The sequence below is a fragment of the Streptomyces asoensis genome (assembly GCF_016860545.1).
GTDB lineage: Bacteria > Actinomycetota > Actinomycetes > Streptomycetales > Streptomycetaceae > Streptomyces > Streptomyces asoensis.
Genome location: NZ_BNEB01000005.1, coordinates 1 through 57671, shown reverse-complemented (window position 1 = coordinate 57671; position 57671 = coordinate 1). Strand labels below are relative to the sequence as shown.

Genomic DNA, 57671 nt, shown 5'->3' with positions numbered 1-57671 from the left:
GACATCATCATGAAGCCGGCCGAGACCGCCCTGCTCGACGCCGCCCGGCGCAGCGGACGCCCCGTCGTGCACGGCCGCCACATGCTCGACAGCCAGGTGCTCCTGTACGAGGACTTTTTCGCACTGCACGCACCGGAGAAGAACGGGAGGTGGGAGCCGTGATCGACCATGCCCAGGCGGTGGCCCTCGCGCAGCGGGCCCTGGCACACCTGGAGGCCGGCACGACGGACCAGGCCGAGGACGTGCTGCGGGTCCCCGTCACGGAATACCTCGACCCCGAGCGGTGGCGGCGGGAGATCGACGTCGTCTTCAAACGGGTCCCGCTCGCGCTCGCGCTCTCGGTCGAACTCCCGGGCGCCGGCTCCTACAAGGCCCTGGACGCCCTGGGTACCCCGATCCTGCTCACCCGTGGACAGGACGGCGTCGTCCGGGCGTTCCTCAACGTCTGCCGCCACCGCGGCGCCCAGCTGTGCCCGGTCGGAACCGGCACCAGGCACCGCTTCCGCTGTCCGTACCACGCCTGGGTGTACGACGACCAGGGCGGCCTCGTCGCCGTGCACAAGCCCGGCACCTTCGGGGACGTCGACACCGACGGACTGGGACTGCGCCCCCTTCCCGTGGTGGAGAGCCTCGGCTTCGTCTGGGTGTGTCTCACTCCGGGCACCACGATCGACCTGGACGCCTGGCTCGGGGACTACGCGCACGAGCTGGAGCGGCTCGAACTCGACAAGTGGCACATCTACGAGCAGCGCGAACTGCCCGGCCCCGGCTGGAAGGTCGCCTTCGACGGCTATCTGGAGAGCTACCACATCCAGGCGCTGCACCGCACCACGTTCGCTCCGACGTCCACCTCCAACCTGATGGTGGTCGACTCCTTCGGACCGCACCAGCGGATCCTCTACCCGGTCAAGTCGCTCCGGACGCTGCGGGACATCCCGGTGGAGGACTGGGACCCCGCTCCGCACTGCGGCACCGTCTACACCGTCTTCCCCAACATGTCGATCGCCGGCGCCTGGGAAGGGCACGGAGTGGTCTCCCAGATCATGCCCGGCCCGGATGTGGACCGCAGCAGCACCGTGCAGACCATTGTGACGCGCGTGCCTCCGGTCACGGAGGAAGACCGACGCTACACGGCGGAGTTCAGCGAACTCGTCGAAAGAGGCGTGGCGGAAGAGGACTATCGCACCGGATTTGACGTACAGGCAGCTTTGTCCTCCGGAGCGAACACGCACTTTCTGTTCGGCCGGAACGAGTTGGCGTTGCAGCATCACCATCGCTGGTTGGACCGCCTGCTTGCAGCAGCCAACCAGTCTGACGACAAAGAGTTTTGAGACTTAGTCAGCATGGACAGTCTCCGACCCACCGACTAGATTGTCACCCGTCCGAACGAATGAAAGGCTGTCTGTGAACCGCGACGAAGTACTCCAGGAGATCCACCAAATCGCCAAGGAGTTTGCCGCCTCCAGTGGTCGCACGGTGAACGAGAACAGCAGCAACTTCCTCGAGGCCTATGGATTCACCTCCCTGGACGCACTGGAGTTCCTGCTTCTCCTCGAGGAGCGCTTCGGAGTGACGTTCGAGGACGAGGACCTCACGGAGGACACGCTCACCTCCGAAGACCGGCTGGCCGACTACGTCATCGAACGTCTCGGCTGAGCACCCGGGAGCCCCGCCCCATGACACCCCCCAAGCTGACGGAAGTCGCTGAGGGATTCTCCGTGCACGCGGTCAGTGCGCTGGACGCGCGCTTTCTGTACCGCGAGATGTTCGAAGGCGGAACCTACGCCGGTATTTCCCTCCCCGACGAGCCGTTCGTCATCGACGTGGGGGCGAACATCGGGCTCTTCACGCTCTTCGTGAAGCAGCGACGGCCCAAGGCGCGCATCGAGGCCTTCGAGCCGCTGCCCGAACTCGTCGCCGCCCTGCACGCCAACGTCGCGGAGTTCGCACTCCACGACGTGGCCGTGCACGAGACGGCCCTGGGGAGCAAGGAGGCGGCCGGTGTGTCCTTCCGCTACTACCCGCTGCTCCCCAGCAGTTCGACGCTGTACCCGCAGGACCAGGGTCAGCTGAGGGAACTGCTGAGCCAGAGCTTTCCGCCGCGGGTCGTGGAGCGGATGTTCCAGGGACGCGAGACCACCGTCACCGTCGAACGGCTCTCCCGTCACATCGGCACCGACCGGCCCGTCGATCTGCTGAAGATCGACGCGGTGGGTTCCGAACTGGAGATCCTGCGGGGTATCGACGCGGAACTGCGCCCCCTGCTGCGCAACGTCGTCATCGACGTCCAGGACGTGCACGGCCGGGTCGACGAACTCTGCTCCTGTCTCCGGGAGATGGGCATGGAACCCAGCGTCCTGAAGCCGCCGATGGCCGGCGGGGAGGACACGCTGAATCATCTGATCCACGCCGTGCGACCGTGACACAAGAAGTCCTGCGAGCTCAAAGAGGGGGAACACAGGGATGCTGACGCTCGGCCTGGGTGGGTCCAACCACGACTTCGCCGCCTGTCTCGTCTCCGACGGCGTCATCGCCGCGGGTATCGAGGAGGAGCGGGTACGTCGGGTCAAGTACTCGGTCGGAGTCAACTCACTGTTCAACGAGTCGTGGCGGTACTGCCTCGACATGGCGCAGGCGCGCCTCGCGGACGTCGACGTCATCGTCGCCGACGACACGCTTCTGGCACCCGCGTACTTCCCCTTCCGCAAGCGCATCCACCTGATACGCCATCACATGGCGCACGCCGCCAGCACCTTCTTCCCCTCTCCCTTCGAACGGGCCGCCATTCTCGTGGTCGACGGAGCGGGCAGCCTGATCGACGACCGGGGCGTGGAGACCCTCACCACCGCCGTCGGCGAGGGCACCACCATCACCGAGGTGTCCAAGGTGCTCGGCACCAACTGGTCCACCGACGGCCTCAGCGCCCTTCGGGTCTACCAGGCCGGCGACAGCGACCATTCCCTCGGCTACATGTACAAAGCGGTCAGCAAGGCCATCGGCTTCGTCCTGTACGAGAACGAGTACGAGGGCCGCCACTGGTACCTGTCCGAGGACGGCAAGACGATGGGCCTCGCGCCCTACGGGACCTCGCGCTACTGCAAGGAGTTCCGCGAGTACCTCACCCTGCTGCCCGACGGCCGCTACGAACTCCACCTCAAGAACGGCGGACTGCTCGACTTCATCGAGCACGCCCTCGACGGCTACACGGGGGACGAGCGCTTCGCCCGCGCCGCCGATCTCGCCTACGCGGCCCAGGACACGCTGGAGGAGACCCTCCTGCACGTCGCCCGCCGGCTCCACGCGGACACCGGGCTCACCGACCTGTGCCTGGCCGGCGGAGTCGCGCTGAACTGCGTGGCCAACGGCCGGCTGCTGCGCGAGACCCCCTTCGAGAACGTCTTCGTGCAGCCCGCCGCGGGCGACGGAGGGTGCGCCGTCGGCAACGCCTACTACGGCTACCACGTCATCGCCGGCCGCCCCCGCGAGAAGCCCGCCCGCACCGCCCAGCGCCACGCCTACCTGGGCCGCACCTACGACGACGGGCAGGTACGGGCCGCGCTCGACGCCAGCGGACTGCCCTACCGCAAGGTCGACGAGCCCTCCCGGCTCGGGGCGGAACTGCTCGCGCAGGGCAAGCTGCTGGGCTGGTTCACCGGCGGGGCGGAGTTCGGACCGCGCGCCCTCGGCCACCGCAGCATCCTGGCCGACCCCCGGCGCGCCGAGATGAAGGACATCATCAACTCCCGGGTCAAGCACCGTGAGCCCTTCCGGCCCTTCGCCCCGGCTGTGCTGCGCGAACACGCGGCCGACTACTTCGACCTCGACATCGAGTCGCCGTACATGCTGATCGTCGCCCCGGTCCGCCCCGAGAAGCAGGGCGAGGTCCCGGCCATCGTGCACGTCGACGGCACCGCCCGGGTGCAGACCGTGACAGCCGAGGACAACGGCGCCTACCACGGGCTGATCGAGCACTTCCACCGGCTGACCGGAGTCCCGGTGGTGCTCAACACCTCGTTCAACGACAACGGTCAGCCGATCGTCGAGACCCCGCAGCAGGCCCTCGAGTTCTACGGCGGCAGCCGACTGGACTGGATGATCATCGAAAACTACGTGGTGGCGCACTCGGCCGACGACCTGGACGCCCTGGCGTCCACCCTGTCGTCGGCGACCGGCAGCCCCGCCACCGACTGAGACCGACTGAGAGGGACGCACTGTGGCTCTGGCACTCGACGGTGGCAATCCGGTCCGCCGCCACGACTTTCCGGCCTGGCCGTACCACGACGACACCGAACGCGCGGCGCTGGTCCGCGCGGTCGACCAGGGCCAGTGGTGGCGAGTCGGCGGCTCCGAGGTGACCTCCTTCGAGGCGGAGTTCGGCGAGTACCACGGCGGCACCACGCTCGCCGTCACCAACGGCACCCACGCCCTGGAACTGGGCCTGGAACTGCTGGGCCTCAAGCCGGGCGACGAGGTGATCGTGCCCGCCTTCACGTTCATCTCCACCTCCATCGCGGTGCAGCGCGCGGGCGGCGTCCCGGTCCCGGCCGACGTGGACCCCGTGACGTACTGCCTCGACCCGCAGACGCTGGAGGCGGTCCGCACCCCGCGGACGCGCGTCGTCATCCCGGTCCACATGGCCGGGCACGTCGCCGACATGGACGCCATCGGAGCCTGGGCCGCCCGCCACGACATCGTCGTCTTCCAGGACGCCGCGCACGCGCACGGCGCCGTCTGGTCCGGCCGGCGCATCGGCGACTTCGGCACGCTCGCCGCGTTCAGCTTCCAGAACGGCAAGCTGATGACCGCTGGGGAGGGCGGGGCGCTGCTCCTGCCCTCGCAGGAATGGTTCGACGAGGCGTTCTCCCGGCACAGCTGCGGCCGGCCCCTCGGCGACACGGACTACGAGCACCGCAGCCCGTCGTCCAACTACCGCATGACGGAGTTCGCCGGGGCGGTGCTGCGCGCCCAGCTCGCCCGGCTCGCCGAGCAGAACGCACGCCGCGAGAGCCGCTGGAAGACGCTGTCCGCGGCACTGCGCGAGATACCCGGTGTCGTCCCGCAGGGCCGCGACCCGCGCTGCGACCTCAACCCCCACTACATGGCGATGGCCGCCCTCGACCCCGCGGCGCACCCCGGGACCGACCGCGACCTCGTGGTGAAGGCACTGGTCGCCGAGGGCATCCCCGCCTTCGTCAACTACCCGCCGGTGTACCGCACCCGGGCCCACGAGGCGCTGCTCGGCAACGGACTGCCGGACACGGCCGAGCTCGCCGAGCGCAACCCGGTCAGCGAACACCTGGGCGCGAACGGCTTCTGGCTGCACCACCGGGTGCTGCTCGGCACGGACGCCGACTGCGCCGACGTCGCGGAGGCCGTGGCCAAGGTGCTGACCGAGCTGGCGGGGAAGAAGCGATCCGCTCGATGAAGGTCGCCGTCATCGGACTGGGCTGGGTGGCCCGCGAGGTATGGCTGCCCCGGCTGGTCAAGCACCCCGACTTCGACGTCGTCGCCGTCGTGGAGCCGCGGCCCGAGGCCGTCGAGCGGGCCGCCGCCCTGGTGGGCGGGGCGCAGGTGTACGGCGGGTTCCAGGAGCTCGGGCCGCACGAAGCCGACCTCGTGTTCGTCCTCACCCCGAACCACACCCACGGCGCGCTCGCGAGCCACTTCCTGCGCCAGGGCCTCGCGGTGTTCCTGGAGAAGCCCACCGGCACCGACTTCGCCCACCTGCGGCTCCTCGAGGACGCCGCCCGCGACGGCGGAGGGCGGCTGCTGCTGTCCACCGCCGCCCGCCACCGCGCGGACGTGGGGGAGCTGGCGCGTCTCGTCTCCGACGGGGCGCTCGGCACGCCCCGCCACGCCGAGCTGAGCTGGGTGCGCTCCCGGGGCATCCCCGGCAGCGACTGGTTCGCCCGCCGCGAGACGGCCGGCGGCGGGGTCCTGGTCGACCTGGGCTGGCACGTGATCGACGTCCTGCACCACCTGTGGGGCGCCTCCGGCGTGCGCCACGCCACCGCCCTTGCCTCCAGCGACTTCCTCACCCGCGCGGGCTGGGGGGCGGACTGGCACGCGGGCACGGCCGGCCTTGCGGACGCCGACGTGGAGGACCAGCTCACCGCCCTCGTGGTCACCGAGCGGTACGGCATGCAGCTGCGCTTCGCCTGGGCCTCGCACGAGCCGGTCGACCGTACCCGGCTGGTGCTGCACGGCACCGAGGGCACCGCCGAGCTGACCACCACGTTCGGCTTCAGCCCACGACGTGTCGACGAACCGACGCTCACGCTCCGCCAGGAGGGCGCGGAACGCCGGGTGCCGCTGCCCCCGGCCGGCGTCGGTGACGAGTACGACCAGCAACTCGACGCGCTGGCCGCCGAACTGGCCCGGCCCGACGCCACGGACCGGGCGCTGCGCGAAGCACGCGAGGCCCTGGCCGTCGTCGAGGCCTGCTACCGCGCCACGTCCGCCCGTTGGACAGCACCGGAGACGAATTCATGACTGCATCCCTGTCCGAGCCCACGGCGCTGCGCTACGAGCCGCTGCGCGGCCTCGCCCTGTGGGGCGAGGAGGAGAAGGCCGCCGCACTGGACGTGCTCGAGAGCCGCTCCCTGTTCCGGTACTACGGTCCCGCGCTCCAGCGCCGCGTCGAGCGGTTCGAGGAGCGGTTCGCCGCCCTGCACCAGACACCCCACGCGGTCGGCGTCTCCTCCGGTACCGCCGCCCTGACCTGCGCCCTGATCGGCCTGGGGATCCCCGAGGGCGGTGAGGTCATCGTGCCGTCGGCCACCTTCATCGGCTGCGTCAACGCGATCGTGGCCGCGCGCGGCGTCCCCGTCTTCGCCGACATCGACGAGTCGCTCACCCTCGACCCGACGGCATGGGAGAAGCTCGTCACCGAGCGGACCTTCGCGGTCATGCCCGTCCACCTGAACAACGTCGCCGCCGACATGGACCCCATCCTCGCCGTCGCCCGCGAGCACGGCATCCGGGTCCTCGAGGACGCCGCCCAGGCCTGCGGCGTCAGCTACCGGGGGCGCCCGGTGGGCTCGATCGGCGACGCGGGGGCCTTCAGCTTCCAGCTGGAGAAGAACATCACCGCGGGCGAGGGCGGTGCCGTCGTGACGACGGACCCCGAGGTGCACGACCGCGTGGTCCGCTACCAGGACCAGGGCGGGCAGTTCACCACCTCGCGCAGCGGCGAGCGCGGCGGAGCCTCGGGCGAGGCCTTCCTCGGCGCCAACCTGCGGATGACGGAGATCGCCGGCGCCCTGCTGTCCGTACAGCTGGAACGGCTCACGCCGATGCTGCGCCGGCTGCGCGACGTCGCCCGGACCGTCCGCGCGGACCTCGCCGACCTGGAGCTCGAGTGGCGGCGGCTGCCGGACGAGGAGGGCAGCGGCGGCGATCTCACGGTCCTGCTGGCCGACCGCATGGCCGCCCGCCGGTTCGTCACCGTGCTCACCGCCGCCGGCATCCCCGCGGCCACGCTCTATTCCGGCCGCCTCGTCCAGCAGAACCCCGCCGTCCGCGCGGGCCGCACCCCCTGGGGCGTCGCCTGGGACGCCACCGCGCGCCTGCGTGCCAGCGAGGCCGTGCTGGGCCGGTCCGTCACCGTCGGACTCGGCGCGACCATGACGGACGACGACGTCGCCCACCTGGTGGCGAGCATGCGGACGGCGTCCGAAGCCGTCCGAAAGGGAGCGAACCGTGAGTGACCTGTGGCCGCGGGCCGTCGTCCTGGATCTGGACGGCGTGCTCATCGACAGCATCCACGTGATGCGCAGGGCCTTCCAGCGGGCCTACGACCTCACGGTCGGCGAGGGCGAGGCACCCTTCGAGGAGTACCTGACCCACCTCGGGCGGCACATGCCCGACACCTTGGCGATCATGGGGCTGCCCGTCGGGATGTACGAGCCGTTCGTCGTCGAGAGCCGCAAACTGGTCCACGAGATCGAGCCCTGCCCCGGCGCGGCGGAACTGCTCGCCGGACTGCGCGAGGCCGGTGTCCCCACCGCCGTCGCCACCGGCAAGACCCACGGCCGTGCGGTGGAGGCACTGTCGGCGACCGGCCTGCTGGACCTGGTGGACGCGGTGTGCGGCAGCGACGAGGTGGCGCACGGCAAGCCCGCTCCCGACATCGTCCTGCTCGCCCTGGAGAAGATCGGCGCCGCAGCCGACGGCGCCGTCATGGTCGGCGACTCCGCGCTGGACCTGCGGGCCGGCCGCGCGGCCGGCACCCGTACGGCCGCCGGCCTCTGGGGCCAGGGCGACCGGGAGGAACTGCTCGCCCACCGCCCCGAACTGGTGGCCGGCTCGTGCGCCGAACTGGCCGCCCTGCTGCTCCGCCGTGAAGGGACCCCCGCGTGACCATCGCCTCGACCTCCCGTGACCTGCTGCTGCTCAACGGCCCCAACCTGGGCACGCTCGGCACGCGCGAACCCGGCATCTACGGCACCACCACCCTGGCCCAGGTGGAGGAGACGGTGGCCGAGCTGCTGGCCCGCGCAGGGTACGGGCTGCGCAGCGAACAGCACGACGGCGAGGGAGAGTTGATCCGCGCGCTGCACAAGCACCGGGACACCGTCGCGGCCGTCGTCAATCCCGGCGCGCTGATGATCGCCGGCTGGAGCCTGCGCGACGCCCTCGCCGACTACCCGGCGCCCTGGGCCGAGGTGCACATCTCCAACGTCTGGGCCCGTGAGTCGTTCCGGCACAACTCCGTCGTCTCACCCCTCGCCGTGGGTGTGATCGCGGGTTTCGGCACCCACGGGTACGAACTCGCCGCCCAGGCACTCGTACGGCGGCTGGAGTCCGCGGCGCAGGGCGAGGCGAAGTGAATGCCGCGAACCTGTGGGAAGCCTTCGCCCGAGCGGACCTGGACCCGGACGCGCCGGCGCTCGGCGACCTCTCCCGCCGGGCGGCCGTCAGCCGGGTGACCGAGCTGGCCGAACGGCTGCGCGCCCAGGGCGTACGGCCCGCGGAGACCGTCGGCCTCCAGGGGCCCAACCAGCCCGAATGGGTACTGGGGCTGCTCGCGCTGACGGCGGTGGGCGCCTGCCCCCTGCTGCTGCCCGCGGACTCGCCACCGGCGGAGACCCGCAGGCTGCTCAGGACCGCCGGCGCCCGGCGGACGCTGGTGACGGACCCGGGTGAGGCGCACGGTGCGGTGCTCCGGCCGCACGACGGCGGTACCGACGACGGCTCCACCGGTGCCGGGACCGGCGCGGTCGACGCGGATCCCGGTCCGTCCGCCCCCGACCCGGGCACGGTCGTCCTGGTCTCCTCCGGGTCGACCGGGACGCCCAAGCTCGTGGCACGGTCGCCGCGTTCCGTGCTCGACGAGGGCGTGCGCTACCACCACGCCGGCCTGGCGCGGCGGGAGGACCGCGTACTGCTTCCGCTGCCGCTGAGCCATGCCTACGCGCTCGGTTGGCTGGCCGGCGCGCTGGTGGCCGGGGCGCACGTGGACCCGGTGCCGCCGCGCGCCGTCGGCTCCGTGCACAGCAGACTGCGCGAGGGGGCGACGGTCCTGGTCACCGTGCCCGGCCTGGCCCGCGTCCTGGCGCGCCGACGGGCCCTGACCGACGACGCCCCGTTCCCCGCGCTGCGCCGGGTGATGGCCGGCGCAGGATACGTGGACGTCGGGCTCGACGCGCTGTGGTCGCGCGCTCTCGGTGTGGGTGTGTCCCGCAACTACGGCTCCAGCGAGACGGGTGCGGTGCTGTGGGGAGAGCCCGGACTGCCGTCGGGAGCCGTCGGCCGTCCGATGCCCGGCGTGCGGATCGACCTGCTGGACCCCGACGGCACGCCGGTGCCCGGCGGGGGAGCGGCCCAGGGAGAGCTCGCCGTCGTCCTGGAGGACGGCTCGGTCCACCGCCTGCACGACCTCGCCGATCGCGACGAGGACGGCGTCCACCGCATCCTGGGCAGGGCCCGGCTCGGCGTGGTCAGACGGGGGGCCCGCTGGGTCTCCACCCTGGAGGTCGAATCGGTGCTCCGGGCGGCCCCCGGCGTCGCCGACGTCTCGGTCACGGCGACGGGTGCGCAGGACTCGGACGACCAGGGGCTCACTGTCGAGTACGTCCCCGCCGACACCGAACTGGCCTCCCCGGCGCGGGTGCAGGCCTACGCCCGTGCCGAACTGGCCGGGTTCAAGGTCCCCGACAGCTTCCTGCCCCGCTACCGGCTGCGCCGCTCGGCCGTCGGCAAGACACAGGCGGCCCCCGCGTACCGCCTCGCCCGGGGGGCCCGCGCCGCGACCATGGCCGAGCAGGTCCTGGCGGCGGCCCTCACCGAACTCGGCCTGCCCCCGCTCCTGGCCCAGGGCGGCACCGCCGCCGACCTGGCCGCGACGACGGGCCTGCGCGCGGAGGTGCTGTCGCCCGTGCTGGACACCGCCTGCGCGCTGGGACTGCTGGTCACGGACACCTTCTCGGCGGGGGCGCCGGGCGACTGGACGCTCCCCCCGGACGTCCTGCCGGGCGGCCGGGCGCTGGCGGCCCGGGTGCGCGGAGAAACGGCGCCCGAGCGACCGGACCCGCCTGCCGCGCCCTTCGGGCCCTCGGCGGTGACGAAGGCCCTGCGGGCGAGCGTCGAGGCGCTGCTCGCGGAGACCGCCGTCGACGGATCGCTGCTGGAGATCGGCGACGGCGGTGCCCCACCGGCGACCGATGCCGAGCACGGCGCCTGCGTGGTCCTCGGGGGTGTCCACGGCCCGGCCGCCGGACTGGGATCGCTCGCCGCACTGCTGAGGCCGAAGGGACTGCTCGTGGTCGCCGACGCCTTCGTCGACGACCCGCTGGCCCTCACCGACGACATGAGCCGGACCCTGGCGGTGCGTTGGCTCGTTGACGGGCATCTGCACTGGTGGACGACGCAGGAGCTCCGGGCCGGACTGGAGGCCGTGGGGCTGCGGGTCGAGGAGAGCCGGCGCGCCGAGCAGGCGCCGTACGCGATCGTCGTCGCCCGGAAGCCGTCGTGACCGACGACCGCCCGCGCCCGCACGCGGACACCGCGGGCGGTGTCCTCGCCGTGGACATCGGGGGGACCAAACTGGCCCTGCGCGCGGTGGCCGCCGGGACGACCGTGCACGAGCGCACCGTGCCGTGGCCCGCGGGCGACGACGCGGAAGCCGATTCGGAGCTGCTGGAAGCGTGCGTCGCCGAGGCGATCGCCGCGCTACCGGGAGCCCCCGTGCGGATCGGCGTCGCCGCGGCGCCCAACGTCGGCGCCGACGCGACCGTGCTGAGCTGGCCCAACCGGCCGACCTGGGTGGGCCGTTCGCTGAGCGCCCCGTTCACCGGCAGCGGCGCCGAGGTCCTGTTCGGCGACGACGCGACGCTCGCCGCGCTGGCGGAAGCCGTGTCCACGGCCGGCCGGGACCTCGCCTACCTGGGCATCGGCACGGGTGTCGGCGGCGGGCTGGTCAGCGGGGGCCGACTGCTGACCGGCGCCTGGGGCACGGCGGGGGAGCTGGGCCACCTGGTGACCGATCCGCGCGGTCCGCGCTGCCGGTGCGGCACGCGCGGCTGCCTGCAAGCCGTGGTCTCGGCCGAGGCACTGGCCGCGCACGCCACCGCGGCCCGCGGACTCCCCACGTCGAGCGCCGAGTTGGTGGCGGGCGTGGAGCGCGCCGAGCCGTGGGCGGAGCGCACCCTCGACCACGCGGCCGACTCGATCGCCGGAGCGCTGCGGGTCCTCGCGGAGCTCGTCCAGCCCGCGCAGATACGTATCGGGGGCGGCCTCGGAGCCGCGCTCGCACCGCTGCCCGGCAGAGTGGCCCGCCGCCTGGCCGCGACGGCCCGCCCGGGCCGGCCGCTCCCCGAGGTCGGCCCGGCCGTCCACGGTCCGCACTCCTCCCTCGCGGGCGCGGCCCTGCTGGCTGCCCGCGGCCCACACGTGCTCAACGGGGCGGATCTGTTCCACGAAGGGAGCCCGCCATGACCCGGCCGGCGGTCAGCGTGGTCGTCCCGACCCGCGACAAGGCGGACAGCCTGCGGCTGACCCTTGCCTGCCTGGCCCGTCAGGCGTGCCCGGAACCCCACGAGATCGTGGTCGTCGACGACGGCTGCACCGACGGCACCGCCGACGTCGTGGCGGCAGCCGCCGCACGGCTGCCCCTGCGTACCGTCCCGGGACCGCGCGCGGGCCGCGCCGCCGCACGCAACGCCGGGGCGGCCGCGGCCCGCGGCGGCCTGCTGCTCTTCCTCGACGACGACATCCTGCTCCCGCCCTCGGCCCTGGCGGCCCACCTGTCCGAGCACACCGACCGGGAGCCCGGTTGCGTGCACGGACCGGTCCGTGAACTTCCCGCCGCCCGGCGGCTGCTGGCCGCCGCGCGGGAGGAGTCCGTCCCCGACCCCCACGGGGCGGCCATGGGCGGCCGGTTCGGGCGCACGGTGACGAACGCACTGGAAGCACTGGTGACGAGCATGGGCACCGGCGGACTCGAACCCGTGGCACCCTGGTTGACCTGCATCGGCGCCAACACCTCGATGCCGTACGGGCTGTGGGAGCGATCCGGGGGCTTCGACGAGTCGTTCGGTACGACATGGGGGTGCGAGGACCTCGAACTCGGCCTGCGGCTGTGGTCGTCGGGAGCGGGGATGCGCCTGGCTCCCGGCGCCCCGGGAGTGCACCTCACCCACGAGCGGGCCGACCGCTGGGAACAGCACACGATCAACCTCGCCCGCTTCACCGAGAAACACCCCGTGCCCGCGGTACGCGCCCTGCCGGAGCTGCTCGGCCCCTCGGGGAACGGCCTCCGGTACGTCACCGCCGTACGCACCCTGGAAGAGAGCTCCCGCGCATGACCCACCAAGCCAGGAGCGGCCGCTCCGCCGGCTCCGCTCCGCTGCCCCTGTTCTCCCGTCAGGACTGGTGCTGGGAGTGGACACGGAGCTACACCGGCGACTCGACGCCGATCGAGTCGGCCGAGACCCTGCTGTTCCAGGGGCCGCTCGACACCGGAGCACTGCGGGACACCCTGGCCGAGATCGCCGCCCGCCACGAGGCGCTGCGCCTGCACCTCGTGGCGAAGCCGGGACCGGACCCGTCCGCGGTCTGGCCCGGACAAGGACTGCGGCCGGACGCGGGCCCGCTGGACCTCGTACGGGCCGCACCGGCGGAGCGTACGGCGGAGGTGACGAGGGTCCTCTCACAGCCCCTGGACCTGACGGACCGCATGAGCCGCACCACCCTGGTCCGCACCGGGCCGGAGGAGCACGTCCTCGTCGCGCAGTTCCACCACCTGGTCTTCGACGGTACGTCCCACCGCCTCTTCCGGGACCTGCTCGCCGAAGGCTACCGAGCACGCGTCGCCCCGGGCGAGGACACCGCCAAACGCCGTGCGGATCCGGCGGGTTACACCGACCTGATCAGCCAGGAGCACACGCCCGAGGTGCGCTCCGCCGTGCAGGGGAGAGCCGCCGCCCTGGCCGGGGAACTGCGCGCGTACGGCGCGGCGGACCCGCTGGCGGGGGACGCCGGGGCGGTCGTCGCCGCGGCGGAGTTCGGTTCTCTGCCGGTGGCGCTGACGGCCGAGAGGACCCGGCTGTTGCTGCGCCGCTCACGCGCCGAGCGCGTCACGCTCCACACCGTCCTGCTGGCCGCCCTCGGCCACGCCGTCGCCACGGAGTACGAGCGGGACCGTCTCGTGTGCTCCGTGTACACGCACGGACGGACCTTCGCGAGCGCCCGCGAGACGCTCGGCCTGTTCAGCACCGTGGTCCCCGTACCGCTGGACACCGGGTACCGGTCGCCGAGGGAGTTCCTCAAGGCCGTCCACGGCAGCGTCCAGCGGGCCTCGGACCGGGCCGACCTGCCGTTGAGCGAGATCGCCTCCCGGGTCCAGGACCGTCCGCCGGGCGAGGGGGCCTACTACCGCAGCGCCATGGCCCACCTGGAACTGCGGCTGAGCGGCGTGACCGGGTGGCTGCCGGAGGAGCGCAACCCCGTGCCGGTCATGCCGTCCGGCCTCGCCCTGACCCCGCAGGACCTGTATCCGGAGCATCCGGCCCCGGTCTTCGCCGGTCCGGAGCAGGCGCTGGCGTGCGCCAGCACCCTCTTCGCCGACCTGGAGGTCGCGGACGGGGCCCTGACGGGCTCCCTGTGGTACGAGAAGCACTATCACGACGCCTCACGCGCGACACGCGTCGGCGAGACATTCATGCACTTCATAGAGCGAGTGAGTGCGGGCGACGTTCTATGACGGCACGTCAGAATTAGCCGCGATTAACGTCGTTGTCCGGTCCACACGTATACGCAGGAACAGCAGGACAGTGTGGCAATCCTTGTTGACGAGAGATCACTTGGCCTGAAAGCATTCCACTGCCACCGACCGGTGGCCGAAGAAGTAGCCTACGGAAAGGGGAAGTTGACATGATCAAGGTCAACTCTGTGAGCCTCGCGCTCATCAACCTCGAGCAGCTCCGCCGTCAGGCCGCGGCGAAGTAGTGCTATCGACAAGTGCCGTACGGGAGTCGTTCTTTCGTGCGGCACTTGTCGCAACACCGGGTGAGGGAGCGCATGGACCGGGCTAATGGAAGCGCGTACGCCACGGAATTGAGCCGCCAGCAGCAACGGCTCTGGGAAGTGGAGTGCCTGGTTCGGGGAACCGCGCTGCTGCACACCGGCATAGCCCTGCGTCTCGAGGGAATACTCGACGAGAAAAGGCTTTCCCACGCCGTCACCGCCGTATTTCGGCGACATGAACTGCTCAACACCGGCTTCCGCGCGGACTGCGAGACACCGGTCCTCGGACCGGCCACGCACGACGAGCCGCACGTCCTGCACCGTCCGGACCTGTGTGCCGACCGGGCCGCGGACCTCGCCGAGGTACGCCGAGCGGCGGCCGAGGCCCATGCGGAGATGTTTCCCCTGGACGGCGGGCCCTTGGCGCGCGCCCACCTGACGCTTCTCGGTGACGGCAGCGGCGTCCTGCTCCTCACCTTCCACCGGCTCGTGATGGACCTGTTCTCCCTGCACCAGGTGGTGACGGACGTTCAGGAGGCCTACCGGCTCGGACCGGACGAGCCGTTCCCGCCGGCGGACCGCTACTCGGCACTGCTGGCCGCGCGTGAGCACCGCAGGGCCACCGACTGGGAGTTCTGGCGCACCGAACTGTCACAGTTCCCCACCCCGTGGATCGCCGAACGACGTCCGCAGCCGGGCTGGCTGCCCGAAGGCGCCGAGCTGCGCGTTCCCCTCGATGCCACCCTCTCCGGTCTCATCCAGGCGAACGCCCGGGCCGCTCGCTGCACGCCCACCGTGTACGTCACCGCCGCGGCCGCCGGGCGGGTGCTGGAGCGCTCCGGGGCCGCCGACCTGGTCCTCGGCACCATGTCCGCGAACCGCATGAACTCCGACGCGGTGGGTCCGCTCGCCCAGGCGGTCCTCGTCCGCGTCGGCTCCTCGGCCCCGCACGGCGACCAGGGCGTGCTCGCCCAGGTGCGGCGAGGGCTGCGCGAGGGAATCGCGCACCAGGGAGTGGAGTTCGAGGAGATCGTCGATCTCCTCACCGACGGGATGGGCGTCGCCCGTGACGATCTGGCCCCGCTCAGCGTGAGCGTGACGGCGGACTCCTGGCAAGGCTCCGTGGCGGGGCTCGCCTTCACCCTCTTCGACCTCGACGACGACGGTGGCGCAGGGCAGGCCGAGGAGGAAGCGGAAGGGGAAGCGGCCGCCGGGCCGGTGGTCCGCCCCTCCCAGCTGGACCTGGAATTCAACCTGTCCGCGGCACAACCTCAGTTGGTCGTCACCTACGACCGCCAGTGCTTCGGTGCGCCATGGTGCGAGCGGTTCGCGGCCGACCTGCTGACCGACCTGGCCACCGGCCACGGCTGACGCGGCGCCCGCATCCGGGCGGACGGATCACCGCCCGCCCGGTCAGGACACCCCACCCCGTGTGCGGTCGATCGTCTCCAGCCCCAGCCGTCGTACGTCCGCGAAGCGCGCCTCGTCGAGAAGCGCGGTCATCAGCGTGACGTCCAGATCCTCGACATCCGGCGCGCACTCCGCGGCCTGCGAGGCGATCCGCGCCGCGTCGATCGACGTGCCTCCGGCCTCGTAGAAGTCCGAGTCCTCCGCCGGGAGGGAGCCGAGCACGCCGTGCCATGCCTGAGCGAGGGCCGCCGTGAGGTCGTCCTGTCCCTGCCGGCCGTCCCGCGTCGCCGAGGTGTCCACATCCGCCATGGCAGGAACATAACGCACCGGCGCCCATCGCGGTCCGAAGTTTTACAGTCGTGTGGCATGACCGCTCTGACAAGGGGATACGCCGTGCGCCGAGGGTAGCGTCGACTGCGTTACGGCGTCTTCCCCGAGGCAGGTCATGACGGCGACATCCCCTCAGCCGGAGCAAGGACTTCCGCTCTCCTCGCGTCAGGAGTGGTGCTGGGAGTGGGAGAGGTGTTACCAGGAGCCCTACCCGAAGGCGGTCTCCCTGGACTGCTCGACCACCCTGCGCATGCGAGGGGCCCTGGACGTCGGCGCGTTGCGTGAGGCGCTCGCCGAAGTCGCCCTGCGGCACGACGCGTTGCGGCTGCGGCTGCTCGACTCCGGTACGCCGGTGGAGCGCATGGTCCGACCGAGGCAGGCGTTACGCGCGGAGCCCTTTCCCCTGGAACTGGCGGACCTGGGCGACGCACTGCGGCGACGGGACCTGCACGAGATCCTCGTCGACCTGACCACACGGCCCTTCCAGGTCACCGACCGGCTGTCCCGGGCCACCTTGCTGCGGCTGGCCGCCGACGACCACATCCTGCTGACCAGCTTCCACCATCTGGTCTTCGACGAGCCGAGCCACCAGGTCTACCTGCGCGACCTCGCCCGCTTCTACAACCGCCGCGTGGCCGCCCCCGGTGCCGGCGGCATCGGAGCATCCTTGTCCTACACGGACTTCGTCCGCACCGAGAACACCCGCCGAGCCCGCCTCGACACCGCGACCCGTCTCGCCGGCTGGGCGGACCGGCTGCGGGCCCACGGCTCCGGGGACCTTCTGCCGGGCCGCACCGCCGGATTCCTCCCGCTCCAGCACCAGTACGACAGCGTCCGTCTGGACCTGTCCGCCGAAGAGACCCGCCGGCTGCTGCGCGCGGCCCGCGGTGAACGCGTCTCCCTGTACGCGCTGCTCGCGGCGGCACTGACCCGGACCCTGGGCGGCTTCTACGGCCGCAGGCAAGTGATCCTCTCCACGCCCTCGCACGGCCGCGTGCGCCCCGAGACCCGCTCCGCCGTCGGTCTGTTCTCCAACATGATCCAGATACCGGTGGACCTGGGGCAGCACTCGCCGAGCGGACTGTTCCGCCGGGTGGACAGCGTCCTCAGGGACGCCTCGGCCGTCGTCGATCTGCCGTTCGGCCGGCTCGCCGAGGCCGTCCTGGGCCGCGAGGGCGACGCGGCCTTCTACCGCCACGCCCTCGCGCACGCGGAACTGCGCCTCTACGGGGTGACCGGCTGGATCGTCGACCGGCGGCAACACGACATATCCCTGCACGGACTGCGCACCGGTCTCGTCCCCTACCAGCAGGACTTCTCCCGGCTCAAGTACGCCGCACCGCAGTCCTCCCTGGCCGCCGCGGCCACGCTCTCGGTCGGCCTCACCATGGAGACGGGCCGGCTGACCGGCGCGCTGCGCTACGAGACGACGTACCACGGACGCCGGACGGCCGAGACCCTGGCGGACGACTTCCGGGGACGGCTGACCGACCTGGCGCGCGTCGGGGCGCGACATGCGTGAGTCCCGTCAGGCCCCGGTCCCGGCTCCGGTGGCGTCGGTGGAGCGTGCGTCGGGGGTCTCGCGTCCCGGCCCCTCCACGAGGACCTCGCACCCCCGCCACTCCTCCACCGTGGCGGGGAGCGAGGGGCCCGCCCCGCAGACGACGTACCGGTGCGGGGCCATGACGAACCTGTGCCCGGGCAGGGCGGCCAGCACCAGGCGATGCATCTCCGGCGGACCGGGCGGCCGCTGCGGCCCCCGGGGTACGAGGTACGCCGTCAGACGGGGGCTGCCGGTGCCGCCGGGCTCCACGAAGACCAGCGCGGCGCGGGGGGAGAGCGCCCGGGTGAGCAGCGTGCGCACCTCGGCCGGATCGATCCAGCAGCCGTCCACGAGCTCCAGGCCCGCGCGTCGGTCCAGCCCGGCGAGTGCCTGGGCGTCCCGGACGAGGTCCTGCGGCCGGGGCGCGTCGTCGCGGGCGGCCCGCAGAAGGATCTCCTCCAGACAGGCGAGGAATGCGGTGAGCCGGTCGCGGGAGAAGAGGGCGGTGTCCGCGGAGAGCGTGACCTCGAGGCATCCGGACACGCGCCACACGTCGACGTAGAACTTGCCCGGCTCCCACTCCTCGAAGCCGCCGTCGTCCTGGAAGACCGTGGGCTCGTCCGCCGTGTCCTGGGCCGTCGGCCCCCGGTCCTGGCCCGGATCGCCGTAGCCGTGGATGTTGAGGAAGCACTCCAGGTCCAGGTCCACGCCCCGGGCGGACGCCACCGACTCCGTCAGCAGGTCGAGGCGGCGCGGGTCGCGCTCGCCGACACGGTAGGCCCGCAGGGACGCCTGCCACGCGGCGTGGGCGATGTCGCGGAACGGGAGATCGGCGACCGTGAGGGCCACCGGAATGATCTGGAAGAAGGTACCGACCGAGTTGCGGCTCGCCGGTGACGTCCGGTTCGCGCAGAACAGCCGGAACGTGGCGTCCTCCAGTCCGCTGATCGCGCTCACCAGCACCGCGAGGGCCCCGGTCAGTACCGCGTTGGCGGTCGTGCCGTGGCGTGCGGCGGCCTGCGCCAGCGCACGTGCCGCCGACCGGGAACGCATCGTGGTCTTCGGGAATCGCGGGGACCCGGGAGTCCGCAGCGTAAGGGGGAAACGGTCGTTGGGAAAGCGGGAGAGCTGAGCGGTCCAGAAGGCGTCGGCCCGGGCCTCGCTCCGGCCACCGGCCCGGCGCTGTGCCGCGGCGTGCTCGCGCGGTTGCAGCAGCGGGCGGGGAGGCCGGGCGGACAGGGAGGCACGCTCCTCGGGAGCCGCCGTCAACAGCTCCCTGAGGTCACCGGCGATCACCTGGACACCCCAGCCGTCGGTCGCGACATGGGAAAGGCACAACGCCACCGCGGACACGACGCCCGAGACGGTGATCACCGCGATACGCAGAGGCCACTCGAACACGGTGAAGGGAAGGCGCCTCAGTTCCTCCAGGACGGCCCCGACGGCCTCGGGGGCGGCGCGGTGGTGGACCCGGACGGGCACCCTCCCGCTCGCGCAGACGAACTGCCGGTAGCTGCCGTCCTCGCGTACGTTGAGCCGCGTCCGCAACGACTCGTGACGCTCGATCACCACCCGGAGGGCCCCCAGCACGTCGTCGAGGGTCGGCCTCGTGCCCGCCTCGCACACGATCAGCGCGTCGAGGTTCATGTGGTCCGTGTACGGAGCGGAGTTCTCCATCCACCGGCACACCTGATCCTGACTCCAGGTGAGGTCCGCGGCCCCCGAGGTGGCGGCGTCGAACTCGACGTGGACCGGTTCGGTCACAGGGTGATCCATCGCTCGGTCTGCTCCTCGGTCGCCGGGGTCGCACGGGACGGCTGGCGGGGACCGGTCGAGCGGCGCCGACCGTCCTCCCCGGACGGCTGGAAGACAGGGGTGTGAAGATTTTTGCGGACCGGTGATCACCCGTTCGAACTCACATATTCTGTCCGGCGTCGTGTTCGGATACACGGAGCCCGAGTGGCGCGATCGCGCCGGGCGGGCCGAGAGAGGAGCGCACGGGTGAGTCACGCACGAGGTCCGGCGACGGACCCGACGGGGGACACGCGATGACCGACGGTCTGGCTGCTCGACTACCACTGGACCTGCTGCGCGAGCCGAATCTGCGGCGGCTGTTCTGCGCCCAGGCCGCCTCGGTCCTGGGCAGCAGCATGATGCCCATCGCCCTGTCGTTCGCCGTGCTGGAACACGGCGGCGGGGCGAGCGGGGTCGGCCTGGTGCTGGGCGCGCAGACCGCGCCCCTCATCGTGTTCCTGCTGGCGGGCGGCGTCCTGGCGGACCGGTGGGGCCGCAGGGTCACCATGATCGGCAGCGACCTCGCGCGCGCGGCCATCGAAATCGCCGTCGTGGTCATCCTGCTGACGGTCGGTATGCCGCTGGGAGGCTTCGTCGTCTTCGCCGCGGCGCTCTCCGTGGCCGCCGCGTTCTTCCACCCCGCCTTCCACGGGTTCGTCCCCGAGGTCGTCTCGGGGAAGCGGCTCCAGGAGGCCAACGCCCTGGGCTCCACGTTCAATTCGATCGGCTCGCTGCTGGGACCCGCCGTCGCCGGAGCGCTGGTGGCCTGGACCGATCCCGCGTGGGTCATCGCCATCGACGCGGCGACCTTCCTGGCCAGCGCGTTGTTCCTGGCCGGAGTGCGCACCTCGTCGTCCGCTGCGCGGTCCTCCGGCGAGGACGAGAGCTTCTTCCAGCAACTGCACCACGGCTGGCGCGAGTTCAGCTCACGCACCTGGCTGTGGTCCCTGCTCGCCTACACCTCGCTCGCGTCCACCTTCGTCCTGGGGCCCGTGATGGTGCTGGGCATCGCCTTCGTCGGCGGCAAGGAGAACGGCGCCGCCCAATGGGGCACCGTCATGGCCGCGCAGGGAGTCGGCTCCCTCCTCGGCGGATTCGCGGGCATGCGGGTGCGCTTCCGCAGACCGCTGCTGGCCTCCGTCTTCTGCACGTTCGGTCTGGGAGCGTTCGCCGGTCTCCTCGCCGTGCGCGCGCCGGTGTACGTGCTGGTCCTGGGCTCGCTGCTGTCCGGCGCGGGATTCGCGCTGCTGCACATCCTCTGGACGAGCAGCTTGCAGGCCGATGTGCCGCCGGACGCGATGTCCCGCGTCAGCGCGTACGACGGTGTGGCGACCGTGCTCTCCATGACGGTGGGCTACTGGTGGGCCGCCCCGACGGCGGACCGGGTCGGGGCCACGTCGTTGCTGTGGTTCGGTGTGGTGTGGACGCTGGTGAGCGCCGCCGCGATGGTCACGCTGCCGCAGATCCGCCGGTCCGCGCCGGGCACGGACAAGCGCGAGGCCGACGCGGCCACCCCGGAGGCCCGAGAACCTTCCACCACCCACTGAGCGGCGCCCGGGCGGACCGTGTGCCCCCGCCCGGGAGCCGTCCGGCGCCAAGCAGCGAAAGGGAAGCCGATGCCGCAGTCCGCTCTTTCGGTCCTCGCCGGAGACATCAGGCCCGTGCCCGCAGACGTGTACGCCATGTTCCGCGTGCAGGCCGAACGCCACCCCGGGCGGACGGCGCTCCGGCAGGGAGCCGAAGGCCGTACCTATCGCGAACTGCATCTCTTCGCTGAGGAATTGGCCGGCCGGCTGTACCGTCGCGGCGTGCGCCCGGGCACGTCCGTCGCCGTACACATCGAGCGGGGCATCCACGCGGTGGGCGCACTGCTGGCGGTGTTACGGCTCGGGGCCGCTTATGTGCCGCTCGACGTGCACCATCCGCCGGAGCGTTCCCGGGGCGCTCTGCGTGAGTCCGGCGCGACCTGCGTACTCGTCTGCGGGGAAGCGCCGTTCGAGGACGTCGAAGCCGTCGACCTGCTCCGACCCAAACCGCGCGAGGAGGTCCCCGCCACCGCACCGTCGCCGGCCCTGGACGATCCGGCCTACATCCTGTTCACCTCAGGATCGACCGGTGTGCCCAAAGGAGCCAGGCTTCCCTACCGCGCCCTGTCGAACCTGGTCACCTGGCTGCGCCGCAAGGCCAGCGTGGGCGTGGGTGACCGGACGCTCCAGTTCTCCCGGGTGAGCTTCGACGTGTTCCTCACGGAGGTCCTCGGCACCCTGGCCACCGGCGGTGAGCTGCTGGTGCTCGACGAGTCCCGTCGCGCGGACCTGGACCACCTCCTGCGGTTCTGCGACGACCGGCACATCAAGCGCCTCCACCTGCCGTACGCGGCGCTCCGCCCCTTCGCCGAGTGGGCCCAGTACCGCCGGGCCTCGCTCCCGCATCTCGTCGAGATCTCCACGGCCGGTGAACAGCCGCACGTGACGGACGCGTTGGAGCGGCTCCTCGGCGCCGGCGGGCGGCCGATCCGGCTCACGAACCAGTACGGCCCCACCGAGACCCATGTGGTCACGGAGGCGATCCTCACCGGCGACCCGGCCGGCTGGCCCCGCACGCCGTCCGCCGGTGTCGCCCTCGACAACACCGTCGTCGCCCTGCTGGACCCCGCGGGCGCCGTCGTCCCCCTGGGCGACGAGGGCGAGGTGAGCGTCGTCGGCGCGCAGGTGGGACTCGGCTACGTGGGTCCGGTGTCCACCGCGTCGGGTGCGGGCTTCGGGCACGTCGAGGCGCTGGGCGGACGCTGGGGCTACCGCACCGGAGACCTGGGCCGGATCGAGGACGGCGAACTGGTCCTGCGCGGTCGGATCGACCACCAGGTGAAGATCAGCGGCCACCGGGTGGAGCCCGGCGAGATCGAGATCCTCGCCGACCGTGCGGCGAGCCTCGCCGAAGTGGCCGCCGTGCCCGTGGACACGCCCGGCGGTACGCGCACGATGGCGCTCTTCGTGGTACCGGCGCCGGGAGCCACGGTGGACCCGGACGCTCTGCGCGGCGCACTCGCCCGCCGCCTGCCGGAAGCATTGGTCCCCAGCCGGATCGTCCTCTGCGAGGCGCTGCCCCGCACCAGCTCGGGCAAGATCGACCGCAGGAGCCTCGCCGAGCGCCACGCCGACCGGACCGCCCGGTCGGCCCCGAGCTCCGCACTGCCTGCCGAGGAGACGCGGATCGCGGGTCGCCTGGCCGCGGTGCTGGGCCTGGATCGGGTCCTGGAGACGGATTCCCTGCTCTCCCTGGGCGGCAGCTCGCTCCAGGCGATGACCCTGTTGACCGAGCTGGCGGCCGAGTTCGGCAGCACGCCCTCGATGGAACGGCTGATGGGCGGCGCGAGCGTCTCCGACCTGGCCGGGCAGCTGAGGGCGGGCGGTTGGGAGGAGCCCGACAGCCGCCCGCCGCACGAAGCGAACGACTCCGTCCCGCTCGTGCCCTGCGACCCGGCCGCGGCTGCCGGTCCTCCCGGCAGGACACCGACATCGCTGCTCCCCGCGTCGCCCGTGCAGTCCGAGATCTGGCTGGCCGGCCGGCTCGGTGACCCGACGGCACACAACGTGACGCTCGTCCTCGACATCGCGGGCAGGCTGGACGACGCACGGCTGAGGCACGCCCTCCGGCACACCATCGCCCGGCATCCGGCACTGCGTTCCCTGCTGAAGCGTAAGCGTGACCGCGTCTTCGTGCACCGTCCACAGGACTGGGTCACCCCTTTCGCGTTCGAAGCGGCAGACGGGGCGGCGTCGCGCACCGGCGCGGAAGCGAGCGAAAGAGCTTTCGCCGAAAGACCGTTCGACGTGGGGAGCGACCTGCCGATCCGCGTGGCCCTGCTGCGCGGCCCCGGCCGGGACCGGCTGCTGGTGGCGTTCCACCAGCACGCGGTGGACGCCCAGGGCATCCAGGCCTTCGTCGACGACCTGGCCCACCGGTACGGCACTCCCGACGACGCCCGGGCGGACGTGACGGACGAGGCCCTGGACGCAGCGGCACCCGGTCCGGGCCCGGCGGACGCCGCCACCCTGGCGCACTGGAGATCGGCCCTCGCGGGCGTCACCCCGGCCCACACGACCTGGCTGCGGCGCGAGGGCGGCTCTCCCTCGGGCCGATCGGTTCACCGGCGCCTGGAGCTTCCGTACGACGTGCTGCACCCGCACCGGGGCGCATCCGGGAGCGGTACGGCCACCCGGTTCGCGCGCATCATCGGTGCCTTCGCACATGCCGCGCACGCGGTCGGAGCGCCGGATGAGTTCCTCACCGGCGTCGTCACGACACGCCGCGTCCCAGGGGTCTCTCCCGCCGTGGGCTGCCACCTGGGCCTCCTGCCGATCCTGCTGCGGCCGGGGGCCGGGCTCTCCGACACGGTGACCTCCGTACACGCGGCCATGGCGACGGCGCTGTCCCACCGGCAGATCAGCCTGGGTGAGCTGACGTCGGTCCTGCCGAAGGGCGCGGCCGTCACCTCGACGTTCGGGCTCGACGACGCGGAGAGGCGCGAAGTCGACTTCGCGGGCACCCGGGCCACCACCCGGTACGTCCACGCGCGCACCCTCCAGTTCCCCCTCGCCTTCACACCGTGGACGAGCCCTCTGGGGACCGCGGGCCTCGACGCGGTGTTCGACGACGGCCTCCACCTCCCGGACACCGTCGACGCGCTGCTCGACGAATGGACACGCATCCTGCGCCACTCCGCACAGCGTCCCTGAGCCGCGCATGCCCTGCCGGACCCGGGCCCGCCGCAGGCCACCAGGTCGCGTCGCCGCGCGCCGTGACACCGGATCGCGGCGCTGTCAGCATGATCGGATGATCGACGCCACGGACGAGCAGGACCCCTACATCGAACACCGCAGGCTGCTGTTCGCCACCGCCTACCGCATGCTGGGCAGCGTCACGGACGCCGAGGACGTCCTCCAGGACACCTGGCTGAGGTGGAGGACCGTGGACCGGCACGACCTCCGCCACCCCAAGGCCTATCTGGTCCGCACGGTCACCAACCTCTCGTTGGACCGCCTCACCTCCGCACGGGCGGTCCGCGAGGTCTACGTCGGCCCGTGGCTCCCGGAGCCCCTGCTGACCTCTCCCGACGTCGCCGCGGACACCGAACTGGCCGACAGCGTCTCCACCGCCATGATGGTCGTCCTGGAAACCCTCAGTCCCGTCGAACGCGCCGTCTTCCTGCTCCGTGAGGTCTTCGCCTACTCGCACGCCGAGATCGCGCAGACCCTCGAACGCCCCGAGCCGACGGTTCGTCAGATCGCCCACCGCGCACGCGATCACGTCCAGGCCCGCCGCCCCCGCTTCGATGCCGACCGCAACCAGCGCCGGAAGGTCACCACCCATTTCATGGAGGCCTGCGCGGGCGGCGACCTGAACGCCGTCATGGAACTGCTCGCCCCTGATGTGACCGCCTGGTCCGACGGCGGCGGCAAGGTGACCGCGGCCCGCCGCCCCCTCCACGGCGCCGATCACGTCGCGCGCTGGATCACGGGCTTCCTGGCCAAGCCCGGTCTTGCCGACCTGACCATGGAGCCGGTCGTCGTCAACGGCGAGCTCGGCATCCTGGCCACCCTCGGCGGACACCCGGTCGGCGCCATCACGTTCGACATCGCCGACGAACGCATCCAGAACCTGCGCTTCCAGGTCAACCCCGAGAAGCTGAGCGGCCTGACACCCCGCAACGGCTGGACGCTGCCGTGAGTTGACCTCTGAGGCCGCCTCTTGCGGCACGGCCGCTCCTGGGCACAGCGACCCACCAGCCGAGCACCCGCGCCAGCGCCGGCGCGCGCCCGCGTCCGTGCCAGCCCGCGCCCGCGCCCGCCGAGGGGGAGGCTTTGAGTCGCGTTCCGCCTGCCGCGAGCATGCTGTAGTCGCCCTGCTGTGCTGTCCAGGTGTCCTATGCGGTCTTCTGCCCCTTTCCCGCGCTCGAAGGGGAGGGGCTGATTCCTGCCCGTATGGCGAGGCAAACAGGGGGAAGCGCACGGATCTTTGTGCGATTCCGGTGTCAGCTTGTGTGCACCTGGTGGCCGTTGGGGTCGCCGGGGCTGCTTTGCCTATGGGGGAATTCCATGTACCTGCGTGCCTTCGGCATGCCCTTTCGGCGTGCCCGCAGAAGGTCAGCCGCTCTCGCCGCCTCGGCGGTCATGGTCTCCGCGACGCTGGCCCTGTCGGCGCTGCCGACCGCCTTCGCGGTCGCCGACGACACCAAGCCCGGTTCCGTCTGGGGCCCGGGCGGCCCCGACTTCGAAGTGCCGGCGGTGAAAGTCGGCTCGAACCGGCCCGTGAAGACCGAACCTTCGCGGAATCCGACCGACGAGGCGTACGCGTCCTGGCTGCGGGAGCAGCGCGAGCACGCCGAGGGCACACCGTCCGCGAAAGCCGGGCCCCGCAGCGGCGCGGCCGACACCTCGGCGACCTCCCTCGTGCCGGAGGGGCAGGGTGACGTGCCCTGGCACCGGTACACCAGCTTCGCCGTCACCGACGCCCTGACGGCGAAGATCGACTACTCGACCGGCAATCTGATGCTGACGGCCACCGACTTCGACATCGCCGGTGTGGGACAGCGCCTGACGCTCGCGCGGACGTACAACTCGCTGGACGCACCGTGGGGGAAGGTCTCGCAGCGCTGGTGGCAGCAGTACGAGCGCTATCTGCACCTGTCCTCCACCGAGGCGGTCCTCTACGACGCCTCCGGCGCCACGGTCCGCTTCACCAAGCACAGCGACGGCTCCTTCACCACGCCGAAGGGCTGGTCGGAGGACCTGAAGAAGAACGCGGACGGCACCTACACGCTGACGAAGTGGAAGTCGGGGGCGTCGGACACCTATGACGCCAACGGCACGCTGACGAAGGCCACCGACCGCAACAAGGGCACGATCACGGTCACCCAGCACGACGAGGGCGGCGAGCACAAGGGCTTCAAGCTGACCGAGACGCGCTCGGGGCGCTGGATCGACCTGCTGAGGACGGACGCCTCGCAGTGGCAGGCCAAGGACAACACCGGCCGCACCGCCGTGTTCGGCCTCGACGGCGCGGGCAACCTGGCCACCACCACGGACACCGAGGGCAAGACGGTGACCTTCCGTCATGACACCTCGGGCCGCATCGACAAGATCACCACCGCGGAGGGGAGGGTGACGGTCTTCACGTACGACGACGCCGACCGTGTCACCTCCATGCTGCGCGGCACCGGCTTCGACAGTGACGGCCACACCGGACCGACCTGGACCTACGGCTACACCGGTGACTCCGCGACCGCCGCCGGCACGACCACCGCCACCGACCCGGAGAACCACGCCACGAAGTACGCGCACGACGGCGACGGCCAGGTCACCGAGGTGACCGACGCGCTCGGCCACCAGCGGTCCACCAAGTTCGACGTCAACCACAACATCGACACCGCCACCGACGCGATGGGCTCCGGTACCACTCCGGGCAACGTCACCGACTACGGCTTCGACAGCCGCAACAACCTCAAGACCGCCACCCTGCCCACCGGTGGGGCCACGGTGAACACCTGGCAGACCATCGCCGGCGGCGACGTACCCAAGGACTCCACCGACCCCGACGGTGAGAAGACCGCCTTCACCTACGACACGGCCGGCAACACCAAGACGGTCGCGCAGACCGGCACCGGCGGCGGCAGCGTCTCCTACGACCACAACCCCGCCACCGCCTCCTGCGGCGGCTTCGAGGGCCAGCGCTGCGCGCAGAAGACGAAGATGTCCTCCTCCAAGACGGTGCAGACGGACTTCCACTACGACGCCAAGGGCAACCTGGAATGGGCCAAGGCGCCGGCGCCCCTGGGGAGGACGACGTACACCTACGACGACCTGGGCCGCACCAGGACCGTCACCGACGCCCGCGGCGTCACGGTCACCTACACCTACGACAACCTCGACCGCATCCGCACCGTCACCTCGCCGAACACGGTGAAGGTCGAGTACTGGTACGACGGCGACGGCAACCTCAGGCAGCGTTCCGACAACACCGGCACCGTCTCCTACGAGTTCGACCCGTTGCAGCGCGAGACGGTCCGCCACCTCCAGGACGGCTCCCAGACCCTGCTGTCCTACACAGCGGCCGGCAACGTGGACTCCTACCAGGACCCCGCCGGCACGGTCACCTACACGTGGAACGAGGTCGACAAGCTCAAGGAACTCAAGGACTCCCAGGGCCGGGTCACGTCGTACACGTACGACAACAACGACGTCCGCAGGACCACCACGTACCCCGGCGGCACGGTCCAGACGGTCGAGGTCGACAAGTCCAGCCGGCCGAAGTCCCTCAAGGTCACCTCGGATCAGGGCACCCTGGTGAACCTGGCCTACACCTACGGATACGGCACCGGCAGCGCCACCGACGGCAACAAGATCCGCACCAGCACCGACGGCGTCACGGGATTGAAGCGGACGTACACCTACGACGGCGCGGGCCGCTTCTCCTATGCCAAGGAGGAGAAGGCGGGCGCGATCGCCGACTCCTGGCAGTACTGCTACGACCTGGCCGGCAACCTCACCTCCCAGGGCACCGACCCCGGCTGCCCGCGCGGCACCACCTACACCTACAACGACGCCCAGCAGCTCACGAACAAGTCCACCACGACGGGCACTTGGTCCTACGACGCCGTCGGCAACGAAACCGCCGGCGCCTCCACCGACGACTACCTCCGCACCGGCGAGACCTGGTCCGACCACTCGCAGATGACGTCGATCACCGTCGGCGGCAAGACGTACGCGGGCCAGTACGGCTCGACCGATCAGCGCGAACGCATCAGGCTCGGCGACACGTTCTTCCACAACGGACCGCTGGGCCTGTCGGCGAAGACGACAGCCGGCACGGACATGGGCTTCAACCGGGAACCCGGGGGCACGTTGAACTCCATGACGACCGGGGGCAAGACGTACTTCTACCTCACCGACGCCATCGGCAGCGTGATCGGTCTGGCGGACGAGGACGGCAACAAGGTCGACACCTACGCCTACAGCCCTCGTGGCGTGCGCATCCTGGCGCAGTCCTCCGAACCGGTCGCCCAGCCCTACCGCTTCGCCGGGAACTACCAGGACCCGACCGGCCTCTACCACCTGAAGGCCCGCTACTACGACGCCAACACAGGCCGGTTCACCCAGCCCGACCCCTCGGGCCGGGAACAGAACCCGTACCTGTACGCCGAAGGCGACCCCGTCAACCGCATCGACCCCGACGGGCTGTTCAGCCTGGGAGGCATCGGGGACGGGCTCGGCGTCGCGACCATCCTCTACGAGGGGTTCACCGGCGGAACGGGCGCGGCCGAGAAGGCGACCGCGGCCATGATCGCGGACATCGGTATCACGGGGCTCTGCGAAGCCGGAGCCGCGGCGTTCACCGGACCGGGTGCCGTCCCCGCGCTCCCCTTCTGCATGACGATCGGCGCGGCGGCGGGCACGTACATCGGTGCCACGTACAAGAGCTGAGGAACGGACCGATCGTGGTTGCCGGAGCAGGCGTCGTCCTGCTCCGGCAACCACGGTTCCGAACAGGGAGAACGAGATGATCCAACCGGGAAGAGGGCGCCAGATCCTCCTCTTCGGCATGCTGGCGCTGGTCTGCGGTGTCCTTCTGCTGGCGCTCTCCTCAGGGGGCCCGGCCACCGCGTTCGGATGGCTGCTCGTCGCGGGTGGAGCGCTGTGCGTGCCGGTGAGTCTGCTCAGCAGGAAGAAGGGGCAGGGGTGATGTGGTCTCTCGCTGCCCCGCCCCCGTTGCGGGACGGACAGTCGGCCCTCTGGTTCACCGTCGGATTCCTCGTGCTGGTGGGCGTCGCCCTGTTCGTCTTCAGCAGGAGGAACAGGTGACGGGTGACAGGCCACAGGTGAAGTAACCGCCGTGAAGACGTGGGAACTCTCCCGTCCCGCCCGGGACACCTCCGCTCCCGCGGGGGTGTCCCGGGCGGTTCCTCACGGAGTCCAGGGACCGAGCATGTCCTTCATCGCATCCGACATCGCGAACTGGAGCAGCGGCCCGTAGGTGACCCGGCCGACACCGAGGCGACGGAAGCGCTCGAGGTCGTGCTTGACGGGATGGGCCGTGGAGTTCACCGGGACGGCGACGGCGCCGGTCACCGCCGTGAGCAGCTCGTCGTCGTCCTGGATACCCACCGGGTAGACGCTGTCGGCGCCGGCCTGCTCCAGGGCTCGCAGTCGCTCGATCGCCTCGTCGAGGACGCCGGAAGCACTCGGCGCGTGGATGAAGAGGTCGGTGCGTCCGTTCACCCAGATCGGGACTCCCGCGTCGTCCGCCGCCGCGCGCAGGCCGCCGATGTAGCTCGCGTGCTCCTCGGTACTGCGCACGCGGCCCCCGTCCGAGTGGACGGTGTCCTCGATGTTGAGACCGGCGCCGCCGACCTCGATGAGCCCGGCGATGAGATCCGCGGGCTTGTGCCCGTATCCGGCCTCCAGGTCCACGGACACCGGGACGTCGACGGCCGCGATGATCGGCCTGACGGCGGCGAGCACCTCCTCGAAAGTCTGCCCCTCGTGGTCGTCGGCTCCCCGGGAGTCGGCGAGCGGATGACTGCCGATCGTCAGCGCGGGGAAACCGAGAGAGGCCGCCGTCCGCGCGGACCACACGTCCCAGACGGTCGGCAGTACGAGCGGCTTGTACTCGGCGTGCAGCTGCCTGAGGCGCTGAGCACGCTCAACAGTGATACGAGAGTCCATGCCAAGGACGCTACACCGGCCCCGCACACAATGCCGCGCAGGCAGGTGACGGACGCCGAGCGGGTCCGGACCGCGGTGGGTGCCCGGCCGACGTCGTCGTACCGCACCGCCGTGCCTGGTCCAGGGCCCCGTCCGCCAGGAGCGCCCTCTCACCCCGGCGCGACGAACCCCGATTCGTACGCCGTGATGACCGCCTGGGTCCGGTTGCGTGCCCCGAGCTTCGCCAGGACGGCGCCGGCATGCGACTTGACCGTCTCCGTCCCGACGACGAGCCGGGCGGCGATCTCCGCGTTCGACATCCCGCGTGCCATCAATCGCAGCACCTCGGACTCCCGCTCGGTCAACCCGGCCCTCCTCAAAGTGTCCTGGGCTGCCGCATTCCCACCGCGGTCGCCGTATTCGGCGGCCAGCTGCCGCACCGACGCCGGGAAGAGCAGCGAATCGCCCTCGGCGACCAAGCGCACCGCGTGCACGATCTCGGCGGCCCGGGCCCGCTTCAGCAGGAACCCGTTCGCGCCCGCGCGCAGCGCCTCGTAGACGTACTCGTCACTCTCGAAGGTCGTCACGACGAGGATCTTCGGCGGCTCGGCGACCGACCGCAGCACCGCGCGGGTGGCCTCGATGCCGTCCATCAGCGGCATGCGTACGTCCATCGCGACCACGTCCGGTCGCAGCTGCCGCACCAGCGGGATCACCGCCGCCCCATCGGCCGCTTCCCCGACGACCCTGATGTCGGGCTGCGCCTCCAGCACCGCGCGCAGCCCCATCCGCACCAGGGGTTCATCGTCGACGAGGAGTACGGTGACCGGCATCCGGCCAGCGTAGATCAGCGCAGGGGCAGCTCCGCCCGCACCCTCCAGTCCCCTTCGTGAGGCCCGGTGGACGCCCGCCCGCCGAGCAGGGCGGCCCGCTCCCGTATGCCCCGCAGCCCGCTGCCCCGCCCCGGGCCGGGAATGCGGGCCGTCGACGGGTTGCGCACCTCCAGATACAGAAGATCGCCGGCAACCGCGACGCGGACCCGCACCGGGACCGGCCCCGCATGCCGCAGCACATTGGTCAGCGCCTCCTGGAGGATGCGGTAGCCCTCCCGCGACACCGGCCCCGGGACGGTCTCCAGCGGCCCGCTGACCTCGGCGTCGACCTTCGCCCCGGACGCCCGCGCCGACTCCAGCAGCCGGTCGGCCCCCGTCAGGGTCGGACTCTCGCTCACCGGCCGTCCGGACTCCCGCAGCACGCCGAGCACCCGCTCCAGATCCGCGAGAGCCGACCGGCCGCTCTCCTCGATGGCCGCCAGGGCCCGATCGGTGAACTTCGCGTCTCCCGCCGCCCGCGCCGCTCCCGCCTGCACCACCGCGACCGTCAGCGCATGCCCGATGGAGTCGTGCAACTCCCGCGCGATGCGGTTGCGTTCGAGCAACTGCTCCGTCCGTTCCTCCAGGGCGGCGAGCCGCTCGACGGCCGACGGACCCAGCAACCCGCGCGCGACGACGGTCACCGACCGACCCAGGCCCACCACGGCGCCGTACAGGGCGAGAAGGGGAAGCGGGACGAGCAGTGCCGTCCACCAGCGCGGAGCCGCCCCGCGCGGCCCGGGCAGACCGACCGGAACCGGCCCGCCCGCGCCGACGGCCAAGTCGTAGGCCAGGGTGGGCAACCAGACGCAGGCGAACGCCGCTGCCGCGCCCAGGACCATCCGCACCTCCAGCCACAGCACCGTGCGGAGCCTGCCCCGCCAGGTCGCCGACGGTGCCACGGAGAAGCCGGGGTCCGAGTCGCCCGCCACGAGCAGCAGCCGGGCCTGGACCCCCTCGCCCGTCCGCACCGCCGGGATCAGCCCGACCGGCACGAGGACCAGCGCGGGGACCCACGGTCTCGACGGGTCGATGAACATCCAGACGCTCACGACGAGCATCGGCACCCACAGATGCAGCAGTCGTGTGTACGTCGTCCCCCGCCACAGCGGGCGCAGCAGGCGGCCCATGCCGGCCATCCTCGCAGGCGGCACGCACACCGGGCCTCCCCCGAGCGGGGGAGACGGTCCCCACCGAAGAGGGAGGACCGGGCCGCACGCGGCGGCAAGAGTGAGGGCCATGACCAGCATCGACGTACGAGACCTCACCAAGGAACACGGGCCCCGGCGGGCCGTGGACCGCCTCACGTTCAGCGTGCGGCCGGGTCGCGTCACCGGCTTCCTCGGCCCCAACGGCGCGGGCAAGTCCACCACCTTGCGCCTCCTCCTCGGCCTGGACAGACCCACCGCCGGCACCGCCACCATCGGAGGCCAGGCCTACACCGGCCTGCGCCAACCCCTGCGACACGTGGGCGCGCTGCTCGACGCGCAGGCCGCGCACGGCTCGCGCACGGGACGCGATCATCTGCGGGCCCTGGCGGCGAGCAACCGCATCCCGGTCCGCCGGGTCGAGGACGTGCTCACGGAGACCGGCCTCGCACCGGCCGCGCGGCGCCGGGTACGGACCTACTCCCTGGGCATGCGCCAACGCCTCGGCATCGCCGCCGCCCTGCTCGGCGACCCCCAAGTGGTGCTCCTCGACGAGCCGTCCAACGGCCTGGACCCCGAAGGCATCGTCTGGATCCGCGCGTTGCTCAAACGGCTCGCCGCGGAGGGACGGACCGTACTGGTCTCCAGCCATCTCATGAACGAGACCGCCTCCTTCGCCGACCACCTCGTCGTCCTCGGCCGGGGCCGCCTGCTGGCCGACACCCCGCTGCGGGACTTCATCGACGCGCGTGTGCGACCGCACGTACGCATCCGTACCACCGACCCCACCGCCCTCAAGAGCGTGCTCGACCGCCACGGCCACGACGCGGAGGAACACGAGGACGGGCACTGGACGGTGCACCACGCACGCGTGGACGACATCGGCCGCCTCCTGTCCGACGCCGGCGTCCCCCTGCTCGAACTGAGTGCGCAGGAAGGCACGCTGGAACAGGCCTACCTCGACCTGACCGCCGCCGAAGCGGAGTTCACGGCCCGCACCCAGGAGGCCTGACCATGGGATTCACGCCCGCACTGCACGCCGAGTGGATCAAGATCCGGACGCTGCGCTCGCTGGTCGGCGCCCTGTGCGCGATGCTGTCGGCCACCGTCGTGTTCTCGGCGCTCTCCGCGTTCTCGGCAGGCACCGAGACCGCCACGGACGGCGATGACCTCGACCCGCTCTTCTCCGCCCTCTTCGGCGTGAACTTCGGCCAGATCGCGGCGATGGCCTTCGCCACGACAGCCGTCTCGAGCGAGTTCCGGGGCGGCGCACTGCGCCTGTCGCTGGCCGCCGTGCCGCACCGGGGCATCTGGTTCGCGGCCAAGCTCACGGCGATCGCCCTGCCCGTACTGACCGTCGGTCTGGCCACCGGACTGGTCACGGTCGCCGTGGGCAGCGCGGTGCTGGGCGAGAAGGCGGACGCCCTGAGCACGGCCGACTGTCTGCGCGGCGCACTGGGCTGCGCCGCCTACCTGACCCTGATGGCACTGCTCGCGGCGGGCCTGACGGCCGTGCTGCGGAGCGGGACAGCCGCATTGAGCATCCTCGTTCCGTTCCTGCTGATCGTGTCCTTCGTGGTCGGCGACATGAGCGGCAACATGGCGGACCTGCTCCCCGACCGAGCCGGCCAAGTAGTGCTCCACAGCACGTGGCAGGGGACGTTGGGCCCCTGGGCGGGTCTCGCCGTGACCGCCGCGTGGACGGCGACGGCCGTAGCGGCCGGGACGTGGCAGCTGCGGCACAGGGATGCCTGAGCCACCCGCCGGCCCGCTGCCGTCCCCGCCGGCGGACAGGGTCAGGTCACGCAGGTGCACCCAGCGGCGGGTGTTCGAGCACTCGGGGCTTGTACTCGACCAGCTGAATGCGGCCGTCGAAGGTACGGTGGTCGATCATTTCGAGGGCGACGTCGGGATAGCCGTCGTAGATGCGTTCCTCGCCGGTGGCCCCGGTGATCACCGGGAACATCACCACCCGGAAGCGGTCGACGAGTCCGGCTTCGAGCAGGGATTTGGAGAGACTGAGGCTGCCGATGGTGCTGAGGAGCCCCGAGCCGCTCGCCTTGAGGGCGCGGACCGCCTTGACGGCGTCGTCTCGGACGAGCGTAGCGTTGGCCCACGTCAGCGGCTCCTCGAGTGAGGAGGAGAACACCATCTTGGTCGCTTGCGTGAGCTCGTCGACGGACGCCTCCTCCTCGGGCCGGAACTCCGCTTGACCACTCGGGACCTCGCCTGCGGCGAACCCCGACATCAGACGGTAGGTGTTCGTTCCCATCAGGTACGTGGCTTTGGGCTGTGTGCCGAGCCATGCGAGGTACTCCGGGCCCTCCAGGCCCCAGAACCCGGGCCACCCCTCTCCCGACGCACAGCCGTCCAGGGAGGTGATGAAGTCGACGAGAAGCTCTGACATGGCGGTATTCCTTCCTGAGGTGTCACGAGCTTGGACCGGACGGGAGCCGAAAACTCATCGGCCGCGCTGAAGGGGACGCTGCGGGGCAACGACGAAACCCAGAAGGCGGCAGCTGTCCTGTCCCGCTCAGTCGTGGATGCCGGAAGGGCTGTCCCCAGGGGACCTCAGTCGCTCTGGGCGACCGGCTCGGGGGCGGAGTCGAGCGCGTCGAGCACTGCGTCGCCGTTCGCCCTCGCCCACTCGGTCAGCATGTGGATCGGATCGATCAGCGTCGCCCCGAGCGGGGTGAGCTCGTACTCGACGCGGGGCGGCACCTCGGCGTACGCGTGGCGGCGGATGAGTCCATGCGCCTCGAGCCGTCGAAGCGTCTGGGTGAGCATCTTGCGGGAGATGCCGCCGATCAACTCGATCAGCTGGCCATGCCGCACCGGGCCCCTGCTGAGGCCGTAGAGCACGACCACCGTCCACTTGTCGGCGATCAGCTCGACCGCAAGACGCGCCGGACAGTCGGCGAGAAAGGAGTCCCCGGGACCGAAACCGCTCATGGCGCCAAAGGTACCTGCGCGGAAGGTACCTGCCGGTTCCTATCGGATTCATAGCCTGGGCCTTCTCCCCTTCCAGAACCAGGAGAGTCATGCGAGTCATCACCCAGCAGACGCTCGGCGGTCCCGAGGTGCTCACCGTCGTGGACGCGCCCGAGCCCCAGCCCTTTCCGACCGAGGTTCTCGTCCGCGTCAAGGCCATCGGTCTGAACCCGCTGGAGGCGCGCCTGCGGGCCGGCGAGTTCCCGCTGATCGGCCGGCCGCCGTTCATTCTGGGCTGGGACATCAGCGGTGTGGTCGAGGAAGCACCGGGGACGTGGCGGTTCAGGCCCGGCGACGAGGTGTTCGGGATGCCGCTGTTCCCGCGGGCGGCGAGCGCCTACGCCGAGGTGGTGTCGGCGCCGGCGTTGCACCTGGCACGCAAGCCGGCGTCGCTCTCGCACGTCGAGGCGTCGGCGCTGCCGGTCGTCGGGCTGACGGCGTGGCAGGGCCTCGTCGACCTCGGCGGCGTGAAGGAGGGCGACCGCGTCCTGGTCCACGGCGGTGGCGGCGGGGTCGGCCACGTGGCGATCCAGATCGCGAAAGCGCTCGGCGCGTACGTGATCACCACCGCAGGCGGAAGCAAGCGGACGTTCGTCGAGGAGTTCGGCGCCGACGAGGTGGTCGACTACACGGCGGTCGACTTCACCGACGCGGTCCGCGACATCGATGTCGTGCTCGACACGATCGGCGGCGACACCGTCGAGCGGTCGCTCGAAGTGCTGCGTCCGGGCGGTCACCTGGTGACGGCGGTCGCCGAGGAGGATGCGGAGCTCATCGCCAGGTACGAGGCGGCCGGCATGCGCTTCAGCGGCATCGCGGTCCAACCCGATCCGGACGCCCTGCGAGGTCTCGTCGAACTCGTCGAACAGGGCAGGCTCCGGGTCCACGTGCAGGAGACGTTCCCGTTCGAGCGCGTCGCCGAGGCACACCGGCTGCTCGACGCCGGTCACCTCCAGGGCAAGCTCGTCCTCACCGTCTGATCCCGTCGTGGGGCCTCGCGCGAGCGAGGACCCCACCGCGGTGTCCTACGGGTCCCCACGGGCCGGCTCCGGCCTTTCGTCCCGACGCACCGAGTCGACCTGTCTCGTCCCACGCCGACCGCGTCGTTGTGCCCGTCGGAGGGGACGAAACCGTCGTCCGAACCGTGCGCTCCAGGATCCACCGGACGGTCGTCGGGCTCGCCCTCGCCCTCGGCTCCGGGCCGCATCACCCTCGCAAGCCTTGCCGTAGTCATGCCACGGTCAGGATTGCCTTTCCGGAGACACGGCGTTCACGCAGGGCCCTGGAGGCCTCGTTGAAGCGGTCCCAGGACCCTTGCCAGCCGATCTCGACGGTGAGGGCACCCTCGGCGGCCAGCTCGGTGAGAACCGCCAGGTCCGCGCCGACGTCGCCTTCGATGACGAAGGAGGTCAGCGACTTGGCCGGGCCGACGGTCGCGTACGGCGGAAAGACCGCGGCCTCCCCGGAGGTCCAGCCGACGCTCTGCACGCTGCCTCCGGGGCTGAGCAGGTTCCAAGCCGCGACCAGCTGGGGTCCGCCGACGCTGTCGATCACCACGTCGACCGGTCGTCGCAGGCCCTCCAGTCCGATCAGGACGTCGTCGGCGCCGGCCTCGGCGAGCCCCTTCCCGCGCGCTGCCGAGCCGACGGACGCGATCACGTGGGCACCCGCCCGCGCCGCCAGTTGGACGGCGAACCGGCCGACCCCGCCGGAGGCTCCGGTGACCAACACCGTCTTGTCGGGTCCGAGTCCGGCGGCCCGCAGTGAGCGCAGCGCCGCCACTCCGGCGACCGGCAGGGCCACCGCCCGCGCCAGGTCCAACGCCTTCGGCACCTCGGCGAGCGCACCCACGTCGATCGCCACGCGCTCGGCGAACGCTCCTGAGGTCAGGGCCACCACCCGGGTGCCTACCGCCGGTCCGCTTCCATCGGCTGCGGCCTGGACGACCACTCCGGCGGAGTCCGAACCGAGCACCGCGCCCTCCGGGACCCGCCCTGAACGGGCGTCGTTGAGGTCGCCGTAGTTCAACGAGGCGTGGGAGACGGCCACCAGGACCTGACCCGGACCGGGCGTGGGGTCGCAGACCGCGGCGAGACGGACGGCGGCGGGCGCGGTCGGATCGACGACGAGAGCACGAACGGACATGTGATCCCCCTTGGTTCACGACGTGTGACAGCAGTCATCATCGACAGCCTTGCCGGTCGTCGGAAGGAGGCACTTTCATGTCACGCGGTCACATCCGTGTTACCGAAGCGCTGAGGGACGAGGCCTGCCCGGTCACCGAGGTGCTCGACCGTGTGGCGGGCAAGTGGAGCATCGGGATCCTGATCGCGGCCGCCCACGGCCCGGTCCGCTTCACCGAACTCGAACGCTCCATCAACGGCATCAGCCGGCGGATGCTCACCCTGACCCTGCGCAGGCTGGAGCGGGACGGACTGCTCGTCCGCACCGTGTATCCGACCGTGCCGCCCAAGGTCGAATACACCGTCACGCCCATGGCCCGTGAACTCCACGACTCACTGACCGGACTGGTGGGCTGGGCCGAGCGTCACCGGTCCGCCATCGCGGAGGCTCGCGCCGCCTACGACACCGCGACCGAGCAGCGCCCCGACATCGACTGACTGAACGTCCCCGGGCGAACCCCACTCCTGCGAAATCGCAAGAGCCGACCGGGGGAGCGGGCGATGAGCCCGTCATCAGCAAGGCAATACTCGCGAGATCGACCGGACACGCCGGAGGGTCACCGGTCCTCGGCACTGACCGGGCACGTCAGGATGACCGTGCCGTCACTCGCCCCCGTCGTCGATTCGGCGAGGAGCCACGCCGAGGACCAGGTTCTCCATGGCGTGAGGCATCGGTCCGAAGCCGGCAACCCACGTTTCGACGAGATGGACGACGCCGGCTTCGTCGATGCCCAGGAAGAACCGACCGTGGTCCAGCTCGCCGAGCGGGTAGAGACGGCGCCCGATCGCCTCGCCCCACTGCGCGAATCGGTCCTCCTCACCCCAGGCCAGCTCAGGGTCAAGCTCGAACGGCGTGCGCGCACAGCTGATCCCTGGTCCGCTGACGTTCACCGTCAGACCGCCGAACTCTTGCAGGAAGGCTTGCGCAGCGTCGTGCATGGACAGGCCGACCGATTCGAACAGGGATCGCCAGCGGGACGTGTCCACCCTCCGCCCAGGCGTCCACCCCGAGGCCTTCAGCACCGCCTCGACCCTCGGCGACCAACTACTCATCCGGAACCCGTCCTCCTCGGCTGGGGGGAGCAGCGATCATCCCAGTAGCCGACGCAACAGGGCAGTGAGTGAACGCCTGACGGGGGCGAGCCAGAGCCCGATCTCGACCAACACCGTCGAACGAGCCATCAATCGATTGAAGAACTCCCGGGCCGTGGCAACGCGGTACGACAAGCACGGCTATGTCTTCCTCGAAACGGTCACCGCTGCGGGCCTGGTCATCTGGCTGCGGTCATGATTCGCCGTGCGGGTCATCCGTCTCGGACGCAAGCGACTCGGCGCCGAGCGGCCAGCGGTAGCCGGCGTCATGCAGCTTGCTCAACGCCGAGAGATCATTGGACACCAGCACCTGAGCCAACCGGGCCGCTGCGGCGACGACAGCGGACCAGCCCGGTGAGACCAGACAAGCCTCGTCGCGCGCAGCGGCGCCGACCGACTTCTGCACCGCGCTGTAGGCGGTACCAACCCCTGCCATCAGCTCAACTTCCTCCTCGCTGCGTAGGCACTGCCCCAGCCAGGGCGACGGGTTGTCCGCATCGCAGAAGTCGTCGAAGAGCACATGCACGATGTAGTTGAGGTCCTCGAACTGATCCGGATCGAGCCACACCTCTCGCTGCCATGTCGGGCTGGCCAGGGCCACGACGGCAGGAACAACATGGAGGCGATAGTGGGGCAGAGCAATACCGTGATCAATCACGAGCCAAGAGTAAGCGTCACATGATCGGCCGGAGAGCTCCTAGGCCTATGTGATCTCGTGGTCAGTCGGTAGGCGGCGGAATTGAGGATGGCATCCTCAGAACGTACCTAAACGCGGCCTGTGTTGGGCCGTGGCGCTGGAAGGCAGAAGAACTGTGGCGATCTGTTTCGAGCTGGTAGTGAACTTCGGGGACGACGCCGAGGCGGCACAGGTAGCAGCCCAGGTCGAGACGAAGCAACGTGTGCTTCGCGCGGACGCCCACCGTATTCCTCTCCACCGGCCGCTGATGGCGAAGGTGGGCTCATGCTTCGAGCTGTCGATCCTTCAGGCGGCGGTGAGTTGGCGTAGTGCCTTGGACGGCGGCCTCTCACGGTTGCCGCTCAGCGCAGCGGAGTTGACCGAACTGGGGCATCAACTCTACGACCTGCTTGCGCAGTTGCGCGGATTCGTTGCCGCGAAGGTCGGCTGGGATCCGGAATCCTTCCTTGACCCCGGTGAGCTCAGGCGCGAGTGGTCAGATGAATTGAACGACGGCAGCATCCACGGGCTCGTGCTCTGTGAAGAGCTCTATGCGGAACTTGACCTGAGAGCTGACTACGAGGTGTTCCAGCCCGGCTATCGATGGATGCCGTATCGCGGAGAGGAACCAAGTGGCCTCATCGCCGACTGACGAAGAGGTGGGCGAGGCGTCAAGATGTCGCTGGGCCCGGCGCTCTGCCCGCCGCGCGGGAACGGGCGCCGCGCGCTCTGGCCGGCCGGTCACACCAGGACCGGTAGTGCGGCCGGTCCGCGTAGGAGACGGGTGCGGCGCCACGCCAGTTGGTCCGGGGTCACGGCGAGCCGGATCGTGGGGAACCGGGTGAGGACCGCTCGCAGGGCGATCTCCGTCTCTGCCCTGGCCAGGGGCGCGCCGACACAGCGGTGGATGCCGTGACCGAAGGCGAGATGAGCGGAGGCGTCCCGGTCCAGGTCGAGCCGGTCCGGCTCCGGGAACCGCCTCGGATCGCGATCGGCGGCACCCAGCGCGACCAGCACCGGGACACCGGCCGGGATGTCGATGCCACCGAGACCGAGGGCCTCCGTGGTGAAACGGAACGTGGCGGTGCTGACAGGGGAGTCGAACCGGAGCAGTTCGTCCAGCGCGCCCGGCACCTCGCGCGGATCGCTGCGCAGCCCGTCGAGTTCGGCGGGGTGTCGCAACAGCGCCAGCACGGCGTTCGCGAGGAAGTCGGTGGTGGTCTCGTGTCCCGCGACGAGCAACAGCGCGGCCAGGGAGACCAGTTCGTCCTCGCTCAGCCGATCCTCCGCGTCGCGGGCGCGGATGAGCCGGTCCAGTAGACAGTCACCGGGCTCCCGGCGCTTGGCGGCGATGAGGTCCGTCATGTAGCCGGCTACGGCATGCGAGGCCGCGTCGATGACCTCGGGCTCTCCGGCCGTGAACAACTGCGCGGACCAACGCCGGACGTCGGCCCGGTCCTCCTCCGGTACGCCGAGGAGTTCGCAGATCACGAGGACCGGCAGGGGCGCCGCCAGGCCGTCCACCAGGTCGAAGGGTTCGCCCACGGGCCATCGGTCCAGCAGTTCGTCGGTGACGCGGGCGATGAACGGGCGCAGCCGTGTGACGGCACCCGTCGTGAACGCCTTGGTCACCAGCGCGCGCAGGCGAGTGTGCCGGGGCGGGTCGCTGGCCAGCATGGTGTGCGCCACCGCAGGGTGCAGGCGTCGCCGGGACGTCTTGCCCGCGAAGAACGCGGCCGTGTCCTTCGACAGCCGCGCGTCGCCGAGCGCCTCCCTGGCCTCCGTGTAGCCGGTGACCAGGTAGCCGATGTGTCCGTCCGGCCCGGGCACGGGCTGCACCGGGCAGGTGGAACGTATGGCCGCGTAGGCGGGATAGGGATCCTGGAGGAAGCGGGGATCTTTCATCGGATCGGTCATGCCGTCAGCCTCCGACCGGCCGCGGCCGGACGTCACCTGCGACACGCACGAGGAGCGCTCGTGGACCCCGTGACACCATGCGGGCATGCGATCCGACGTCACGCTGCACCCCCTCGACCGCGCCCGCCTCCAGGATCTGCTGCACGCCGCCGTCGAGGACGCCGATCCGCTCGAGGTGATGCCGCCCGTGCCGGGGCCGGGCGGATGGACGACCGAGCGCCGGTCGGCGTTCGTGCGCTTCCACGAGTCGCGGTCGCTGTCGGCGCATCCGGTGGAGACCACCTTCGTCATCGCCGTGTCCGGGCGCGTCGTGGGAGCGGCACGGCTGTGCCCGGTGGAGGACCGGGACGGGACGGTCGAGGCCGGGGTGTGGATCGGACGGTCCCACCGGGGCACCGGCGTGGGCTCCGCCGTGCTGGAGCTTCTGCTGGACCGGGCCCGCGCGAGCGGGTGCGATGAGGTCTATGTGAGCACGACGCCGCAGAACAGCGCGGTGCGGGCTCTCATGGCCGGCATCGGGACGGAGCTCGTTGCCGACGGCGACGAACTCGTGGGGCGCGTGCGTCTGACGAGCTGACGGCCCGTGGCGCGTACGCGCTCACCTGGGCTGGCGCTCGCATGCTTGCCTCTCGGCTGTGCCGACCGGCGTAAGGCCCCCCCCCGCGAGACGGAGCCCCCGCCCCGCGGCAGTGCGGCCCCATCCGGAGGCGCGGACTCAGCCGCGCTCCGCGCGCAGACGCAGGCGCCCGTCATGGATCTCGGCGACACGGTCGGCGGCGGTGAGGTGGGTGTGGTCGTGGGTGACCACGACGGTCGCGGTGCCGCGCCGCCGGGTGAGCCGGGCGATCAGGTCGATCACACTGCTCCCGCGCTCGTGGTCGAGGGCGCTGGTGGGCTCGTCCACGAGGAGGAGGGTGGGCTCGTTCATCAGGGCGCGGGCGATGTTGACGCGCTGACGCTGGCCGCCGGAGAGCTCGTGGGGCCGCCGGTCGGCCCGGTCCGCGAGGCCGACCGCGTCGAGCAGTTCCCTCGCCCGGTCCCGCGCGGCGCGGGCGCTGCGACCGTCGATCCGGGCCATGACCTGGAGTTGCTCGGCCGCCGTCAGGGACGGCAGCAGGTTGGGCTGCTGGAAGACGATGCCGATCCCGCGGCGGCGCAGAGCGGTCAGTTCGCCGCGGGACAGGCCGGTGACGCGGGCCCCGTCGAGGGTGACGGTCCCGGAGTCCGGACGGATCAGGGTGGCGGCGACGGCCAGCAGGCTGGACTTGCCCGAACCGGACGGTCCGACCACGGCCGTCACGCTGCCCCTGGGCACCTCCAGGCTGACCCCGCTGAGGGCGGTGAGGCGTGAGTCACCGTCGGGGTAGGTGAGGGTGACGTCGGTCAGGATCAAGCTCATCGTGCGCTCCCCAGAGCGGTCAGCGGGTCGACGGAGGTGATGCGGCGGATGGACAGGGCGGCTCCCGACAGACCGAGGACGATCATCACCGCCGCCGGGATCAGGACGGTGGCGGGCGTGAGGAGGAACGGCACGTCCGACCCGGCCACCAGAGCCCCCACGGCGGCGGCGATGCCGGTGCCGAGCAGCGTGCCGCCCGCGAGCAGGACGACCGCCTGGCCCAGTGCGTCCTTGAGGAGAGCCGCGGTGGAGGCGCCCAGGGCCTTGAGGACGGCGACGTCGCCGCCGCGCTGGACGGTCCACACGGTGAAGAAGGCCCCGACGACGAGGGCGGAGATGGCGAAGAGAAGAGCGCGCATCAGTTGCAGGGAGCCGTTCTCGGAGGTGTAGGAACCGATGGCGGACAGCGAGTCGCCGGTGGACACCGTCCTGGTGCCGGTCCGCTCGTCGGTGGTCCGGATGTCGGCGGCCGAGGTGGTGGCCAGGGCGATGACGGTGGCCGTGGGGCCCTTCTCGCCGTCGGAGGGCGGCGCGATCCTCCGCCAGACGTCCAGGTCCGCCCAGACCACGGGGGTGTGGCTGAAGGAGGCGTCGCCCGAGACGGCAGCCACGTGAAGCCGTCGGCCTGCCACCGTGAGGAGATCGCCGACGTGCACGGCGAGGTCGTCGGCGGCCGCGGCGGACAGGACCACCGCACCGCCGCCGATCCGGTCGCCGTCCGGTGCGAGGCGGGAGCCCGGCCGGACGCCGAACACGGACAGAGCGGCGCTCCGCTCCCCGGCGGCGCCCTTGGCCGTGGCGATCCCCAGCGGCTCGGCGCTCTCGACACCCGGCGCCTCGGACCACTGCTCCCACTGCGCCTCGGTGACGGTGGAGTCCGCGTACGACAGGTCCCGGCCGCCGTCGGGAGCCTGGAACGCGATCCTGTCGGCGGGCAGCCCCGTGATCGCCGAGACGTTCTCCCGGCCCAGCCCGGCCGTCAGTCCGGACAGCAGCCCGACCAGCAGGGTGATCAATACGATGACGCTCCCCATCAGGGCGAAACGCCCCTTGGCGAACCTCAGGTCTCTCCACGCGACGAACACGGTCTCGGTACGTCCTCTCCGGCGACGGCAGCGGCAGACCTCCACCCTCGTGCCGGGCCCCGGGGCGGCGCGTCCGGCGCAGGACCGCACTTCAGGGGCCGAAGGACGGCGCCGGGGTTCCATCTTTCGATGGAGGCCGCGAGCCGGCGGGCTCCGTAACCTGGGAGACACTGTGAACACCGTCGCCCCCGCCCCGACCCCGACCACCCGGGCCCTGACCTGGTGCCTGCACCTGCTGGTCATCGGCCTGCTCACCCTGGCCGCCGGCCGGGCCGTGGCCGGCGATCCGCCCCACCCCGGAGGGACCGTCGCCGCCGCAGCGCTGTGCGCTTCGGTGTACGCGACCGGCCCCCTCGTACGACGTCATCGGCGCCCGCGGCGCGCCGCCGCGCTGTGGCTGGCCGCCGTGGGCGTGATGTGGCTGGTGCTGCTCGCCCTGTCGCCCGAGGCGGTGTGGGTGGCCTTCCCGCTGTACTTCCTCCAGCTGCACCTGCTGCCCCGCCGCGCCGCCCTGGTGGCGGTGGGCGCCACGGCGGCAGCGGCCGCCGCGGGCTTCGCCGCCCACCAGGATGCCTTCAGCCCCGCCATGGCCATCGGTCCCGGTCTCGGCGCGGCCGTGGCGATCGCCGTGGTCCTGGGGTACCAGGCCCTGTACCGGGAGAGCGAACAGCGCCGCGCGCTGATCGAGGAGCTCACCGCCACCCGCGCCGACCTGGCCGTCGCCCAGCACACCGCGGGCGTGCTCGCCGAACGCGACCGCCTGGCGCGAGAGATCCACGACACGCTCGCGCAGGGCTTCTCCAGCATCCAACTGCTGCTGAGCGCGGCCGGACGGGCCCTGCCCGGCTCGCCGGACACGGCAGCGCGCCATGTGGAGCAGGCACGGCAGGCCGCCGTCGACAACCTCGCCGAGGCCCGCCGGTTCGTCGCCGCCCTGGTCCCGCCCGGGCTGGACGACGCCACCCTGCCCGACGCCCTGGAACGCCTCTGCGCCACCACCTCGGCCCGGCACCGTCTCACCGCCCGCTTCCGACTCACCGGTGCCCCCGCCCCCCTGCCGGCCGCGCACGAGGTCGCCCTGCTGCGCATCGCGCAGTCCGCCCTCGCCAACACCGTCCGCCATGCCGAGGCGACCACGGCCGACGTCACCCTCGGCTACCACGGTGACCACGTCGCCCTCGGGGTCGCCGACGACGGACGGGGCTTCGACCCCGAAGGCCTTCCGGCCCCCGACCCCACGACCGGCGGGTTCGGGCTGGTCGCGATGCGCGCCCGCGCCCAGGCCGCCGGAGGAACGCTCGCCGTCGACTCCGCGGCGGACCACGGCACCACGCTGACCGCGCGGCTGCCCCTCACCCCGTCGTCCGAGACCCGGCCGGAGGCCCGCCCGTGACCGTCGCTCCCGTCCGCCTGCTCCTGGCGGACGACCACCCTGTCGTACGGGCGGGGCTGCGCGCCGTGCTGGAGACCGAGCCGGGTCTCGTCGTCGCGGCCGAAGCGGCCACCGCCGAGGACGCCGTCGCCCGCGCCGCGGTGGGCGATGTCGACGTGGTGCTCATGGACCTTCAGTTCGGCAAGGGCATGGGCGGCGCCGAAGCCACCGCCCTGATCACGGCAGGACCGGCAGCGCCTCGCGTGCTGATCGTCACCACCTACGACTCCGACGCCGACATCCTGCCCGCCATCGAGGCCGGGGCCACCGGCTACGTCCTCAAGGACGCCCCGCCCGAGGACCTCGCCGCCGCCGTACGCACCGCCGCCGACGGACGCACCACGTTGTCGCCCACGGTCGCCGACCGGCTGATGAACCGGCTGCGCACCCCGGGAACCGCCCTGACCCGGCGCGAGACCGAGGTGCTCGCCCTGGTCGCCGAAGGTCTGTCCAACCAGGCCGTGGGCGACCGGCTGCATCTGACCGAGGGCACCGTGAAGTCCCATCTGGCCCGCGTCTACGCCAAGTTGGACGTCGACTCGCGCACCGCCGCCGTCGCCACCGCCACCGACCTGGGCCTCATCCGTCGCTGACCCGCTCGACACCGCTCAGGCAGGTGGCCGTTCACCAGCGCGGCGGAACCTCAAGCCTTCCCCGCGCTCAGGCGGCCGACCGCCCACGGGAGGAGCTCCTTGGCCACCGCGATGCTGAACGGCCTTACCAGCGAACACAGTTCGGCGCAGCCCGCAGGGCCGAGCGTGAGATAGGGGAGGGCGGCCAGCCGGTCGGTGGTCTCCTCGATCTCCGCTCTGCGCCGGGCACCGTCCTCGGACAGCGCCAGGTCCGGCCCGCCATCGAGCCAGCCACGCTCGCGCAGGCCCTGCACGGCCTCGTCCCACTCCTGGGGCGTCCAGGCCCGGGAGTCGCGCAGCACCCCGGCGTCGACGTCGCCCGCGGCGGCGTGCGTGACGAGTGCCTCGAGCCCGCTCAGCCCGGCCGTCAGCAGTGCCCCCACGTGGCCGTCGCCACGGAACTCCCTCAGCAGGGTCTGCGCGTGCCAGAGCACGAGGTGGGGGGCGCTCGGCCACGGCAGTGCGGCGTGCGCGGCGAAGAGGGGGCGGCCCTGCGGGTGACCCACGGCTGTGTCGGCCAGGGCGCGGGCGAGTTCCGCCGCGCGGGCCATCTGCGGTGAGTCGACCTCCGTGCCGAGGATGCGGCGGAGCGTGGCGTCGATCCCCGTGAGCCGGGCAGCGGTGAACCGCTCCGGGGCGGCGGCCTCCCATGCCGCGGGTATCGCCCGGCGCACGAGTTCGGGATGGAAGTTGTAGAACGTGGCGATCACCAGATCCGCCGTGGCGGCGCCGAGTGCGGCCGAACGGGACGCGAAGTAACCGGTCTTGGCGTCCACGCCCAACTCGGCGTACTGAGCGGCGGCTTCGGGCGAGAAGTAGACGGCCCCGTGGTACGGCTCCAGGGTCCTCCAGGTCTCGCGCGCGAGGGCGAGGCGGTCGCGGTCTGTGTCAAGGGTCATCAGCGGCTCTCCGTCCCGGTGGCGGATGAAGCGACGGTGTTCCTCGTGCACAGGACGGTGTACCGGACGCATCAGCGGTACCGTCCGGTCGGTACGCTACCGGAGAGTCGCTCCGGCGACCACCGCCTTGCCGCCGGCCCTCCGAGCCTGCGTCAGAACGCGGAGTTGGCGAACCAGAGCGCCAGCAGATCCTCGTCCCCGTCGTGGCTGAAGGCCGCCGCATCGAGGCGCAGTCGACCGTAGACGAGCAGCAGCAGATCGGCCGCGCTTGCCTGAACGGTCGCGTCGGCGGTCCCAGCGGTCCGGGTGGCCTCGGCGGCACCGGTGTCCGCGTCCAGCCCGAAGCCGTCGGGGCGCAGCCGGACGAGCCAGGACTCCGCACCGTCGGTCGCGTCGAAGCGGATGGTGCTCCCGGGGCCGCGCAGCTTGACGACATCGGGCGCGAAGGGCGTGGCGAACGGCAGATTGACGAGGAACTCGTCGATCCCGTCGACCGCCAACGGCCGCTCGACAATAGCCCGGCGACCCAGGGCGAGGTCGGCGTCGATCCGATGCACCAGGGTCTCGAAGAGCATCCGGCGTGCCCAGAAACGAGCGTGCTGATCGGCGCCCCACGCCCACATGGGCAGCTCCGGGTCGGTGGCCGCGAAGGCCTGAGCGGCCACGGTCGCACTGTCGGACAGCCAGTCGGGGTAGTCCGCCTGCCGCTCCGGGAGCAGCAGGTCGACGTCCCGCGTGCGCGGCGCCTCCTGGACGCGTGCACGCAGCAGCGCCGAGAACCACCGCTGGACGCTGCCGGTGTGCTTGACCAGGTCGGTCAGTGTCCACCCGGGGCAGCTCGGCACGGCGGTCGTCAGGTCGGCGTCCTCCAGGGCGGCGACGAATCGGGCGGTCTCCGCCGCGACCGCGGCGCGGTGGTCGACCGCGGCGGGTCCATGGACGGGTCGTGCGGTCCGGTCCGACGAGTTCATCGCGGAGCCTTTCTCTGGAGGACGGCTTGAGGGAATTCGGGTGACGGCGGGCCGGGCGCACCAGGCGCTCGACCCTTCGCGCCGATGGCACTCGGCGGCAGGGTGTCCGTCCCGGCCGCCTGGCGACCGCACGCACCTCGGCGACCGAGGGATCATCGAACTTCGGACCAAGAGTAGGCCGCGCAAGCATGCGGAGTTCCGTCGGCCGGTTCCCCGTTCCGGCCCGCGGGCGTCGGCAATGACCTGCGTCACCTGCCCCGGGTGAGCGGCGTCTCATCGTCGTGGCGTTGCTATGCAACGAAGTGCATAGCAGGATCGTACGCATGGCACTCGAGCACGCGATCCTCGTCTCCCTGCTGGAGAAACCGGGGTCGGGGTATGAGCTGGCCCGGCGGTTCGAGCGGTCCATCGGGTACTTCTGGACCGCCACGCACCAGCAGATCTACCGCGTGCTCAAGCGCATGGAGGCCGACGGCTGGGTCGACGTCCGCGACGTCCCGCAGTACGGGCGTCCGGACAAGAAGGAATACTCCGTCACCGCGCCCGGCCGCGGCGCGCTCTCCGCGTGGCTCCACGAACCGACCGAGCCCGAGAGCGTCCGGCACGACCTGGCGGTGAAGATCCGGGGCGCCGCCTTCGACGACCCGGCCGCTCTGATCGGCGAGGTCGAGCGGCACCGGCAGGCCCACACGGACCGCCTCGCCCACTACCTCGCCGGCGAGGTCCGTGACTTCGCCGAGCCCGCTGCCGACGGCCCGCGCGACCTCGAACGCGAACTCCAGCACGTCGTGCTGCGCGGCGGCATCGCCTACGAACGCATGATGCTCGCCTGGCTCGACGACGTCCTCGCCACACTCGCCCGCCTCGACCCCGGTCACTGACCTGTCGAGCGGGCCCGCACCGGGGCCTCGTCCGTGCCCGGACCCACCCTCATCCATTCCAGCCGAAAGGCGGCCATCGTGACCGACGCGCTGCTGTTCAACCCGCGGACCTACGATCCCGCGCACTTCGACCCGGAGACCCGCAGGCTGCTGCGCGCCATCGTCGACTGGTTCGAGGAGCGGGGCAAGCGCCGACTCATCGAGGACTACCGCAGCCGCGCCTGGCTCGGCGACTTCCTGGCCTTCGCCGCGAAGGAGGGCCTCTTCGCGACGTTCCTCACGCCCGCCTCCGCCTCGGCGGACGGCGCGGGCGACAAGCGCTGGGACACCGCCCGCATCGCCGCACTCAATGAGATCCTCGGCTTCTACGGCCTCGACTACTGGTACGCCTGGCAGGTCACCATCCTCGGTCTCGGCCCCGTCTGGCAGAGCGACAACGCCGACGCCCGTGCCCGCGCCGCCGAACTGCTCACTCAGGGCGAGGTGTTCGCCTTCGGCCTGTCCGAGAAGACTCACGGCGCCGACATCTACTCCACCGACATGCTTCTGGAGCCCGACGGCCGGGGCGGCTTCCGGGCCACCGGCTCCAAGTACTACATCGGCAACGGCAACGCCGCAGGTCTCGTCTCCGTCTTCGGCCGTCGCACCGACGTCGAGGGCCCCGACGGCTACGTCTTCTTCGCCGCCGACAGCCGCCACGAGGCGTACCACCTCGTCAAGAACGTCGTCGACTCCTCGAAGTACGTGAGCGAGTTCCGTCTCGAGGACTACCCGGTGGCGCCGCAGGACGTGCTGCACACCGGCCGCGGTGCCTTCGACGCCGCCCTGAACACCGTCAACGTCGGCAAGTTCAACCTGTGCACCGCCTCGATCGGCATCTGCGAGCACGCGATGTACGAGGCCGTCACCCACGCGCAGAACCGCGTGCTCTACGGCCGCCCGGTCACCGCTTTCCCGCACGTGCGCAGGGAGCTGACCGACGCCTACGTACGGCTGGTCGGCATGAAGCTGTTCAGCGACCGCGCCGTCGACTACTTCCGCACCGCGGGCCCCGACGACCGCCGCTACCTCCTCTTCAACCCGATGACGAAGATGAAGGTGACCACCGAGGGCGAGAAGGTCATCGACCTGATGTGGGACGTCATCGCGGCCAAGGGCTTCGAGAAGGACAACTACTTCGCCCAGGCCGCCGTCGAGATCCGCGGCCTGCCGAAGCTGGAGGGCACCGTCCACGTCAACCTGGCGCTGATCCTGAAGTTCATGCGCAACCACCTGCTGGACCCCGTCGCCTACGAGCCCGTCCCGACCCGCCTCGACGCGGCCGACGACACCTTCCTGTTCCGCCAGGGGCCGGCCCGCGGCCTTGGATCGGTGCGCTTCCACGACTGGCGGCCGGCCTTCGACGCGTACGCCCACCTGCCCAACGTCTCCCGGTTCCGTGAACAGGCCGACGCACTGTGCGAGTTCGTACGCACGGCCGCTCCCGACGAGGCGCAGAGCCGGGACCTCGACCTGCTCCTCGCCGTCGGTCAGCTCTTCGCGCTCGTCGTCCACGGACAGCTCGTCCTGGAACAGGCGGCCCTGACCGGCGTCGAGGCGGACGTCCTCGACGAACTGTTCGCCGTCCTCGTACGCGACTTCTCCGCGCACGCCGTCGAGCTGCACGGCAAGGACTCCGCGACCGAGGAGCAGCAGCTCTGGGCACTCGGCGCCGTCCGCCGCCCGGCGGTCGACGGGGCGCGTTCGGAGCGCGTCTGGCAGCGTGTCGAGGCGCTGTCGGGGGCGTACGAGATGATGCCCTGAGACTTCGGTACGACCTGGGACGTCTCCGCGGGGTACGGGCGACCGCCGCCGTACCCCGCGAGGCGTTCGCCGGTGGGCGCGGAGCGGTCGACCGAAGGCCGACGGCAAAGACAGGGGTGGTGACCATGGACACGGTGCAGGGCAAGGCATCCGCGATCGGTCTGTCCAAGGTGCAGGCGAGTGCTCCGGATCTGGTGAGCCTCTACAAGGCGGCCGGGTCCAGCGTGCGCGCGCACGGTCTGGAGGGGGTGCGTGCCGCGGTGTATCTCGTGCTGGACCGCTCGGGTTCGATGCGGCCGTACTACAAGGACGGCACCATGCAGCACTTCGGTGAGCAGGTCCTCTCCCTGTCCGCTCACCTCGACGACGACGGCACGGTGCCGGTGGTGTTCTTCTCCACCGACGTCGACGGATCCACCGACCTCAGGCTCGGCGGCCATCGTGGCCGCATCGACAAGCTGCACGAGAACCTCGGTCACATGGGCCGGACGAACTACCACTGGGCCATGGACGAAGTCATCGACCACTATCTGGTCTCCGGCAGCGACGACCCGGCCCTGGTGATCTTCCAGACCGACGGCGGGCCCACCAGCAGGTTCGCCGCGGAACGGTACCTGTGCAAGGCGGCTCGCCTGCCGCTGTTCTGGCAGTTCGTCGGGTTCGGCGACCCCGACGACAACGAGTTCGCCTTTCTCCGCCGACTCGACGACCTGGCCGCACCCGGACACCGCGTCGTCGACAACGCGGGCTTCTTCCATGCCGGCCGTGATCCACGCGCCGTGAGCGACGATCTGCTCTACGACCGGCTCCTCCAGGAGTTCCCCACCTGGCTTTCGTCGGCTCGCGCCGCGGAGGTGCTGCGGTGAGCGCAGATGGCCTTCCGCGCTCACCGCTGAGTGGGTCAGGCGTCGGCGAGCAGGGGGTCGTACGGGCTGTTCCCGCGGCGACCTGACATGAAGGCGAGGAAGTCACCGACGAAGGCGCTGCGGTCGTAGGTGCCGCCGGTCGTGGCCGTGAGGTCGCGGTGGAAGGCGGTGCGGAAGAGCGCCCGGTGTTCGTCCGCGTCGATGGTCCCGCTGCGATCCTTGTCGGTGGCGTCGAAGAGGACCTCGGCGACGCGGATGAGCGCGGGACCGGCGAGGGAGGGCACGGCGGCGGCGTACTCGTCGGCGCTGACTCGACCGTCGCCGTCCGTGTCGAGGGCGGCCTGGAGCTCGCGCCACCAGGCGGCGAAGGCGTCGTAGAGCCGGGTCTCGTCGGGTTCGTCCAGGTCGAGGCGGGTGGACAGTTCGCGCGCCATGGCGGCGAGGTCGGGCCAGTCGAGGTGGCCGTCACCGGTCTGGTCGAGCACCTGGCGGAAGAACTCCTCCGCCGAGCGCCGACTGGCTCCTGTGGCTCCTGTGGCTGCCGAGGCGGCCGGCTCGGGATTGCTGCCACCGCTCCAGGGTGTCAGGAGGCGGAGCAGGGCCGATGCCCGCTGCATGCCGGCGCGCAGCGCGGTCACGGTCCGGGCGCGGGGGTCGTCGCTGTCGGGTGCGAGGGAGAGGGTCTCGATGATCGCGCCGGGATCGATCCAGCCCTCGGGCAGGAAACGGGTGAGTCCCGCGGAGAGGTAGACGCCCTGCATGAGGGCCGTGGTACCGGGCATCTCGGGCAGCCCGGCCCGGCGCCGGTAGGCCTCGGGGAGCGAGGCGACGGTGATCGAGCCGATGAGCGGGCCGACCACGGCCCGCCCGGCCGCCCACAGGGTCGGCGCGCCGTCGAGCAGCGCCGGGGCGGGCAGGTGGTCGAAGAGCCGGTAGAGGATGACCCGGACTGCTTCGTTGTTCTCCAGTTCGTCCTCGACCACCCGGTCGAAGTAGCGCCAGAAGTCGTTGAGTTCCTCCGGGAGTTCGCCGGCGTCGCCGTCGAGCGCGGCGAGGAAGGCACGGTACTCGGCGTAGAGGCGCTCCATGGTGTCCTGGTCGAGCGGCTGACCGCTCAGCCGGCACATGGTGACGGCGCTCTCGAAGAGGGTGGCGACCACCCAGGCGCGGGTCGCACGGTCCATGGCGTCATAGGCACGGCCGCGGGAGTCGTAGCCGCTCAGTCGGGCGTGCAGCCTGTTGAGCCGGGCGGCCTCCCGCGCGCGGACCGCCGGGTCGGCGTCGAACATGCGGCGCATGCTGAGGAAGGTGTTGCGCAGCCGGCGCCAGGGGTGGGCCACGAAGGTGGAGTTGTCGGCGAGGGCGGCGCCGATCTGCGGGTGGGCGGCCTCCAGCACGGTGGCCCGGATCACGGCCAGTGCCCAGCGTGGATCGTCGAAGAAGGCGCCGAACTGTGATTCCGGGCCGAACAGGGGTGCCTCGTCGGTCGTTCCCGTGGTTCCGGTCGTCATGACGGGTCTCCGTTCGTCTGGGGCGGCACGCCGCCGAAGCGGCGGTCACGGTGCCGGTAGGTGTGCAGGCAGGCGAGGAAGTCGGGGGCCCGGAAGTCCGGCCAGAGCGCCTCGGGGAAGACCCACTCGGCGTAGGCGACCTGCCAGAGCATGAAGTTGGAGATGCGCTGCTCGCCGGAGGTGCGGATGACGAGGTCGACGTCGGGGGTGTCGGGGAAGGGCAGGTGGTCCGCGAAGAGCCGCTCGGTCACGTCGTCGGCGCGCGTCCCGTTGCGGATCAGCGACCGGGCGGCCTCGACGATGTCCCGGCGTCCGCCGTGGTCGAAGGCGACGGTGAGCGTCATGCCCCGGTTGCCGGCGGTCAGCGTCGCCAGATCGGCGAAGTCCTGGGCCAGTTCACGGGGGATGCGGGCGTCCGCGGCCCCGAGGAAGCGGCATCTGATGCCCCGGGCGAGGAGCAGCGGCGCGTGCTTGCGTACGACCCGGCGGACCAGACGCATCAGGTAGTCGACCTCGGTGCCGGGACGGTTCCAGTTCTCGGTGGAGAAGGCGTACAGGCTGAGCCACTCGACTCCGCTCGCGCGGGCTGCCTCGATGATGTCGATGACGGTGGTCTCGGCGGCCTGATGGCCTGCCGTCCGGGGCAGCGAACGGCGTTGCGCCCAGCGGCCGTTGCCATCCATCACGCAGGCGACGTGCCGCGGCACCGCGCGTACCGCACGGGCCGGCCCGTCGCCCCGCCGCTCCTCGTCACCGTCCTGCTGCCCGCCCGTTCGATCTCCTGTCTCCGTGCGTACGCGAGGAACTCCGTGGTCCGTTACGCCCGCCTTGCCGCGCTCGGTCACACCCACCCCGTATCACCCACGACCACGCTCCGACCGGAGCACTCCCTTCCAGGAGTCTGACGGGAGGGAGGGGACCGGGTCGGCCGAACGAGGGGCCGCCACCCTTGGGTCATATGCCCGATTCGCATCGGTGTCCGGAGCCTTCTTGGGCGAGCAAGATCGGCCACCGGGTCGTACCGCTGTGCGGTTTGTCAGAGGCATGACCTAATCTGCACTCAATCGCCACACGTACATCACTGGTCGCATCCATGCGTCCGCGACCGCCGGATGCGGTGGCCCAGACCGATTTTCGTTACCGGGGGGTTCGAAATCACCACGCACAGACGCACTCTCACGGCCGCTACGACGCTGGCGGTCGTCCTGGGGTCAGTGGTGCTCAGCACCACACCGTCCTCGGCCGACACCAGCAGGCCCATCGCCGTCTCGGGCGCGGACGACACCGTCGTCGACGGCCTTCATCAGCAGGTGTACTTCAGCGACCGCGATCAGAGCCGTATCGTCGTCGCCGACTACACGGGCAAGGTCACCGCCACCCTCACGGGTCTGCCGCAGGTCCGGGATCTGGAGCTGAGCCCGGACTCCAAGACGCTGTACGCCGCGGTCCAGGGAGCCGACAAGATCGTCGCCTTCGACACGGCGACCCTTGCGCCGAGCGCCGAGTACCCGACCGGGGACAGGACCATCCCCTCCCGACTCGCCTACGCCGACGGCAAGTTGTGGTTCGGCTACGGCGACCAGTGGGAGTCCGGGCTCGGCGTCGTCGACCTCACGGCCGCCGACCCGACGGTGACGCTGGACCTCGCTGCCGGGCACAACTTCGCCACTCCGCCCGAGCTGTACGCGGACCCCGACAACCCGGGCACCCTGCTGGCCCTCGACTCGGGCATCAGCTCCGGCCCGATCATCGTCTACGACATCTCGACCGGCACCCCGGCCATCCGCGTCTCCGCGAACAAGGGCGGTTTCTACGAAGACGCCGCCCTCACCCCGGACGGTCGGAACGTCGTCGTTGCGGGCCCCGGCAACCGTGCGCTCACCGAGTACCGGCTCTCCGACCTGGAGCAGGTGCGCACCTACCCGGTCGCCTCGGCACCGGCGACGGTCAGCATCGCCGAGGACGGCACGGTCGCGGCCACCGTCCTGGACACCGACAACCTCGGCGACACCTACGTCTTCAGCGACGACCCCACCCGTCCGCCCAGCATCCGCAACCTGTCGTCCAGCTGGATGCCCTGGTTCGGGCACTCGATGAACTGGTCGCACGACGGCAGCAAGCTGTTCGTGCTGACCGACTCCGGCGGCTCCACCCAGTTCCACGTCCTCGATGCGCCCCGCACCTACGTGACGACGCTGACGGTCGACGCCCCCGCCACCGCCACCCGCGCCAAGCCCCTGACCGTGAAAGGCACTCTCTCCGCCGGACTGGCTCTGCCCGCCGGGACCCCGCTGACCGTCACCCGTACCGACGTGGAGTCGCCGCACGGAAAGCCGCTCGGCACCAAGTCCCTCGGAGCGGGTGGCAAGTTCTCCTTCACGGACACCCCTCCGGCCGGCGGTGCCGTGACCTACAGGGTGACCTACGCGGGCGACGCGTCCCACACCGCGGCCGCCGTCTCCGACACCGTGGCCGTCTCGCGTGCCGCGGCGAGTCTGACCCTGAACAACAACGGCAAGCTCTACGCCTACGGGGCCGACGTCGCCTTCACCGCGCGTCTCGGCACCACCTACACGAACCGTTCCGTGGAGATCTGGGCCGACCCGGCCGGCGCCGACAAGCCGAAGAAGCTCGTGAAGACCGGCAAGGTCAACTCCGCGGGCAACCTGTCCGTCACCCTCGACATGAGCCGTGACACCACCCTGAGCGCGGTGTTCAAGGGCGACGCCCGCTACGCGCCCAAGACGGTCACGGCCACGGCCTACGCCAAGGTGAAGGTCGCGACGACGCTCAGCCGGCACTACAAGACCGGCAAGATCGGCAACACGACGTACCAGTACTTCCACAAGAACACCGACGTCGTCTGCACCACGGCGATGAGCTACTACCAGGGCCGCAAGCAGCGCATCCAACTCCAGGTGTACTCGGGCGGCAAGTGGTACGACACCTATGCCGACTACTTCGCCCTCGGCGCCAACGGCAAGTCGGTCGTCAACCTGGGCCATGCCGGCCAGTCCGGCATCCGCGCACGCGTTCGGTCCTCGTACATCGACGGCGGTTCGGGAGACAAAGTCAACTCCACCACTCATGGTGCGTGGAAGTACTTCTACTTCTCCAACTAGGTTCGCCGGAGCCGCTGGAAAAGCTCATGAGCAGCGGGCCGACGCACGATGCGAGCGGCGGCCCGCAGACGGAGGATCCAGGGGCTTTGACGGGCACACCACCCGTGCCCGTCAAGGCGCCTGACGGCGGTACAACCGCCCGTGGTTGCGCCACCGAGCCACCTTCCCGTCGGGCCCGCGAACGAAGTCGGAGCGCGGAACGTCCGGGTGCCGCGCAGCCGCCCGTCGTGCCGGTTCATTTCGACGACGACGTCCTCCATGGCACCGTCGTCCCCGATCCGCTGAGCCAGGTAGCGGCCCTCGTAGGGTGCCAGATCCTGTCCGCTCAGGACCTTGGCCGCGGCCGGCAGGTTGGTGCCCCCCCGCGAATCGTTCGAGCGCCCAGTCATCGGTGAGCAGCTCGTTCCTGAGCTGCGTCCCGCCTTCCGAATTGGTCAGAGGGGTCAGGGCGAAGCCGCGGGCGGGAACCATCAGGAAGCCCGAGATCTGACCCGGCCAGGTCCCGCCGTGCTGGACGACCCGCGGCCCCTGGGCCGTCGGACGCAGCATCCAGGTGACCCCCATGCCGTCGAGTTCCACGACCAGCGTGCCGCCGGGGCCGGGTGTGGAGCGCATCCGTTGCAGCTCGTGTGACGCGGCGACGTCGAAGCCCACGATCTCGTCGCTGGAGAAGCGGCTGTGATCCAGTCCGAGCGGATCGATGATCAGTTTGCGCACGGCCGCCTCACAGGTCGTGCCCGTCACGACCTCGATGAGCCGGCCGGCCACGCACAGCGCCGCGTTGTTGTAGGCGAACACCTTCCCGGGAGCGTTGAGATGCGGAAGACGGCCCATGGACGCCACGAAACGGGCCAGCGCGTCGTCGCCGGGCCCGAAGTCCTGGTAGTCGTCGCCCAGCCACCCGGCACTGTGATCGAGCAACTGCCGCACGGTGACCTGCGCCGCGGCAAACGGGTCGGCCACCGTGAAATCGGGGAGGTAGCGGCGCACCGGCGCGTCCAGCTCCACCTTGCCCTGTTCGACCAGCCGCATCACTGTGGTGCCGGTGAACGTCTTGGTGGTCGAGCCGGGCCTGCGCCGCCGGGGTCTTCAGCGAGAGGGTCGCGCAGCCCGCCGCTGACGCGGCACCAAGAAAGCCGCGCCGGGACCATCGCACGGGGCCGTCGTCGGTGTCACCCGCCCGTGGATACCTGTTCACGAGGCACCGGCTCCCTCACCGGCCGTGATGAACGGCACCGGCTTCACCGAGGTCACGCACCGGGTGTCCGGGCTGTCCGGATCGTCGAAGAAGGAGGTGATCACCTTGGCCCCGCAGGGATGGTCGAACGTTCCATGGGCGACACCGGCCAGGGTCACCACCGTGGAACGGGACAGCGTCCTGGCAACGAAGCGTCCCCACTGAGCCCCGGTCTGCGCGTCGAAACTTCCGGAGATGGCAAGGGTGGGAATGCTGCTCCGGGTGACCGCACGCACGGAGTCGGGTGCCTTCGGGACGCCCCAAGCCTGGCACGCCTGCCGAAGGAACGGCAGCTGGGGAGCCTGGGCGAGGACCGAGCGGGGGAGTTCAGGAAAGGCGCGCTGTCCCTTGGCCAGCTGCTCGGCGGGGGTTTCGAACGGCACCCATTCGCTGCACCAGACGCTCAGTGACAGCCCGTGGGCGAACATTCCCTGCGAGCCGGGAAGCCAAGCGGACGCCCATTGCGCGGCGATGCGCTCGGGGTGGCCGTGGGCCAGTTCGTCCACGGCCAGCGGGAAGTCGGCGGGGGCGTGACTGGCACGCACCGTCCAGTTCAGCAGTGCCCCGCCGTCCAGGACCACCTTCACCCGGCCTGCCTGCGGAACCGTCACGTGGGTGGTGACCGGACGGGCCTCCAGCTCGCGCACCATGCGCAGGAACGTGGCGCCGATGTCCGGGTAGCGCTTCCGGCACGACGGCTGCGCCGCG

At 71.2% G+C, this 57671-nt stretch carries 52 protein-coding genes and 3 pseudogenes (1 of these 55 running past the window's edge); 35 read left to right on the top strand and 20 right to left on the bottom strand.

The genetic code is table 11. The features are described 5' to 3' along the window. The 15 genes from Saso_RS23575 to Saso_RS23505 all read left to right on the top strand — a co-directional run. On the top strand, nt 1-162 hold the end of the coding sequence (locus Saso_RS23575) for a shikimate dehydrogenase family protein (RefSeq protein WP_189921948.1). The gene continues 690 nt to the left of window position 1, outside the view; the window shows 162 of its 852 coding nt (coding positions 691-852); the start codon falls outside the window, past its left edge; its stop codon occupies nt 160-162. Continuing rightward, the gene (locus Saso_RS23570) at nt 159-1331 is read left to right on the top strand and encodes an aromatic ring-hydroxylating oxygenase subunit alpha (RefSeq protein WP_189921950.1); all 1173 of its coding nucleotides are present in this window, start codon (nt 159-161) and stop codon (nt 1329-1331) included. The genes Saso_RS23575 and Saso_RS23570 overlap by 4 nt, the downstream gene beginning before the upstream one ends. A 73-nt stretch (nt 1332-1404) precedes the next feature. Further along, nucleotides 1405-1656, top strand: coding sequence for a phosphopantetheine-binding protein (locus Saso_RS23565; RefSeq protein WP_189921951.1), 252 nt, complete (start codon nt 1405-1407; stop codon nt 1654-1656). Nucleotides 1657-1676: 20 nt separating this feature from the next. Then, the gene (locus tag Saso_RS23560) at nt 1677-2423 is read left to right on the top strand and encodes an FkbM family methyltransferase (RefSeq protein WP_189921953.1); all 747 of its coding nucleotides are present in this window, start codon (nt 1677-1679) and stop codon (nt 2421-2423) included. A 40-nt stretch (nt 2424-2463) separates the two neighbouring features. Continuing rightward, the gene (locus Saso_RS23555; protein ID WP_189921955.1) at nt 2464-4191 is read left to right on the top strand and encodes a carbamoyltransferase family protein; all 1728 of its coding nucleotides are present in this window, start codon (nt 2464-2466) and stop codon (nt 4189-4191) included. Between the two features lie 22 nt (nt 4192-4213). Beyond that, the gene (locus Saso_RS23550; RefSeq protein WP_189921957.1) at nt 4214-5425 is read left to right on the top strand and encodes a DegT/DnrJ/EryC1/StrS family aminotransferase; all 1212 of its coding nucleotides are present in this window, start codon (nt 4214-4216) and stop codon (nt 5423-5425) included. After that, a complete protein-coding gene (locus tag Saso_RS23545; protein WP_189921959.1) occupies nt 5422-6492 on the top strand; it encodes a Gfo/Idh/MocA family protein in 1071 nt (356 codons plus the stop codon). Before Saso_RS23550 ends, Saso_RS23545 begins: the two co-directional genes overlap by 4 nt. Further along, nucleotides 6489-7709, top strand: a complete 1221-nt coding sequence (locus Saso_RS23540; protein WP_189921961.1) for a DegT/DnrJ/EryC1/StrS family aminotransferase — start codon at nt 6489-6491, stop codon at nt 7707-7709. The genes Saso_RS23545 and Saso_RS23540 overlap by 4 nt, the downstream gene beginning before the upstream one ends. Beyond that, nucleotides 7702-8361 carry an HAD-IA family hydrolase gene (locus Saso_RS23535; protein ID WP_189921963.1) on the top strand — a complete coding sequence of 220 codons (660 nt, stop codon included), beginning with the start codon at nt 7702-7704 and terminating at the stop codon, nt 8359-8361. The genes Saso_RS23540 and Saso_RS23535 overlap by 8 nt, the downstream gene beginning before the upstream one ends. After that, complete coding sequence (locus Saso_RS23530; protein WP_189921965.1) at nt 8358-8831, top strand: type II 3-dehydroquinate dehydratase; 474 nt, start codon at nt 8358-8360, stop codon at nt 8829-8831. Before Saso_RS23535 ends, Saso_RS23530 begins: the two co-directional genes overlap by 4 nt. Next, the gene (locus Saso_RS23525) at nt 8828-10975 is read left to right on the top strand and encodes an AMP-binding protein (RefSeq protein ID WP_189921967.1); all 2148 of its coding nucleotides are present in this window, start codon (nt 8828-8830) and stop codon (nt 10973-10975) included. The genes Saso_RS23530 and Saso_RS23525 overlap by 4 nt, the downstream gene beginning before the upstream one ends. Beyond that, entirely contained in the window at nt 10972-11937 is a 966-nt protein-coding gene (locus Saso_RS23520; RefSeq protein ID WP_189921969.1) for an ROK family protein, read from the top strand. Before Saso_RS23525 ends, Saso_RS23520 begins: the two co-directional genes overlap by 4 nt. Then, nucleotides 11934-12806, top strand: coding sequence for a glycosyltransferase family 2 protein (locus Saso_RS23515; RefSeq protein WP_189921971.1), 873 nt, complete (start codon nt 11934-11936; stop codon nt 12804-12806). The genes Saso_RS23520 and Saso_RS23515 overlap by 4 nt, the downstream gene beginning before the upstream one ends. Next, nucleotides 12803-14203 carry a condensation domain-containing protein gene (locus Saso_RS23510; RefSeq protein ID WP_189921973.1) on the top strand — a complete coding sequence of 467 codons (1401 nt, stop codon included), beginning with the start codon at nt 12803-12805 and terminating at the stop codon, nt 14201-14203. Before Saso_RS23515 ends, Saso_RS23510 begins: the two co-directional genes overlap by 4 nt. A 317-nt stretch (nt 14204-14520) precedes the next feature. Beyond that, a complete protein-coding gene (locus tag Saso_RS23505; protein ID WP_189921975.1) occupies nt 14521-15837 on the top strand; it encodes a condensation domain-containing protein in 1317 nt (438 codons plus the stop codon). Between the two features lie 42 nt (nt 15838-15879). Here Saso_RS23505 and Saso_RS23500 read toward each other — a convergent pair whose 3' ends face one another. After that, nucleotides 15880-16185: a phosphopantetheine-binding protein gene (locus Saso_RS23500; protein ID WP_189921976.1), complete on the bottom strand. Its 306-nt coding sequence runs from the start codon at nt 16183-16185 to the stop codon at nt 15880-15882. 136 nt (nt 16186-16321) lie between these two features. Here Saso_RS23500 and Saso_RS23495 point away from each other — a divergent pair, with 136 nt between their 5' ends. Then, on the top strand, nt 16322-17728 hold the full coding sequence (locus Saso_RS23495) for a condensation domain-containing protein (protein WP_189921977.1): 1407 nt from the start codon (nt 16322-16324) through the stop codon (nt 17726-17728). 6 nt (nt 17729-17734) lie between these two features. On the opposite strand, the gene Saso_RS23490 is transcribed toward Saso_RS23495, so the two are convergent. Then, nucleotides 17735-19525, bottom strand: coding sequence for a condensation domain-containing protein (locus Saso_RS23490; RefSeq protein WP_189921989.1), 1791 nt, complete (start codon nt 19523-19525; stop codon nt 17735-17737). A gap of 272 nt (nt 19526-19797) precedes the next feature. On the opposite strand from Saso_RS23490, the gene Saso_RS23485 reads away from it, so the two are divergent. The 6 genes from Saso_RS23485 to Saso_RS23460 all read left to right on the top strand — a co-directional run bounded on the left by Saso_RS23485 (nt 19798) and on the right by Saso_RS23460 (nt 29403). Continuing rightward, a complete protein-coding gene (locus Saso_RS23485) occupies nt 19798-21090 on the top strand; it encodes an MFS transporter (RefSeq protein WP_189921991.1) in 1293 nt (430 codons plus the stop codon). A gap of 114 nt (nt 21091-21204) precedes the next feature. Further along, complete coding sequence (locus Saso_RS23480) at nt 21205-24282, top strand: AMP-binding protein (RefSeq protein ID WP_189921993.1); 3078 nt, start codon at nt 21205-21207, stop codon at nt 24280-24282. A gap of 97 nt (nt 24283-24379) precedes the next feature. After that, nucleotides 24380-25273: an RNA polymerase sigma-70 factor gene (locus tag Saso_RS23475; RefSeq protein WP_189921995.1), complete on the top strand. Its 894-nt coding sequence runs from the start codon at nt 24380-24382 to the stop codon at nt 25271-25273. Nucleotides 25274-25716: 443 nt separating this feature from the next. Beyond that, nucleotides 25717-29025: an RHS repeat-associated core domain-containing protein gene (locus Saso_RS23470; protein WP_189922201.1), complete on the top strand. Its 3309-nt coding sequence runs from the start codon at nt 25717-25719 to the stop codon at nt 29023-29025. Between the two features lie 76 nt (nt 29026-29101). Next, nucleotides 29102-29284 (top strand): hypothetical protein, encoded by a 183-nt coding sequence (locus tag Saso_RS23465; RefSeq protein WP_189921996.1) that lies wholly within the window; start codon nt 29102-29104, stop codon nt 29282-29284. Beyond that, nucleotides 29284-29403: an LPXTG cell wall anchor domain-containing protein gene (locus Saso_RS23460; RefSeq protein WP_229901273.1), complete on the top strand. Its 120-nt coding sequence runs from the start codon at nt 29284-29286 to the stop codon at nt 29401-29403. The genes Saso_RS23465 and Saso_RS23460 overlap by 1 nt, the downstream gene beginning before the upstream one ends. Nucleotides 29404-29505: 102 nt before the next feature. Here Saso_RS23460 and Saso_RS23455 read toward each other — a convergent pair whose 3' ends face one another. From Saso_RS23455 to Saso_RS23445, 3 genes are all read right to left on the bottom strand, one after another. Beyond that, nucleotides 29506-30267 (bottom strand): isocitrate lyase/PEP mutase family protein, encoded by a 762-nt coding sequence (locus tag Saso_RS23455; protein WP_189922000.1) that lies wholly within the window; start codon nt 30265-30267, stop codon nt 29506-29508. Nucleotides 30268-30416: 149 nt separating this feature from the next. Then, entirely contained in the window at nt 30417-31079 is a 663-nt protein-coding gene (locus tag Saso_RS23450) for a response regulator transcription factor (RefSeq protein ID WP_189922002.1), read from the bottom strand. A gap of 14 nt (nt 31080-31093) precedes the next feature. Then, nucleotides 31094-32248 carry a sensor histidine kinase gene (locus tag Saso_RS23445; protein WP_189922004.1) on the bottom strand — a complete coding sequence of 385 codons (1155 nt, stop codon included), beginning with the start codon at nt 32246-32248 and terminating at the stop codon, nt 31094-31096. 109 nt (nt 32249-32357) lie between these two features. Here Saso_RS23445 and Saso_RS23440 point away from each other — a divergent pair, with 109 nt between their 5' ends. Both Saso_RS23440 and Saso_RS23435 read left to right on the top strand, forming a co-directional pair. Next, nucleotides 32358-33278 (top strand): ABC transporter ATP-binding protein, encoded by a 921-nt coding sequence (locus Saso_RS23440; RefSeq protein ID WP_189922010.1) that lies wholly within the window; start codon nt 32358-32360, stop codon nt 33276-33278. 2 nt (nt 33279-33280) lie between these two features. Continuing rightward, nucleotides 33281-34021, top strand: a complete 741-nt coding sequence (locus Saso_RS23435; protein ID WP_189922012.1) for an ABC transporter permease subunit — start codon at nt 33281-33283, stop codon at nt 34019-34021. 46 nt (nt 34022-34067) lie between these two features. Here the strand turns inward: Saso_RS23435 and Saso_RS23430 are convergent, their stop codons facing one another. After that, complete coding sequence (locus Saso_RS23430) at nt 34068-34673, bottom strand: dihydrofolate reductase family protein (protein ID WP_189922014.1); 606 nt, start codon at nt 34671-34673, stop codon at nt 34068-34070. Nucleotides 34674-34837: 164 nt separating this feature from the next. Beyond that, a complete protein-coding gene (locus tag Saso_RS23425; protein WP_189922016.1) occupies nt 34838-35218 on the bottom strand; it encodes a winged helix-turn-helix transcriptional regulator in 381 nt (126 codons plus the stop codon). A gap of 89 nt (nt 35219-35307) precedes the next feature. On the opposite strand from Saso_RS23425, the gene Saso_RS23420 reads away from it, so the two are divergent. Then, the gene (locus Saso_RS23420; protein WP_189922018.1) at nt 35308-36237 is read left to right on the top strand and encodes an NADP-dependent oxidoreductase; all 930 of its coding nucleotides are present in this window, start codon (nt 35308-35310) and stop codon (nt 36235-36237) included. A 250-nt stretch (nt 36238-36487) separates the two neighbouring features. Here the strand turns inward: Saso_RS23420 and Saso_RS23415 are convergent, their stop codons facing one another. Then, nucleotides 36488-37402, bottom strand: coding sequence for a zinc-binding dehydrogenase (locus Saso_RS23415; RefSeq protein ID WP_189922020.1), 915 nt, complete (start codon nt 37400-37402; stop codon nt 36488-36490). Between the two features lie 77 nt (nt 37403-37479). On the opposite strand from Saso_RS23415, the gene Saso_RS23410 reads away from it, so the two are divergent. Continuing rightward, nucleotides 37480-37878, top strand: a complete 399-nt coding sequence (locus Saso_RS23410; RefSeq protein WP_189922022.1) for a winged helix-turn-helix transcriptional regulator — start codon at nt 37480-37482, stop codon at nt 37876-37878. Nucleotides 37879-38043: 165 nt separating this feature from the next. On the opposite strand, the gene Saso_RS23405 is transcribed toward Saso_RS23410, so the two are convergent. Next, nucleotides 38044-38493, bottom strand: a complete 450-nt coding sequence (locus Saso_RS23405) for an SUKH-3 domain-containing protein (RefSeq protein ID WP_189922024.1) — start codon at nt 38491-38493, stop codon at nt 38044-38046. Between the two features lie 109 nt (nt 38494-38602). Here Saso_RS23405 and Saso_RS23400 point away from each other — a divergent pair. Beyond that, nucleotides 38603-38731: pseudogene (locus Saso_RS23400) on the top strand (IS5/IS1182 family transposase); the annotation flags it as partial. Here the strand turns inward: Saso_RS23400 and Saso_RS23395 are convergent. Further along, nucleotides 38726-39190, bottom strand: a complete 465-nt coding sequence (locus Saso_RS23395; protein WP_229901274.1) for an SCO4402 family protein — start codon at nt 39188-39190, stop codon at nt 38726-38728. The pseudogene Saso_RS23400 and the gene Saso_RS23395 overlap by 6 nt on opposite strands. Nucleotides 39191-39320: 130 nt before the next feature. Between Saso_RS23395 and Saso_RS23390 the strand changes: the two genes are divergently transcribed. Then, nucleotides 39321-39860 (top strand): hypothetical protein, encoded by a 540-nt coding sequence (locus Saso_RS23390; RefSeq protein WP_189922026.1) that lies wholly within the window; start codon nt 39321-39323, stop codon nt 39858-39860. Between the two features lie 89 nt (nt 39861-39949). Here Saso_RS23390 and Saso_RS23385 read toward each other — a convergent pair whose 3' ends face one another. Then, complete coding sequence (locus Saso_RS23385) at nt 39950-41125, bottom strand: cytochrome P450 family protein (RefSeq protein WP_189922028.1); 1176 nt, start codon at nt 41123-41125, stop codon at nt 39950-39952. 85 nt (nt 41126-41210) lie between these two features. Between Saso_RS23385 and Saso_RS23380 the strand changes: the two genes are divergently transcribed. Then, nucleotides 41211-41702: a GNAT family N-acetyltransferase gene (locus tag Saso_RS23380; RefSeq protein WP_189922030.1), complete on the top strand. Its 492-nt coding sequence runs from the start codon at nt 41211-41213 to the stop codon at nt 41700-41702. 138 nt (nt 41703-41840) lie between these two features. Here Saso_RS23380 and Saso_RS23375 read toward each other — a convergent pair whose 3' ends face one another. Further along, complete coding sequence (locus tag Saso_RS23375; protein WP_189922032.1) at nt 41841-42524, bottom strand: ABC transporter ATP-binding protein; 684 nt, start codon at nt 42522-42524, stop codon at nt 41841-41843. Next, a complete protein-coding gene (locus tag Saso_RS23370; protein WP_189922034.1) occupies nt 42521-43609 on the bottom strand; it encodes an ABC transporter permease in 1089 nt (362 codons plus the stop codon). The genes Saso_RS23375 and Saso_RS23370 overlap by 4 nt, the downstream gene beginning before the upstream one ends. A gap of 172 nt (nt 43610-43781) precedes the next feature. Between Saso_RS23370 and Saso_RS23365 the strand changes: the two genes are divergently transcribed. Continuing rightward, nucleotides 43782-45002, top strand: coding sequence for a sensor histidine kinase (locus Saso_RS23365; RefSeq protein ID WP_189922036.1), 1221 nt, complete (start codon nt 43782-43784; stop codon nt 45000-45002). Continuing rightward, nucleotides 44999-45634, top strand: a complete 636-nt coding sequence (locus tag Saso_RS23360) for a response regulator (protein ID WP_189922038.1) — start codon at nt 44999-45001, stop codon at nt 45632-45634. The genes Saso_RS23365 and Saso_RS23360 overlap by 4 nt, the downstream gene beginning before the upstream one ends. A gap of 50 nt (nt 45635-45684) precedes the next feature. On the opposite strand, the gene Saso_RS23355 is transcribed toward Saso_RS23360, so the two are convergent. Together Saso_RS23355 and Saso_RS23350 are read right to left on the bottom strand one after the other, a co-directional pair. After that, a complete protein-coding gene (locus Saso_RS23355; RefSeq protein WP_189922039.1) occupies nt 45685-46572 on the bottom strand; it encodes an SCO6745 family protein in 888 nt (295 codons plus the stop codon). Between the two features lie 152 nt (nt 46573-46724). Continuing rightward, nucleotides 46725-47543, bottom strand: a complete 819-nt coding sequence (locus Saso_RS23350; RefSeq protein WP_189922041.1) for a maleylpyruvate isomerase family mycothiol-dependent enzyme — start codon at nt 47541-47543, stop codon at nt 46725-46727. Nucleotides 47544-47866: 323 nt separating this feature from the next. Here Saso_RS23350 and Saso_RS23345 point away from each other — a divergent pair, with 323 nt between their 5' ends. The 3 genes from Saso_RS23345 to Saso_RS23335 all read left to right on the top strand — a co-directional run bounded on the left by Saso_RS23345 (nt 47867) and on the right by Saso_RS23335 (nt 51093). Continuing rightward, the gene (locus Saso_RS23345) at nt 47867-48424 is read left to right on the top strand and encodes a PadR family transcriptional regulator (RefSeq protein WP_189922043.1); all 558 of its coding nucleotides are present in this window, start codon (nt 47867-47869) and stop codon (nt 48422-48424) included. A gap of 78 nt (nt 48425-48502) precedes the next feature. After that, nucleotides 48503-50227: an acyl-CoA dehydrogenase family protein gene (locus tag Saso_RS23340; RefSeq protein ID WP_189922045.1), complete on the top strand. Its 1725-nt coding sequence runs from the start codon at nt 48503-48505 to the stop codon at nt 50225-50227. A 125-nt stretch (nt 50228-50352) separates the two neighbouring features. Further along, nucleotides 50353-51093, top strand: a complete 741-nt coding sequence (locus Saso_RS23335) for a vWA domain-containing protein (protein WP_189922047.1) — start codon at nt 50353-50355, stop codon at nt 51091-51093. 35 nt (nt 51094-51128) lie between these two features. On the opposite strand, the gene Saso_RS23330 is transcribed toward Saso_RS23335, so the two are convergent. Continuing rightward, nucleotides 51129-52604, bottom strand: coding sequence for an oxygenase MpaB family protein (locus Saso_RS23330; protein WP_189922049.1), 1476 nt, complete (start codon nt 52602-52604; stop codon nt 51129-51131). Continuing rightward, nucleotides 52601-53311 carry a polyprenyl diphosphate synthase gene (gene uppS / locus Saso_RS23325; RefSeq protein ID WP_268253213.1) on the bottom strand — a complete coding sequence of 237 codons (711 nt, stop codon included), beginning with the start codon at nt 53309-53311 and terminating at the stop codon, nt 52601-52603. The genes Saso_RS23330 and uppS overlap by 4 nt, the downstream gene beginning before the upstream one ends. 510 nt (nt 53312-53821) lie before the next feature. Here uppS and Saso_RS23320 point away from each other — a divergent pair. Further along, nucleotides 53822-55726, top strand: coding sequence for a YncE family protein (locus Saso_RS23320; RefSeq protein ID WP_307822245.1), 1905 nt, complete (start codon nt 53822-53824; stop codon nt 55724-55726). Nucleotides 55727-55837: 111 nt separating this feature from the next. Here the strand turns inward: Saso_RS23320 and Saso_RS23315 are convergent. The 3 genes and pseudogenes from Saso_RS23315 to Saso_RS23305 all read right to left on the bottom strand — a co-directional run. Then, nucleotides 55838-56782, bottom strand: a pseudogene (locus Saso_RS23315) (serine hydrolase domain-containing protein); the annotation flags it as partial. Between the two features lie 40 nt (nt 56783-56822). After that, nucleotides 56823-56882: pseudogene (locus Saso_RS39080) on the bottom strand (twin-arginine translocation signal domain-containing protein); the annotation flags it as partial. Nucleotides 56883-56920: 38 nt separating this feature from the next. Next, nucleotides 56921-57671, bottom strand: a 751-nt coding sequence (locus Saso_RS23305; protein WP_203833547.1) for an alpha/beta hydrolase, incomplete at its 5' end; no start/stop codon positions are given.

Coding starts and splice junctions, on each gene's coding strand:
- Saso_RS23560 (WP_189921953.1), top strand. CDS start 1,677: ATGACACCCCCCAAGCTGACGGAAGTCGCTGAGGGATTCTCCGTGCAC.
- Saso_RS23555 (WP_189921955.1), top strand. CDS start 2,464: ATGCTGACGCTCGGCCTGGGTGGGTCCAACCACGACTTCGCCGCCTGT.
- Saso_RS23545 (WP_189921959.1), top strand. CDS start 5,422: ATGAAGGTCGCCGTCATCGGACTGGGCTGGGTGGCCCGCGAGGTATGG.
- Saso_RS23540 (WP_189921961.1), top strand. CDS start 6,489: ATGACTGCATCCCTGTCCGAGCCCACGGCGCTGCGCTACGAGCCGCTG.
- Saso_RS23515 (WP_189921971.1), top strand. CDS start 11,934: ATGACCCGGCCGGCGGTCAGCGTGGTCGTCCCGACCCGCGACAAGGCG.
- Saso_RS23510 (WP_189921973.1), top strand. CDS start 12,803: ATGACCCACCAAGCCAGGAGCGGCCGCTCCGCCGGCTCCGCTCCGCTG.
- Saso_RS23505 (WP_189921975.1), top strand. CDS start 14,521: ATGGACCGGGCTAATGGAAGCGCGTACGCCACGGAATTGAGCCGCCAG.
- Saso_RS23500 (WP_189921976.1), bottom strand. CDS start 16,185: ATGGCGGATGTGGACACCTCGGCGACGCGGGACGGCCGGCAGGGACAG.
- Saso_RS23495 (WP_189921977.1), top strand. CDS start 16,322: ATGACGGCGACATCCCCTCAGCCGGAGCAAGGACTTCCGCTCTCCTCG.
- Saso_RS23490 (WP_189921989.1), bottom strand. CDS start 19,525: ATGGATCACCCTGTGACCGAACCGGTCCACGTCGAGTTCGACGCCGCC.
- Saso_RS23485 (WP_189921991.1), top strand. CDS start 19,798: ATGACCGACGGTCTGGCTGCTCGACTACCACTGGACCTGCTGCGCGAG.
- Saso_RS23475 (WP_189921995.1), top strand. CDS start 24,380: ATGATCGACGCCACGGACGAGCAGGACCCCTACATCGAACACCGCAGG.
- Saso_RS23470 (WP_189922201.1), top strand. CDS start 25,717: ATGGTCTCCGCGACGCTGGCCCTGTCGGCGCTGCCGACCGCCTTCGCG.
- Saso_RS23465 (WP_189921996.1), top strand. CDS start 29,102: ATGATCCAACCGGGAAGAGGGCGCCAGATCCTCCTCTTCGGCATGCTG.
- Saso_RS23460 (WP_229901273.1), top strand. CDS start 29,284: ATGTGGTCTCTCGCTGCCCCGCCCCCGTTGCGGGACGGACAGTCGGCC.
- Saso_RS23455 (WP_189922000.1), bottom strand. CDS start 30,267: ATGGACTCTCGTATCACTGTTGAGCGTGCTCAGCGCCTCAGGCAGCTG.
- Saso_RS23450 (WP_189922002.1), bottom strand. CDS start 31,079: ATGCCGGTCACCGTACTCCTCGTCGACGATGAACCCCTGGTGCGGATG.
- Saso_RS23445 (WP_189922004.1), bottom strand. CDS start 32,248: ATGGGCCGCCTGCTGCGCCCGCTGTGGCGGGGGACGACGTACACACGA.
- Saso_RS23440 (WP_189922010.1), top strand. CDS start 32,358: ATGACCAGCATCGACGTACGAGACCTCACCAAGGAACACGGGCCCCGG.
- Saso_RS23435 (WP_189922012.1), top strand. CDS start 33,281: ATGGGATTCACGCCCGCACTGCACGCCGAGTGGATCAAGATCCGGACG.
- Saso_RS23430 (WP_189922014.1), bottom strand. CDS start 34,673: ATGTCAGAGCTTCTCGTCGACTTCATCACCTCCCTGGACGGCTGTGCG.
- Saso_RS23425 (WP_189922016.1), bottom strand. CDS start 35,218: ATGAGCGGTTTCGGTCCCGGGGACTCCTTTCTCGCCGACTGTCCGGCG.
- Saso_RS23420 (WP_189922018.1), top strand. CDS start 35,308: ATGCGAGTCATCACCCAGCAGACGCTCGGCGGTCCCGAGGTGCTCACC.
- Saso_RS23415 (WP_189922020.1), bottom strand. CDS start 37,402: ATGTCCGTTCGTGCTCTCGTCGTCGATCCGACCGCGCCCGCCGCCGTC.
- Saso_RS23410 (WP_189922022.1), top strand. CDS start 37,480: ATGTCACGCGGTCACATCCGTGTTACCGAAGCGCTGAGGGACGAGGCC.
- Saso_RS23405 (WP_189922024.1), bottom strand. CDS start 38,493: ATGAGTAGTTGGTCGCCGAGGGTCGAGGCGGTGCTGAAGGCCTCGGGG.
- Saso_RS23385 (WP_189922028.1), bottom strand. CDS start 41,125: ATGACCGATCCGATGAAAGATCCCCGCTTCCTCCAGGATCCCTATCCC.
- Saso_RS23380 (WP_189922030.1), top strand. CDS start 41,211: ATGCGATCCGACGTCACGCTGCACCCCCTCGACCGCGCCCGCCTCCAG.
- Saso_RS23375 (WP_189922032.1), bottom strand. CDS start 42,524: ATGAGCTTGATCCTGACCGACGTCACCCTCACCTACCCCGACGGTGAC.
- Saso_RS23355 (WP_189922039.1), bottom strand. CDS start 46,572: ATGACCCTTGACACAGACCGCGACCGCCTCGCCCTCGCGCGCGAGACC.
- Saso_RS23350 (WP_189922041.1), bottom strand. CDS start 47,543: ATGAACTCGTCGGACCGGACCGCACGACCCGTCCATGGACCCGCCGCG.
- Saso_RS23345 (WP_189922043.1), top strand. CDS start 47,867: ATGGCACTCGAGCACGCGATCCTCGTCTCCCTGCTGGAGAAACCGGGG.
- Saso_RS23335 (WP_189922047.1), top strand. CDS start 50,353: ATGGACACGGTGCAGGGCAAGGCATCCGCGATCGGTCTGTCCAAGGTG.
- Saso_RS23330 (WP_189922049.1), bottom strand. CDS start 52,604: ATGACGACCGGAACCACGGGAACGACCGACGAGGCACCCCTGTTCGGC.